46 protein-coding genes and 2 tRNA genes (1 of these 48 running past the window's edge) are annotated in these 57,671 nt (G+C 64.6%); 25 read left to right on the forward strand and 23 right to left on the reverse strand.

The genetic code is table 11. The annotated features are described in order from the left end of the window. Positions 1-419: 419 nt before the first annotated feature. A tRNA-Val gene (locus OSC30_RS07975) sits at positions 420-494 on the reverse strand. Between the two features lie 129 nt (positions 495-623). Then, the gene (gene uvrB / locus OSC30_RS07980; protein ID WP_267171324.1) at positions 624-2,654 is read right to left on the reverse strand and encodes an excinuclease ABC subunit UvrB; all 2,031 of its coding nucleotides are present in this window, start codon (positions 2,652-2,654) and stop codon (positions 624-626) included. 151 nt (positions 2,655-2,805) lie between these two features. Here uvrB and OSC30_RS07985 point away from each other — a divergent pair, with 151 nt between their 5' ends. Next, on the forward strand, positions 2,806-3,351 hold the full coding sequence (locus OSC30_RS07985) for a GspH/FimT family pseudopilin (protein ID WP_267171325.1): 546 nt from the start codon (positions 2,806-2,808) through the stop codon (positions 3,349-3,351). A gap of 567 nt (positions 3,352-3,918) precedes the next feature. Here OSC30_RS07985 and OSC30_RS07990 read toward each other — a convergent pair. From OSC30_RS07990 to grxD, 7 genes are all read right to left on the reverse strand, one after another. Continuing rightward, positions 3,919-3,995, reverse strand: a tRNA-Asn gene (locus OSC30_RS07990). 39 nt (positions 3,996-4,034) lie between these two features. Next, positions 4,035-5,459 carry a nucleotide 5'-monophosphate nucleosidase PpnN gene (gene ppnN / locus OSC30_RS07995; protein WP_267171326.1) on the reverse strand — a complete coding sequence of 475 codons (1,425 nt, stop codon included), beginning with the start codon at positions 5,457-5,459 and terminating at the stop codon, positions 4,035-4,037. Between the two features lie 283 nt (positions 5,460-5,742). Beyond that, on the reverse strand, positions 5,743-9,012 hold the full coding sequence (locus OSC30_RS08000) for a TonB-dependent receptor (RefSeq protein ID WP_267171327.1): 3,270 nt from the start codon (positions 9,010-9,012) through the stop codon (positions 5,743-5,745). 235 nt (positions 9,013-9,247) lie between these two features. Continuing rightward, entirely contained in the window at positions 9,248-10,966 is a 1,719-nt protein-coding gene (olsF, locus tag OSC30_RS08005; RefSeq protein WP_267171328.1) for a bifunctional ornithine lipid synthase OlsF, read from the reverse strand. A gap of 197 nt (positions 10,967-11,163) precedes the next feature. Then, the gene (locus OSC30_RS08010) at positions 11,164-11,760 is read right to left on the reverse strand and encodes a YhgN family NAAT transporter (protein WP_267171525.1); all 597 of its coding nucleotides are present in this window, start codon (positions 11,758-11,760) and stop codon (positions 11,164-11,166) included. Positions 11,761-11,922: 162 nt separating this feature from the next. Next, positions 11,923-12,690 carry an SDR family NAD(P)-dependent oxidoreductase gene (locus OSC30_RS08015; RefSeq protein WP_267171329.1) on the reverse strand — a complete coding sequence of 256 codons (768 nt, stop codon included), beginning with the start codon at positions 12,688-12,690 and terminating at the stop codon, positions 11,923-11,925. Next, positions 12,687-13,013, reverse strand: a complete 327-nt coding sequence (gene grxD, locus OSC30_RS08020; RefSeq protein ID WP_267171330.1) for a Grx4 family monothiol glutaredoxin — start codon at positions 13,011-13,013, stop codon at positions 12,687-12,689. The genes OSC30_RS08015 and grxD overlap by 4 nt, the downstream gene beginning before the upstream one ends. A 112-nt stretch (positions 13,014-13,125) precedes the next feature. On the opposite strand from grxD, the gene OSC30_RS08025 reads away from it, so the two are divergent. Beyond that, a complete protein-coding gene (locus OSC30_RS08025; protein ID WP_267171331.1) occupies positions 13,126-13,704 on the forward strand; it encodes a superoxide dismutase in 579 nt (192 codons plus the stop codon). Between the two features lie 46 nt (positions 13,705-13,750). Here the strand turns inward: OSC30_RS08025 and OSC30_RS08030 are convergent, their stop codons facing one another. From OSC30_RS08030 to purE, 3 genes are all read right to left on the reverse strand, one after another. Beyond that, positions 13,751-15,253: a SulP family inorganic anion transporter gene (locus tag OSC30_RS08030; protein ID WP_267171332.1), complete on the reverse strand. Its 1,503-nt coding sequence runs from the start codon at positions 15,251-15,253 to the stop codon at positions 13,751-13,753. Between the two features lie 402 nt (positions 15,254-15,655). After that, positions 15,656-16,831, reverse strand: a complete 1,176-nt coding sequence (locus tag OSC30_RS08035; protein WP_267171333.1) for a 5-(carboxyamino)imidazole ribonucleotide synthase — start codon at positions 16,829-16,831, stop codon at positions 15,656-15,658. Then, positions 16,828-17,331: a 5-(carboxyamino)imidazole ribonucleotide mutase gene (purE, locus tag OSC30_RS08040; protein ID WP_267171334.1), complete on the reverse strand. Its 504-nt coding sequence runs from the start codon at positions 17,329-17,331 to the stop codon at positions 16,828-16,830. Before purE ends, OSC30_RS08035 begins: the two co-directional genes overlap by 4 nt. Positions 17,332-17,388: 57 nt before the next feature. Here purE and OSC30_RS08045 point away from each other — a divergent pair, with 57 nt between their 5' ends. The 4 genes from OSC30_RS08045 (at position 17,389) to OSC30_RS08060 (ending at position 22,239) form a co-directional block, all read left to right on the forward strand. Continuing rightward, positions 17,389-17,661: a Trm112 family protein gene (locus OSC30_RS08045; RefSeq protein WP_267171335.1), complete on the forward strand. Its 273-nt coding sequence runs from the start codon at positions 17,389-17,391 to the stop codon at positions 17,659-17,661. 161 nt (positions 17,662-17,822) lie between these two features. Then, on the forward strand, positions 17,823-20,108 hold the full coding sequence (locus tag OSC30_RS08050; RefSeq protein WP_267171336.1) for a DUF1631 domain-containing protein: 2,286 nt from the start codon (positions 17,823-17,825) through the stop codon (positions 20,106-20,108). 506 nt (positions 20,109-20,614) lie between these two features. Next, the gene (nadC, locus tag OSC30_RS08055) at positions 20,615-21,472 is read left to right on the forward strand and encodes a carboxylating nicotinate-nucleotide diphosphorylase (protein ID WP_267171337.1); all 858 of its coding nucleotides are present in this window, start codon (positions 20,615-20,617) and stop codon (positions 21,470-21,472) included. 362 nt (positions 21,473-21,834) lie between these two features. Beyond that, positions 21,835-22,239: a DUF3301 domain-containing protein gene (locus OSC30_RS08060; protein ID WP_267171338.1), complete on the forward strand. Its 405-nt coding sequence runs from the start codon at positions 21,835-21,837 to the stop codon at positions 22,237-22,239. Positions 22,240-22,331: 92 nt separating this feature from the next. Here OSC30_RS08060 and OSC30_RS08065 read toward each other — a convergent pair whose 3' ends face one another. From OSC30_RS08065 to petA, 5 genes are all read right to left on the reverse strand, one after another. After that, complete coding sequence (locus OSC30_RS08065) at positions 22,332-22,763, reverse strand: ClpXP protease specificity-enhancing factor (RefSeq protein WP_425474737.1); 432 nt, start codon at positions 22,761-22,763, stop codon at positions 22,332-22,334. A gap of 13 nt (positions 22,764-22,776) precedes the next feature. Next, on the reverse strand, positions 22,777-23,400 hold the full coding sequence (locus tag OSC30_RS08070) for a glutathione S-transferase N-terminal domain-containing protein (protein ID WP_267171339.1): 624 nt from the start codon (positions 23,398-23,400) through the stop codon (positions 22,777-22,779). Positions 23,401-23,474: 74 nt separating this feature from the next. Further along, entirely contained in the window at positions 23,475-24,206 is a 732-nt protein-coding gene (locus OSC30_RS08075) for a cytochrome c1 (protein WP_267171340.1), read from the reverse strand. Positions 24,207-24,219: 13 nt separating this feature from the next. Continuing rightward, positions 24,220-25,521, reverse strand: a complete 1,302-nt coding sequence (locus OSC30_RS08080) for a cytochrome b (RefSeq protein WP_267171341.1) — start codon at positions 25,519-25,521, stop codon at positions 24,220-24,222. Further along, positions 25,521-26,117 carry a ubiquinol-cytochrome c reductase iron-sulfur subunit gene (gene petA, locus OSC30_RS08085; protein ID WP_267171342.1) on the reverse strand — a complete coding sequence of 199 codons (597 nt, stop codon included), beginning with the start codon at positions 26,115-26,117 and terminating at the stop codon, positions 25,521-25,523. The genes OSC30_RS08080 and petA overlap by 1 nt, the downstream gene beginning before the upstream one ends. A gap of 165 nt (positions 26,118-26,282) precedes the next feature. Between petA and OSC30_RS08090 the strand changes: the two genes are divergently transcribed. After that, positions 26,283-27,473, forward strand: coding sequence for a S1C family serine protease (locus OSC30_RS08090; RefSeq protein WP_267171343.1), 1,191 nt, complete (start codon positions 26,283-26,285; stop codon positions 27,471-27,473). A 166-nt stretch (positions 27,474-27,639) separates the two neighbouring features. Here OSC30_RS08090 and OSC30_RS08095 read toward each other — a convergent pair whose 3' ends face one another. Beyond that, positions 27,640-28,653 (reverse strand): lytic transglycosylase domain-containing protein, encoded by a 1,014-nt coding sequence (locus tag OSC30_RS08095; protein WP_267171344.1) that lies wholly within the window; start codon positions 28,651-28,653, stop codon positions 27,640-27,642. Between the two features lie 535 nt (positions 28,654-29,188). On the opposite strand from OSC30_RS08095, the gene miaB reads away from it, so the two are divergent. The 5 genes from miaB (at position 29,189) to OSC30_RS08120 (ending at position 34,679) form a co-directional block, all read left to right on the forward strand. Further along, the gene (gene miaB / locus OSC30_RS08100) at positions 29,189-30,535 is read left to right on the forward strand and encodes a tRNA (N6-isopentenyl adenosine(37)-C2)-methylthiotransferase MiaB (RefSeq protein WP_267171345.1); all 1,347 of its coding nucleotides are present in this window, start codon (positions 29,189-29,191) and stop codon (positions 30,533-30,535) included. A gap of 151 nt (positions 30,536-30,686) precedes the next feature. Continuing rightward, on the forward strand, positions 30,687-31,700 hold the full coding sequence (locus OSC30_RS08105; protein ID WP_267171346.1) for a PhoH family protein: 1,014 nt from the start codon (positions 30,687-30,689) through the stop codon (positions 31,698-31,700). A 5-nt stretch (positions 31,701-31,705) separates the two neighbouring features. Further along, positions 31,706-32,194: an rRNA maturation RNase YbeY gene (ybeY, locus tag OSC30_RS08110; RefSeq protein WP_267171347.1), complete on the forward strand. Its 489-nt coding sequence runs from the start codon at positions 31,706-31,708 to the stop codon at positions 32,192-32,194. Between the two features lie 273 nt (positions 32,195-32,467). After that, on the forward strand, positions 32,468-33,322 hold the full coding sequence (locus tag OSC30_RS08115) for a CorC family transporter (RefSeq protein ID WP_267171348.1): 855 nt from the start codon (positions 32,468-32,470) through the stop codon (positions 33,320-33,322). A 172-nt stretch (positions 33,323-33,494) separates the two neighbouring features. Further along, positions 33,495-34,679: a lipoprotein N-acyltransferase Lnb domain-containing protein gene (locus OSC30_RS08120; RefSeq protein WP_323374202.1), complete on the forward strand. Its 1,185-nt coding sequence runs from the start codon at positions 33,495-33,497 to the stop codon at positions 34,677-34,679. On the opposite strand, the gene OSC30_RS08125 is transcribed toward OSC30_RS08120, so the two are convergent. Continuing rightward, complete coding sequence (locus OSC30_RS08125; protein ID WP_267171349.1) at positions 34,676-36,643, reverse strand: acyltransferase family protein; 1,968 nt, start codon at positions 36,641-36,643, stop codon at positions 34,676-34,678. The two genes, OSC30_RS08120 and OSC30_RS08125, sit on opposite strands and share 4 nt — an antisense overlap. 95 nt (positions 36,644-36,738) lie before the next feature. Here OSC30_RS08125 and OSC30_RS08130 point away from each other — a divergent pair, with 95 nt between their 5' ends. Next, positions 36,739-37,722, forward strand: a complete 984-nt coding sequence (locus tag OSC30_RS08130; RefSeq protein ID WP_267171350.1) for a magnesium and cobalt transport protein CorA — start codon at positions 36,739-36,741, stop codon at positions 37,720-37,722. Positions 37,723-37,839: 117 nt separating this feature from the next. Here the strand turns inward: OSC30_RS08130 and OSC30_RS08135 are convergent, their stop codons facing one another. Further along, positions 37,840-38,178 (reverse strand): endonuclease domain-containing protein, encoded by a 339-nt coding sequence (locus OSC30_RS08135; RefSeq protein WP_267171351.1) that lies wholly within the window; start codon positions 38,176-38,178, stop codon positions 37,840-37,842. A 199-nt stretch (positions 38,179-38,377) separates the two neighbouring features. Next, positions 38,378-40,468, reverse strand: coding sequence for a S9 family peptidase (locus tag OSC30_RS08140; protein WP_267171352.1), 2,091 nt, complete (start codon positions 40,466-40,468; stop codon positions 38,378-38,380). Between the two features lie 183 nt (positions 40,469-40,651). On the opposite strand from OSC30_RS08140, the gene OSC30_RS08145 reads away from it, so the two are divergent. From OSC30_RS08145 to OSC30_RS08195, 11 genes are all read left to right on the forward strand, one after another. Beyond that, the gene (locus OSC30_RS08145; protein WP_267171353.1) at positions 40,652-41,089 is read left to right on the forward strand and encodes a pilin; all 438 of its coding nucleotides are present in this window, start codon (positions 40,652-40,654) and stop codon (positions 41,087-41,089) included. Positions 41,090-41,418: 329 nt separating this feature from the next. Next, a complete protein-coding gene (locus OSC30_RS08150) occupies positions 41,419-41,862 on the forward strand; it encodes a pilin (protein WP_267171354.1) in 444 nt (147 codons plus the stop codon). Between the two features lie 138 nt (positions 41,863-42,000). Continuing rightward, complete coding sequence (locus OSC30_RS08155; protein ID WP_267171355.1) at positions 42,001-43,899, forward strand: tetratricopeptide repeat protein; 1,899 nt, start codon at positions 42,001-42,003, stop codon at positions 43,897-43,899. Between the two features lie 23 nt (positions 43,900-43,922). Further along, positions 43,923-45,926, forward strand: coding sequence for a hypothetical protein (locus OSC30_RS08160; protein WP_267171356.1), 2,004 nt, complete (start codon positions 43,923-43,925; stop codon positions 45,924-45,926). Continuing rightward, positions 45,923-46,858, forward strand: coding sequence for a WxcM-like domain-containing protein (locus OSC30_RS08165; RefSeq protein ID WP_267171357.1), 936 nt, complete (start codon positions 45,923-45,925; stop codon positions 46,856-46,858). Before OSC30_RS08160 ends, OSC30_RS08165 begins: the two co-directional genes overlap by 4 nt. Then, positions 46,855-47,958: a DegT/DnrJ/EryC1/StrS family aminotransferase gene (locus OSC30_RS08170; RefSeq protein ID WP_267171358.1), complete on the forward strand. Its 1,104-nt coding sequence runs from the start codon at positions 46,855-46,857 to the stop codon at positions 47,956-47,958. Before OSC30_RS08165 ends, OSC30_RS08170 begins: the two co-directional genes overlap by 4 nt. Then, positions 47,955-49,409, forward strand: a complete 1,455-nt coding sequence (locus tag OSC30_RS08175) for an O-antigen translocase (RefSeq protein ID WP_267171359.1) — start codon at positions 47,955-47,957, stop codon at positions 49,407-49,409. Before OSC30_RS08170 ends, OSC30_RS08175 begins: the two co-directional genes overlap by 4 nt. Beyond that, positions 49,406-50,416, forward strand: a complete 1,011-nt coding sequence (locus tag OSC30_RS08180) for a glycosyltransferase (protein ID WP_267171360.1) — start codon at positions 49,406-49,408, stop codon at positions 50,414-50,416. The genes OSC30_RS08175 and OSC30_RS08180 overlap by 4 nt, the downstream gene beginning before the upstream one ends. Beyond that, on the forward strand, positions 50,413-51,348 hold the full coding sequence (locus tag OSC30_RS08185; protein WP_267171361.1) for a glycosyltransferase: 936 nt from the start codon (positions 50,413-50,415) through the stop codon (positions 51,346-51,348). The genes OSC30_RS08180 and OSC30_RS08185 overlap by 4 nt, the downstream gene beginning before the upstream one ends. A gap of 11 nt (positions 51,349-51,359) precedes the next feature. After that, positions 51,360-52,454 carry a UDP-galactopyranose mutase gene (glf, locus tag OSC30_RS08190; RefSeq protein WP_267171362.1) on the forward strand — a complete coding sequence of 365 codons (1,095 nt, stop codon included), beginning with the start codon at positions 51,360-51,362 and terminating at the stop codon, positions 52,452-52,454. A gap of 2 nt (positions 52,455-52,456) precedes the next feature. Further along, the gene (locus OSC30_RS08195; RefSeq protein ID WP_267171363.1) at positions 52,457-53,587 is read left to right on the forward strand and encodes a glycosyltransferase family 4 protein; all 1,131 of its coding nucleotides are present in this window, start codon (positions 52,457-52,459) and stop codon (positions 53,585-53,587) included. Between the two features lie 84 nt (positions 53,588-53,671). On the opposite strand, the gene OSC30_RS08200 is transcribed toward OSC30_RS08195, so the two are convergent. Both OSC30_RS08200 and OSC30_RS08205 read right to left on the reverse strand, forming a co-directional pair. Next, positions 53,672-54,877 carry a glycosyltransferase gene (locus tag OSC30_RS08200; protein WP_267171364.1) on the reverse strand — a complete coding sequence of 402 codons (1,206 nt, stop codon included), beginning with the start codon at positions 54,875-54,877 and terminating at the stop codon, positions 53,672-53,674. Next, positions 54,870-55,724 (reverse strand): glycosyltransferase family 2 protein, encoded by an 855-nt coding sequence (locus OSC30_RS08205; protein ID WP_267171365.1) that lies wholly within the window; start codon positions 55,722-55,724, stop codon positions 54,870-54,872. The genes OSC30_RS08200 and OSC30_RS08205 overlap by 8 nt, the downstream gene beginning before the upstream one ends. Positions 55,725-55,984: 260 nt before the next feature. Here OSC30_RS08205 and pilB point away from each other — a divergent pair, with 260 nt between their 5' ends. Beyond that, a protein-coding gene (gene pilB / locus OSC30_RS08210) for a type IV-A pilus assembly ATPase PilB (protein WP_267171366.1) crosses the window boundary here: on the forward strand, positions 55,985-57,671 show its 5' portion. Its footprint extends 38 nt past the window's final position; only the first 1,687 of its 1,725 coding nucleotides appear in the window; its start codon is at positions 55,985-55,987; its stop codon lies off the right edge, out of view.

Here is a 57,671-nt window from a genome sequence, read left to right on the forward strand (position 1 = left end):
ACGAGGAGAGACCCAAGGAGGCTTTGGGAGGCATGACGCCTGCGGCCTATGCACAGCGCCTGGCAAAGACAGATACGATCAACCCCGGACTCTAAACCCGACCGCTACTGAAAGCGGGGGGACGTCGCAAGGGTATGCGGTTAGCTCAGCGGTAGACGCTGGAGCGAAGCGACAGGACACACGCTCAGTGTGTCCCTACCTTCACTAGGTAGGGCTAACTCTAAGGGAGACAGGAGCTTAGCTATGGATGTGCACACATAGCCCTGTGCACAGGCATACGTCTTTGCTTGCCAAAGACACCGTGCACATTGACCCCTGTGAACGAGGGGCTTATTTTGTGAATGTTCTCTAGGGAGAAATGAAAAAGGGAACCCTCTCGGATTCCCCTTTTCCACCTGCTAGATCAACAGGTTAGTTCTTGGTGGGCGGTACAAGGATCGAACTTGTGACCCCTACCATGTCAAGGTAGTGCTCTACCGCTGAGCTAACCGCCCAAGAGCCGCGAAGTTTAGCAAGGGCGGGCGGGGATGCCAAGCTTTTTGGGTGGGTGGGACCGAGGCCAGGGCGGCCCCTCGCCCCAGCCCTCTCCCCGGAAGGAGAGGGAGCTCGGAGCGGCGCCGGGCTCAGCTTTGGAGGGTCTGCTCGCGCAGTTTGTGGATCTGGTCGCGCAGCTTCGCGGCGTCCTCGAACTCCAGGTTCTGCGCGTGTTTGTACATCTGCGCTTCGAGCTTCTTCATTGCGGCGGCGGCCTGCACGGGTGTCAGGCCGGCGTACTCGCCGGCGCCTTCGGCGACCGCCCTGCCCCGCGCGCCCTTGGCGGCCTTGCCTTTGCCGCGCCCAGCGGGCTCGGCGCGGGCGCCTTCCATGATGTCGGCGATGCGGCGCACGACGGTTTGCGGGGTGATGCCGTTGGCTTCGTTGTAGGCGATCTGCTTTTCGCGGCGGCGGGCGGTTTCATCCATCGCGGCCTGCATCGAGCGGGTGACTTCGTCGGCGTAGAGAATGGCCTTGCCGCGCACGTTGCGGGCGGCACGGCCGATGGTCTGGATCAGCGAGCCGGTGGAGCGCAGGAAGCCTTCCTTGTCGGCGTCCAGGATCGCCACCAGCGAGACCTCGGGCATGTCCAGGCCTTCGCGCAGCAGGTTGATGCCGACCAGCACGTCGAACTCGCCCAGGCGCAGGTCGCGGATGATCTCGCTGCGTTCGATGGTCTCGATGTCCGAGTGCAGGTAGCGCACTTTGATGTCGTGTTCGGAGAGGTATTCGGTGAGGTTCTCGGCCATGCGCTTGGTCAGCGTGGTGACCAGCACGCGGTCGCCCATGGCGATGCGCTTGTGCACTTCGCCGAGCAGGTCGTCGACCTGGGTGCGCACCGGGCGCACTTCCACTTCCGGATCCACCAGCCCGGTGGGGCGCACCACCAGTTCGGTGACGGCGTCGCCGGACTTCTCCAGCTCGTAGTGGCGCGGGGTGGCGGAGACGTAAATGGTGCGCGGCGCGCGCTGTTCCCATTCCTCGAAGCGCAGCGGGCGGTTGTCCATCGCCGAGGGCAGGCGGAAGCCGAATTCGACCAGGGTCTCCTTGCGCGAGCGGTCGCCCTTGTACATGGCGCCGAGCTGCGGGACGGTGACGTGCGATTCGTCGACCACCAGCAGCGCGTCGGGCGGCAGATAATCGAACAGGGTCGGCGGCGGCTCGCCTGGGCCGCGCCGCGTCATGTGGCGCGAGTAGTTCTCGATGCCCTGGCAGAAGCCGACCTCGGCCATCATCTCGATGTCGAAGCGGGTACGCTGGTCCAGCCGCTGCGCCTCGACCAGCTTGTTGTCCCTGTAGAGCTGTTCGAGGCGCTCCTTGAGCTCGACCTTGATGGTCTCGAGGGCGTTGAGCACGCTCTCGCGCGTGCTGGCGTAGTGGGTGCGCGGGTAAACGGTATAGCGCTGGACCTTGCGGACGGTCTCGCCGGTAAGCGGGTCGAACAGCGAGAGCTTTTCCACCTCGCCATCGAACAGCTCGATGCGTAGTGCCTCGGTTTCCGATTCGGCCGGGAACACATCGACGATCTCGCCGCGCACGCGGTAGGTGCCGCGGCGCAGCTCCATCTCGTTGCGGGTGTACTGCAGCTCGGTGAGCTGGTGGATCAGCTTGCGCTGGTCGATGCGCTCGCCGGTGGAGAGGATCAGGCGCAGCGAGAGGTAGTCCTCCGGATCGCCCAGGCCGTAGATGGCCGAGACGGTGGCCACGATGATCGCGTCGCGCCGCGAGAGCAGCGCCTTGGTGGCGGCCAGGCGCATCTGCTCGATGTGGTCGTTGATCGAGGAATCCTTCTCGATGAAGGTGTCCGAGGCGACTACGTAGGCTTCGGGCTGGTAGTAGTCGTAGTAGCTGACGAAGTACTCCACCGCGTTGTTGGGGAAGAACTCCTTGAACTCGCCGTAGAGCTGCGCGGCCAGCGTCTTGTTCGGCGCCAGCACGATGGTGGGGCGCTGCACCTTTTCGATCACGTTGGCGATCGTGTAGGTCTTGCCCGAGCCGGTGACGCCCAGCAGCGTCTGCGCGGCCAGGCCGGCCTCGAAGCCTTCGCTGAGCTTGGCGATGGCCTGCGGCTGGTCGCCGGAGGGTTTGTACGGGGAGACGAGCTGGAAACGGTCGGTCATGGCTGACGGATATGCGGGCGGATGGGCCGATCTTAAAGGCGCCCTGCTGACAGGCTCTGTCAGCACAGACTGACCGGCCGAAGGCGTTCAGGCTGCTTCCGGCGGCCGGCCCCGCGTCCGATGATGCCGGCTCCTCGCAGGGAGCGACGGCATGGCAGGGACGCTGGGAAGCAGGCGCGACAGTGCGCGCGGCATCACGCTGGTGGAACAGGTGATGGTGGTGGCGATCCTGGCGATTCTGGCCGGTATCGCCAGCCCGTCGCTGGCCGGGTTGGTGCGACGTGGGCGGGTGCAGTCCGCGCAGATGGATTTTCTCGAGGGGCTCGGCTTTGCGCGTGGCGAGGCGGTGCTGTTGCGGGCGCGGGTGCTGTTCTGCCCCACGCGCGACCGGGTGCATTGCAGCGACGAGAGCCGCTGGGACAGTGGCTGGCTGGTCGGCGTCGACCGGGATCGCGACAACCAGCCGGACGACGCGCCGCTGCGCGTGGGCGACGGGCACACGCGATTGCTGATCCAGAGCAGCGTCTCGCGGCAACACGTGGCATTCCTGCCCGACGGCAGCGCCAGCGGCAGCAATCTCACCCTGGTTTTCTGCACGCCCGGGGGCAGGCAGGAACCGCTCGGCGTGGTGGTATCGAACTCGGGCCGGGTGCGCGGGAGCCGGCCGAGGGGCGAGAAGGCCGAAGCCTGTTCGTAGGGTGGGCTTCAGCCCACCATGGCCCAACGCACCAGATCCAGCGAGGCTGAAGCCCGCCTTACGAGCGGGCTACGCGGCGTCAGGACTGGTGGGCTGAAGCCCACCCTACGTCGCTATACCGGCTGTTCACGGGGTGGGTGACACAACGGCCCGAACATTCCCATGTTCGAGGTGCCTCATGGCCTTCGGGGACAACGGCCACCGTCCTCCCTCACCGCCCAAGCCGCCGCCTGACGCCGGCCCGCTGCTTGCCGCGGCGCAGCGGCACCTGGAAAGCGCGGGCGTCTCGGCATGTCTCGTGCGTAGTCCCGAGGGTGATCTGCTGGTTGCCGTGGGTGCGCCCTCGGACAAGCTGTTTGCGATGTTAGCGAGCCAGTTGCCGGCTGCGCGGAGTGGCGATTGAGCTTCCTCGGCGCTCGTTTGGCGCGGTGACAGAAGGCCTCCCCCTCTGCCCCGGCGGGGCCGGGAAGAGGGAGTTTGTCTGCACGCACCATGCAGGCATGGGGACGAACGATCCGGCAGGCAAAAAAGAAAAGGCCTTGCATCGCTGCAAGGCCTTTTCGCATATGGCGCCCGAAGTTGGACTCGAACCAACGACCCCCTGATTAACAGTCAAGTGCTCTAACCAGCTGAGCTATTCGGGCGGGGCGAGCTGCGTAGTTTGAATAGCGACGCGCGGCCTGTCAAGCGAGCGAAGCGGCCTCTTTGCCTTCCGCGCGCACGCGGTAGCACGGCACGTACGCGGAGCCGCCGGGGAGTTTCATGCGGTGCTGGCTGACGAAGGCCTGCAGCAGGGCGTCCAGCGCCCGCATGATGTCGGCTTCGCCGTCGATGTCGAACGGGCCGTTCTCCTCGATCGCCCGCACGCCCTCTTCCTTGACGTTGCCGGCGACGATGCCGGAGAACGCGCGGCGCAGGTCGGCGGCCAGTTCGTGCTGCGGCCGGCCGCGGTGCAGGGCCAAGGCGCGCATGGCCTCGTGGGTCGGGCGGAACGGCAACTGGAAAGCGAACGGAATATCCAGCGCCCAGTTGAAGAAGAACGCGTCCTTGGTATCCAGGCGGTGGTTGCGCACCTTGTCGATGCCCTTGACCATCGCGCGCGCCACGGCGGCCGGATCGTCGACGATGATCTGATAGTGCCGCGCCACTTCGTCGCCCAGGGCCAACCGCAGGAATCGGTCGATCTGCTCGAAATAGGCGGCCGACTGCTTCGGCCCGGTGAAGATCAGCGGGAACGGGATGCTGGCGTTGGACGGGTGCAGCAGGATGCCGAGCAGGTAGAGGATCTCCTCCGCCGTGCCGACGCCGCCGGGGAACACCACGATGCCGTGCGCCATGCGGACGAAGGCCTCCAGGCGCTTCTCGATGTCCGGCATGATCACCAGCTGGTTGACGATCGGGTTGGGCGATTCGGCGGCGATGATGCCCGGCTCGGTGATGCCGATGTAGCGGTTGTTGCGCCGGCGCTGCTTGGCGTGGGCGATGGTGGCGCCCTTCATCGGCCCCTTCATGGCGCCCGGGCCGCAGCCGGTGCAGATGTCCATGCCGCGCAGGCCGAACTGGTAGCCGACGGCCTTGGTGTATTCGTATTCCTCGCGCGAGATCGAGTGGCCGCCCCAGCAAACGATCAGGTTGGGGTCGATGTGCGGCTTGAGGATGCGCGCGTTGCGCAGGATCTCGAACACCGCGTGGGTGATGCCGACGGTATCGTCCAGGTCGAAACCGCCCTGCTCCAGCTGCGTGGACACGTAGACGATGTCGCGCACCACCGCGACCAGCAACTCGTTGATGCCGCGGATGATCTGGCCGTCGACGAAAGCCTGCGCCGGGGCGTGGGAAAGCTCGATCTTGATGCCGCGATCCTGCTGCAGCACCTGGATGTCGAAATCGGGGTATTGCTCGAACATCGAGCGCGGGTCGTCGCTGATGTTGCCGGAAGTGAGCACGGCCAGGGCGCAGCGGCGCAACAGGGCGTGCAGCCCCGAGCCGCTGGCGTCGCGCAGGCGGGCGACTTCGTTGCGCGAGAGGATGTCCAGTCCGCCCGCCGGCGAGATGCGCGCACTGACGGTGACGGGCTTGCCGGCATGGCCGGCGTGGGTGTCGTTCATGGGTGAATCTCCTGCCGCTGACGGTGTCCGGCCTGATGCCGGCGCCGTGGCGGACCGCCTAGCTTCCCGCGGGCGCGCGGCACGGTCAAGCCGGAACAGGCGGCTGATCGGCCGCCTGTTCCCTGTAGGAGCGTCCTTGGACGCGACCGGGACGGCGGTCGCGCCCAAGGGCGCTCCTGCAGGGGATTTCGAACATGTGGTCGTTCGAGGTCCGGGAAATCCCGACGCATAAAAAAGCCGGCGCCCTTGCGGGCGCCGGCTCTTGGTGGTGCAAACGGCAGGATCAGAAGCTGTAACGCACCGTCAGCATCGCCGACCAGCGGGAAACCACGCTGGTCTTGGTGTTGCGGCCGGCGTCGTAGATGATCTTCTGTTCCGGCTGGTAGTTGCCGTCCTCGTCGGTCGGCAGGTCGTAGATGTAGCGACCTTGGGCGTCCACGCCCGCGTAGTCGGCCAGATCCCGGGTGTACGGGAAGCCGATGTAGCTGACCTGGCCCCAGTCGTTGTTGAGCATGTTCAGGAAGTTGTAGATGTCCAGGCGGATCTCGCCCTTGTTGCCCTCGAAGATGCCCGGGATTTCCTGACGGAAGCTCAGGTCGACCTGGTTAACCCACGCCGAGCGCGTACCGTTGCGCTTGGCGATCTCGCCCTGGTGATCGCTCAGGTAGCTGTCGTTCTGGATGAAATCGTAGAACTGCTGGATCACCGCCGGATCGGTGCCCTCGGCGAAGGTGACGTTCGTGTCGTTCACCGCTGGGATGTACACCAGGTCGCTGGCGTAGGAGTCGCCATTGGCGTCGTTGCCGAAGGTCCAGCTGTAGGGCTGGCCATTATGGCCGTCGTAGAACGCGCTGACGCTGGTGGCGTAGTTGCCGAAGAAACGATGCTGCCAGGTCAGGGCAGCCGTGACCCGGCGACCGACGTTGTAGTTGGAAGTCGAGGCGACGTCCTCGTTCGGATTGACCCACACATTGTTCTTGAAATTCGAGCTGGCCTGGCTGGAGGTGCCCGGGTTGACCTCGGTCGAGTGCCCCAGGGTCACGCCCACGCTGCCGAACCACGATTCCGAGAACGGCTTCTTCAGCGACAGGGTCAGGCTGTCCGCATGGCCCTTGTGCGTGTTGGTCAGGTAGGTCGAGCTGCCCGAGAAGTCGTCGTTCGCGTTGGCGCGCGCGTCACGCGAGTTGGACTCCTCGCCCGGCGTGGCCCAGTACTGGTTGCGGCCATCCGGCAGCAGGCCGGTCGGCGTGCCGATGTTGATGTTCTGGTACAGGATGCCGTTGCGCACGTCGATGTGCTGGTACTCGGCCGAACCGACGATGCCCCACCACGGCAGCTCGCGGTCCAGCGCCAGGCTGAACTTCCACACCGACGGCAGCTTGAAGTTCGGGTCGATGGTGTCGACGTTCATCTGCGCACCGGCCGGCGGCGGCAGGTTCTGGTTGAACGGGTCGGCGCTGAACACCGGCAGGGTGTTGCCCGCGCCCGGCACCAGCCCTTCGTCGTTGAAAACCTGGTAGGTGGCCGTGGTCATGCCGTTGTTCTGGTACGGGTTGGTCGCCCACACCGTCGGCGGGTTCGACTGGAACAGGCCCACGCCGCCACGCAGCTGGGTCATGCGCTCGGTGTCGAAGCTGTAGTTGAACGACAAGCGCGGCTCGACGACGCGCATGCCGTCGATGGTGGCGTCGTTGCGGTAGCCGAAGGCCTCTTCGAAGGCCGGGTTGTACACCGGCTTGTCATTGGTTTTGGCCAGGTTCACGCGCACGCCGTACTGCAGCGACAGGTTGTCGCTGGCCTGCCAGGTGTCCTGCAGGAAGAAGGCGTACTGGCGCATGGTCCACTGGGCGGCCACGTCGTCCAGGGTGTAGCCCGGCGCCGGCTGGTACAGGTTGTACTCGCCGTAGATGCCCTGCTCGAAGTTGTCGATGCCGTAGAACGTGTACGCGCCGAACTGGGTGCGGCCGAACAGGTTGTAGATCTCGTTCTGCTGGAAGTCGACGCCGCCCTTGAGGGTGTGGTCGGCCAGGTAGTAGGTGCCGGCCAGGAAGCCGCGCCAGGTCTTGACGTCCAGCACGTTGTAGTGGCTGTACTGGTCCTCGCCCAGGTCGACGTAAGGACGGCCACCGCTCTGCGTGCCGTCGTCGTTGTCGAAGCGGGTCACGTCGACGTAGACCTGCGGCTGCTGGGTGTTGACCGAACGCTCCTGCTGGAAGCGCTGGTAGCCGATCTTGGCCTCGGTGGAGAAGTTCTCGGTCCAGTCGTCGAAGAAATGCAGCACCGTGTTCTTGGTGTCGCTGTTCTTGGTGTACCAGTAGCTGGTCAGGCCGATCGCGCTGGAGCTGTTGCCCTGCACGATGGGCTGGGTTTCCTTGGTGCTCTGGTAGGTCAGGCTGGCGCGATGGTTGTTGGAGATGTTCCAGTCGATCTTGGCCAGGTAGCGCTTGTCTTCCAGGTCGACGTTGCCGCCGCTGAAGGTGCCCGGGGTCAGGCCCAGCGCGTTGGCGGCATTGATGATGCGCTGCAGGTCGCCGGGGGAGACCTTGTTGTCGGTGGATGGGCCGTTGCCCAGGCTCGTATCCAGGCCGTTGGCCGAGTCGGCGCCCAGGCCGATGGTCTTCTCCTGCTCGTAGTTGACGAAGAAGAACAGCTTGTCCTTGACGATCGGGCCGCCCAGCGTGGCGCCCGCGGTCCAGTCGCGCTTGTAACCGTTGTACGGCTCGTCATCCAGCTCGCCGACCAGCTTGTCGGCGTTGCGGTAGGCGTAGTAGACCGAACCGTGGAAGTCGTTGGTGCCGGACTTGGTGACCGCGTCGATGCTCGCGCCCACGGCGTCGGAGGTGACGTCGTAGTTGGCGGTGGAGATGTTGTACTCCTCGATCGTGTCGACCGAGATCGGCGAGCCGACGTACGGCAGGCCGTTGGAGTTCAGGCCGAAGGGGTCGCCCTGGCCGACGCCGTCGACGCTGATCGAGTTGTAGCGGCTGTTCATGCCCATCATCGAGATCGAGCTGTCGCCCGGATCGGTGATGGAGACGCGCGGATCGAGGCGCGCGATGTCGGTGATCGAACGGCTCGGCGACGGCGTGGCGACCAGCTCACGGTGCGAGACGTTGGTGCCGGTGCCCTTGTTGTCGGGCGAGAAGGTGGTCATCAGCGCCGAGGCGGTGACGGTCACGCCGCTCAGGTTCTGCGCCTCGACCGCGGCCATCGTCAGGTTGACGGCGGAGGTCTGGCCCAGCTGCAGGTAGACATCGTCCTGCTCGCCCTGCGCCATGCCGGACTTGGTCGCGGTGATGTCGAACGGACCGCCCACGCGCAGGCCCTGCGCGGTGTAGCGGCCGGCGGCGTCGGTGGTTACCACCTTGGTGGTGCCCGAAGGCTCATGCACGATCTGCACGGTGGCGTCGGCCACCGGCTGGCCGGAGGCGTCGACCACCTGGCCGGTCACGGCGGAGGAGGTCACGTTCTGCGCGATGGCAGGAGCCGCGCCGACCGCCAGCAACGTGGCGATGGCAAACGGCAGGGCCTTGGCACGAATAGGACTATTCATCGTTATATCGACCTGTATTGGTTTGCAACGGAAAAATTCGATGTCGGGACAAAAACACACCGTTGCCGGGCATGAGCCAGGCTGGCGTTCTCGCGTGTGTTCTTTCCCCTAACTTCTTGGCGCAGCTATCGTCCAGCAGCGATGGGGCCACCCCATCTACCGACCAGTTGTTAAGCAAACTTAACGATAGTTTATGACAAGACGGCGTCCGAATCACCCCTTTGCAGGGGGCGATTCACGCACTGTTCCTGCCCAGGTAGCGCGCGCGCTTGGCCGGCTTGAGGGTCGCCAGGTCCAGCATCACCAGGCCGTCGACGCAGCCGGAGAAACCCGGATCCTCCCCGAAATCCAGGAACTGCACGCCCTCGGGGTCGACCAGGTCGACGTACTGGCGGTAGAGCACCGGCAGGCTCACGCCCAGCGCGTCCAGGTGATGCTTGAGCTGGCCCAGGCCAGCGTGGGCGTCGAGCCCCTCCAGCGCGCGGCGGACCATCCCGATGACATCGGGCGAGACCACGAATGGCTGCCTCGCCGAGGCCAGCCCCGGCGCGCCGAAGTAGTGCTGATGGGCCGCGGCGATCCACTCGCGCGCCTCGCGCGGGAGGCTGACCGACATGCTCACCGGGCCGAACAGGTAGCGCAGCTCCGGATGCCGCTGCAGGTACAGGCCGATGCCCTGCCACAGCTGGTCCAGCGCGCGCGAGCGCCAGTAGGCCGGCGCGATGAAGCTGCGGCCCAGTTCCAGCCCCTGCGCCAGGCGCGATTCCAGCGCCGGGGAGTAGTTGAAGAGGCTGGAGGTGTAGAGCCCGGACGGGCCGCGCTCGGCGATCAGCCGCCCGCCGTGGCCGAAACGGTAGGAGCCGACGATGCGCAAGGCGGCCGGATCCCACAGCACCAGGTGCTCGTAGTGCGGGTCGAAGGCGTCCAGGTCGCGGCGCGCGTTGGTGCCCTCGCCCACCTTGCGGAAGGTCAGTTCGCGCAGGCGGCCGATCTCGCGCAAGACGGTGCTGTCGGCGGCGCCCTTGAACAGCCACGCCTGCTTGCCGTCGCTGAGCTCGGCCAGCTTCTCGCCCTGCGCAAGCAACTCGGCGGCCACCCGCTCGGCCGGTTCCGGATGGGCCAGCGGCACTTGGCCACCGAAGATCAATCCGCGCCGGCGGCCGACGCGGTACACGTGCCGGCGCATCAGCTTGGCCGCCTGCTCGGGCGAGCCGCCGCTGCGCTCGAGCAATTCTTCCGCGCTGACCAGCGCACCCACGCTGAAGCCGATCCGCCGATGGATCGGCGCCACGGCCTCGCGCGGCAGCATGGCGGTGCTGAGCGGCTTGGCCAGCATGGACAGGCCGTAGAACATGGCCGAGTTGCGCGCGGCCACGTGGACCGGCAGCACCGGCGCGCCGCTGCGCTTGGCCAGGCGCGCAAAACCATCGGACCAGGCGCCGTCGCGCACGCCACCGGGACCCATGCGGGACACTTCGCCGGCGGGGAACACGATCAACGCCTCGCCCTGCTCCAGCGCGCGATAGATGTCGCGCATCTTCGAGGCGGCGCCCTTGCCGAACACGTCCACCGGCAACAGCAGGCGCCGCAGCGGTTCGATCGAGGCCAGCCAGTCGTTGCCCAGGATGCGCACGTCCGGCCGCACCGAACCGACCAGGTGCAGCAGGGTCAGCGCGTCGACCATGCCCAGCGGATGGTTGGCCACCACCAGCAGCGGGCCGTCGACCGGGATGTTCTCGCGCTCGCGCGGGCTGGCGTGGTAGCTCGCGCCGAGCACATCGAGTGCGCGCTCGACGAAATCGAAGCCCTCGACCTTGCCCACCGCGTCGAGCACGCGGTTGAAGCCCGCCTCGTCGGCCAGGCGGCCGAGCAGGCCCGCCACCGGGCGGCGGATCCGCGGGTGCTGCGCCAGCCATGGCAGGCGTTCGAGTAGCGACCGTTCAACGCTGAGCATGACCGTCTCCTGATGTGCTTCGCCCATGCTGGGAGGCGAGTATGACAGCAGCACGACGGCACCAGAACGCCGCCGACGCACAAACATGCGCACGCGCACGGTTTGCAGCGGAGCGTCGTAGGGTGGGCTTCAGCCCACCGCTTCTGTGCCGCCATCGAGGATGGTGGGCTGAAGCCCACCCTACGAGGTGCGTTCCCTCAGATCTGCATATGCAGGAATGCCGCCACGCCACCCATGAACATCTGCACGGACAGCGCGATCAGCAGCATGCCCATCACGCGCTCCAGCGCGGTCAGCACGCTCTCGCCCAACCAGCGGAACAGGTAGGTGGAAGACAGCAGGATCACCGACGTCGCCAGCCACGCCAGCAGCAGCGCGATGGCCCAGTCGGCGGTGCGTCCGGGCGAGGTGTTGGTCAGCAGCAGCAGCGCGGCCATCGCCGAGGGACCGGCCACGCCGGGAATCGCCATCGGCACGATGAACGGCTCGCCCTCGCCCGGCTTGCCGAAGATGCCGCCCTCAGGCGGCGGAAACACCATGCGGATACCGATCAGGAACAGCACGATGCCGCCGGCGATGCTGATCGACTCCTGCTTGAGCTGCAGCACCTTGAGGATGTGCTGGCCGCCGATCAGGAAGCCCAGCAACACACCCAGCGCGATAAGCAGCTCGCGGATCATTACCACGCGCCGGCGCTTGGGCGGCACGTGCTTGAGCAGGCTCAGGAAGAACGGGATGTTGCCCAGCGGATCCATGATCAGGAACAGCAGGATGCCCGCCGACAGGGTGGTCATCTGCGCTTCCATGGATGGGCTCCTTCGGGTGGTGAATGGGGGACAGGATGCCACGCACGGGTTGCCCGGGCATGGCGGTGGGGCTTCAAGGCGCAACTATCTGGCCCCTCCCCTTCAAGGGGAGGGTTGGGGTGGGGTAGGTTTCCCCCGCAGAAACGGCAATCAGGCCAGACGCAGATCCAGCATCGCGCCGCGCGCGGCCGCCCCTTGCGGCCCCAACAGCCACACCGCCGCCGCGGCCGCCGCATCGGGCAGCGGCTGGGTGTTCGGGTCCTCGCCGAAATAGGCCAGGTGGCGCAGCGCCGTGCGCATCGGCGCCGGCAGCAATGCATGGGTGCGAACGGCGGTGGTGTCGGTCTCCTGGTGCAGGATCTCGACGAACCGTTCCAGCGCCGCCTTGGATACACCATAGGCGCCCCAGTGCGCGCGGTTGACCAGGTCGGGGTTGTCCAGCACGAACACCACCGCGGCGTCCGCCGCCTTGGTCAACAACGGGAGGCAGGCCTGGGTCAGGGCGAAGGGCGCGGACACGTTGATGTGCAGCGTGCGCAGCCATTCGTCCGGCTTGTGCATGGTGATCGGGGTGAGCCCGCCGAAACTGGCGGCGCAGTGCACGATGCCGTCGAGCCGGCCAAGGTCGCGCCCGAGCCCGTCGGCGAGCGTCTCGTAGTCGCGCGGCGTGGCCGCCTCCATGTCCAGCGGGTGGATCACCGGCTCGGGCAGTTGCTCGGCGACGATCAGGTCGTAGAGCTGCTCCAGCTGGCGCTTGCGCTTGCCGGTGATCACCACGGTGGCGCCGGCACGCGCCGCGGCCAGCGACACCGCGCGGCCCAGGCCGCCATAGGCGCCGGTGACCAGCACCACGCGGCCGGCCAGGCTGTCGGCCGCGGGCATCGCGTCCTGCGGCAGGCGGGCGATCGGCAGCGTCATGCGCCCACCGCGCCGTTGACGTCGGCGGCCATGCGCGCCAGTTCGCCGGAGGACTTCAGGTCTTCGACGATGTCGCAACCGCCGATCAACTCGCCGTGGATGAACAGCTGCGGGAAGGTGGGCCAATTGGCGAAGTGCGGCAGCGCCGCGCGCACCTCCGGTTCGGCCAGCACGTTGACGGCATGGAAGGTGGCGCCGGCGTCCTTCAGCGCCTGCGCGGCGCGGCTGGAAAAGCCGCACATCGGGAACTGCGGCGTGCCCTTCATGAAAAGAACCATCGGGTGCTCGGCGAGCACCGCCTTGATTCGCTCGTTAACGTCCATAACTGGGGAGTTCTACAATGCGTGCAGGACCACAAGTGTATCAGCCGAGCACGGCCTGCCGCCCGGCGGCCCTGCCCCGGTTCCCTTTAGCCGCAAGCCCAAGGAGTCCCTCATGGCGATCGAACTTCCCCCCCTGCCTTACGAAAAGAACGCGCTGGAGCCGAGCATCTCCGCCGAGACGCTGGAGTTCCATCACGACAAGCACCACGCCGCTTACGTGACCAACCTCAACAAGCTGATCGCCGGCACCGAGTTCGAGGGCATGGCGCTGGAAGAGATCGTCCGCAAGTCCTCCGGCGGCATTTTCAACAACGCCGCGCAGACCTGGAACCACACCTTCTACTGGAACTCGATGGGCCCCAACGGCGGCGGCGAGCCCACCGGCAAGCTGGCCGACGCGCTTAACAAGGCGTTCGGCTCGGTCGAGAAGTTCAAGGAAGAGTTCGCCAAGATGGGCGCCACGAACTTCGGCTCCGGCTGGACCTGGCTGGTGCAGCGTCCGGACGGCTCGCTGGGCATCGTCAACACCTCCAACGCCGGCACGCCGATCACCGGCAGCGACAAGCCGCTGTTCACCTGCGACGTTTGGGAACACGCCTACTACATCGACTACCGCAACGCCCGTCCGAAGTACCTGGAGAACTTCTGGAACGTGGTGAACTGGGAGTTCGCCGCCAGCAACATGGCGTGACAAAAACGGGGCCGTCGGCCCCGTTTTTTGTAGGAGTCAGCGCAAGTCAGCCCAGACGGTCGTCGGCCAGGTGATAGTGCGGATCCTGCCCGGGATCGACCTCCACCATGCTGCCGGCCTTGAGCAGCAATTCGGCGCAGTCCGTACTCAGGTGCCTCAGGTGCAGGCGCTTGCCGCGCTTCTGGTAACGCTCCGCCAAAGCGTCGATCGCCTCGATGGCCGAGTGGTCCATCACCCTGGCTCGGCCGAACTCCACCACCACTTCGGCCGGGTCGTCCTTTGGCGAGAAAAGGTTCTGGAAGCCTTTGGCCGAAGCGAAGAACAGCGTGCCCTCCAGCTCGTAGACCTTGCTGCCGTCGACCTCTATCCGGGTGCGCACCGTGATCTGCTTGGCATGCTCCCAGGCGAACACCAGCGCCGAGATCACCACGCCCAGCACCACCGCCACCGCCAGGTCGGTGAAGATGGTGACCACCGTGACCGCCACGATCACCAGCGCGTCGGCGCGCGGCACCTTGCCCAGCACGCGCACGCTGCCCCATTCGAAGGTCTTGGCCGCCACCACGAACATCACGCCGATCAATGCGGCCAGCGGGATGCGCTCGATCAGGCTGGAGCCGAACAGGATGAAGCTGAGCAGCCCCAGTCCCGCCACCACGCCGGACAGGTGGTGGGTGGCGCCGGCGCCGACGTTGATCATGCTCTGGCCGATCATCGCGCAACCGCCCATGCCGCCGAACAGCCCGGTGACCACGTTGGCGGTGCCCTGCGCCAGGCATTCGCGGTTGGGCTTGCCGCGGGTGTCGGTCATCTCGTCGATCAGGTTGAGCGTGAGCAGCGACTCGATCAGGCCGACCGTGGCCATGATCAGCGCGTAGGGGAACACGATGCGCAGCGTCGCGAGGTTCCACGGCACGTCCGGCAGATGGAAGCTGGGCAGGCCGCCCTTGATCGAAGCCAGGTCGCCGACCGTGCGCGTCTCGATGCCTGCAACGTTGGTGAGCAGGGCGATGGCCAGGATCGCCACCAGCGCCGAGGGCACCGAGCGGGTCAGGCGCGGCAGCAGATAGATGATCGCCATCGCCAACGCCACTAGCCCCAGCATGGTCCAGAGTGCCTGTCCGGACACCCATTGCCCGTGCTGCTGGAAGTGCGGCAGCTGGGCCAGGAAGATCACGATCGCAAGGCCATTGACGAAGCCAAGCATCACCGGGTGCGGCACCATGCGGATGAACTTGCCCAGCCGCAGCGCGCCGAACAACAGCTGCAGCAGCCCCATCAGCACCACGGCCGCGAACAGGTATTGCACGCCGTGCTGAACCACCAGCGCCACGATCACCACCGCGATGGCACCGGTGGCGCCCGAGATCATGCCCGGGCGGCCGCCCAGCACCGCGGTGATCAGGCACATCATGAAGGCCGCATACAGGCCGGTGAGCGGATTGACGTGGGCGATCACGGCAAAGGCGATCGCCTCGGGGACCAGCGCGAACGCGACGGTCAGACCGGACAGGATGTTGTTCCTGGCCAGGGCCGGGGAGAGCTTCATGAGAGAACCTTCGACAGCAACAGATCACACCTCCGCGATGACTGCAGAGGGCGTTCCATGGAATTCGGGGAGCGCCGCGACGGATGCCGCGCGCAGGAAGGAACGTGCTGTAGCGAAGGCGACTTACACTGGCGGAAACTCTCGCGCGGCTGCGCGGGTCGCGCAATTCGGCCGCGCAGGATAGCAGACGCACGCAGGACACCCGCGGCGCCCCGGAAAACCGAGTACCGACACCCTACTCCACGCACGCAACCGCATACGTGGGCCGGCTCACCTCTCTGCAAGCGAATAACCCCTTTCGCGCGATACGTGTAGGAGCCCACTTGTGGGCGATGCCCTTACGCCTGATCGCACCGCCAAAAGCATCGCCCACAAGTGGGCTCCTACCGGGGCACTGGACGCTCACGAGTTTTTCCAGATCCCCTGCACGAGCACCTGCAGCGCGGGATCGGCCTGGTCGTCACGCCCCAGCGAACGGGCGACATGGCCGACGCGCTCGGCCAGCGCGCGGGCGTCGGGCGCACACACCGTGGCATGCCCCACCTTGCGGCCGGGACGTGCCTGCTTGCCGTAGTCGTGCCAGTGCGCGTCGGTGGTGGTCAACACCGGCGCCGGATCAGGCAACTCGCCGATCCAGTTGAACATGCACGACAGCCCGCGCGCGCCGGTATCGCCCAGCGGCAGGCCGAGCACGGCGCGCACGTGGTTCTCGAACTGGCTGGTGTAGGCGCCCTCGATGGTCCAGTGGCCGGAGTTGTGCACGCGCGGCGCCATCTCGTTGCCCAGCAGCTGGCCGTCCTTGACGAACAGCTCCAGCGCGAACACGCCTACGTAGTCCAGCCGTTCGGCCAGCGTGCGCGCCAGGTCGGTGGCGCGCTGCTGCAGGCGGTCGATGTCGGGGGCCGGCGCGAGGCTCAGGCTGAGCACGCCGTCGGTATGCCAGTTGCGGGTCAGCGGCCAAGTGCGGAAATCGCCGTCGCGGCTGCGCACGGCAATCACCGACAGCTCCCGTTCGAACGGCACGAAGGCTTCCAGGATCAAGCCGTGAACCGCCGCCTGCGCACCCAGCGCGGCCCAGGCGGCGTCGGCGTCCGCCGGCGTTTTCAGGCGAAACTGGCCCTTGCCGTCGTAGCCCAGCCGGCGAGTCTTGAGGATCGCCGGCGCGCCGACCTCGGCGAGGGCACGCTGCAGGTCTTCGCGGGTGTCCACCGCCACGAAGGCCGGCGTATCGAGCCCGCATTCGCGGAACAGGGTTTTCTCGGCCAGCCGGTCCTGCGCCACCGCCAGCGCCCCCGGCACGGGCGACACGGCCACGCGTTCGGCCAGCCAGTGCGCGGTTTCGGCCGGCACGTTCTCGAAATCGAAAGTGACCACGTCGACCATGGCAGCGAAGCGCGCCAGCGCGTCATAGTCCTTCCAGTCGGCCACCACCAGCGGCGCGACCTGCCCGGCGCAGGCGTCGCCGGCGCCGTCGACCACCAGCGTCTTGACGCCCAGAGGCGCCGCGGCCAGTGCCAGCATGCGCGCCAGTTGGCCGCCGCCGAGGATGCCCAGCACGGGCTGGCGACGCTCGCTCATGCGCGCGGGTCCGGCTGGTCGAGCACGGTCTGCGTCTGGCGGGAGCGAAAATCGTCCAGCGCCTGCGCGATGGCCGGGTCGTGCAGTGCCAGCACCGAGGCGGCGAGCAGACCTGCGTTCACCGCGCCGGCGCGGCCGATCGCCAGCGTGCCGACCGGGATGCCGGCGGGCATCTGCGCGATGGACAGCAGCGAATCCATGCCATTGAGCGCCTTGGACTGCACCGGCACGCCGAGCACCGGCAGCCGCGTCTTGGCCGCCAGCATGCCCGGCAGGTGGGCGGCGCCGCCGGCACCGGCAATGATCACCTCGATGCCGCGCTCCACCGCCTCTTCGGCGTAGCGGAACAGCAGATCCGGCGTGCGATGGGCGGACACCACGCGCACCTCGTGCGGCACGCCCAACTGCTCCAGCACGGCGGTCGCGTGCTCCATGGTTTCCCAGTCCGATCGGGAGCCCATCACCACGCCTACGCGGGCGGGCCTGGCGGTCGAAGTCATGGTTCTGCCACCCCAAAAGCACTATTGTACGGGCTTTCCGCACGACACCCCACCGCCATGGACAAGCGCCTGCTCGACATCCTTTGCTGCCCGGTCAGCAAGACGCCCGTTCGCCCGCTCGCCCGCGGCGAACTGGAGGCGATCAACGCCGCGATCGAGCGCGGCCAGCTCGACACGGTGGCGGGCGCCCCGGTGCGCGAGCGGCTGGGTGAAGGCCTGATCACCGTCGACCGCAAAGTGGTCTATCGCGTCGACGACGGCATCCCGGTGATGCTGCCCGAGGAAGGCATCGGCACGGTGCAGCTGAACGACTTTCCGGCTTCTGCCTGAGGCCGCTTCTCGAAAAGGTGAACGGCGCCATGCTTTTGCACAGAGCGTGGACTAATGTGTACGCCGGTGCATGACCTGTTCACGTTTCGTCGCTTATCGTCGAAATTCACGTGGCCGAGGCGGCCGTGTTCGTCGGCAACGGATGCTTCAGGGGTGTGGCGATGAAAGAAGCCAATGAGCCTAACAAGGTCGTCAGCCTGAGCCAGCGGCAGCCGGCTGAGCGCGTCGGCGACCTGCTCGGCGCCGTGCGCGCGATCGCTGGCCGCCGCCTGCAGCTGCTGTTGGGCAACATGTTCGAACACGTCGACGATGCCCTGTTCGACCTGGCCGAGAAAGCCGAGAACAACGCCGCGCAGATGCACTATTTCGACGGCATGCGCGAGGTGCGCAAGCGCCGGCCAGCGGTCGAGCGCAGCTACCTGGCGCAGGTCAGCCGCGAACTGACCGGCATGACCTCCGCCACCGCACCGGCGCCCGCCGCCCCGACCGGACCGGTCGAGCTCTCGCTGGTGGCGGAGAACGAGTTGGAGGAATCGCTCGCCATCACCAGCATGACGGCCAAGAACGAGTCGCGCCTGGCGCGCGACCTGTTCGCGGTGAACCAGCGGCTTTCGGTGATCTGCGGCGGCATCAAGATCGACGACGCGACCAATCCGGTCGCCCCCGCCGCGCTGGCCCAGGCGTTCCGCCAGGCGATGCGCGAGCTGAGCGCGGACATGCGCGTGAAGCTGATCATCTACAAGCTGTTCGATCGCTACGTGCTGTCCGCTCTGGAAGAGCTCTACCACGAAATCAACACCGAACTGGTGCGCGCCGGCGTGCTGCCGCAACTGCGCCACGAAGTGGTGCGCGGCGAAACTCCGGCGGTCGCAACCGGCGCCAACGCCGCTGCATCAGGGGCCGCGGTGGCGGCCGCCACCGGCGACATCGCGGGCGATACCGATCCCGAAGCCCAACTGGCCAGCGAATTGCTGCACACCGTGCGCGCCCTGTTCAGCGCGCGCCGCACCCTGGCCAACGGTGGGGCCGGCGGCGTCGCATCCGCGAATGCGACGGGCCACGGGGCCGCGATCGCGGTGCCGACAGCCAACGAATTGCTCGGTGCGCTGAGCGTGCTGCAAAGCCAGCTCGCGACCGGTCCCGCACCGAGTGCGCAAGCCGCCGATCCGGCGATGCTCGGCCGCGAGGTCGCGCAGCTGAAGGAACACCTGCTCGGCCAGCTCGGCGCCCTGCGCGGCGAGCGTCCCAGCCAGGTGGCGGCGATCGACGAGGACACCATCGACCTCGTCGGCATGCTGTTCGAGTTCATCCTCGCCGACAGCACCCTGCCCCCGGAGATGCAGGTGCTGCTTGCGCGCCTGCAGATCCCGTATCTCAAGGCCGCGATCCTCGACCGCAAATTGTTTGCGCACCGCCAGCATCCGGCGCGCCGCCTGCTCGACGGCCTGGCCGAACTGGCCAAGGGCTGGTCGGAGGAGTCCGACCGCGACCATCGCGTGCATGACAAGATCAAGTCCATCGTCGAGCGCCTGCTGCACGAGTTCGATGACGACATGAGCCTGTTCGAGCGCCTCAACGACGAGCTGCAGGCGTTCCAGGACCAGAGCCGCAAGCGCGCGGAACTGGCCGAGCAGCGCGTCGCCGAGTCGGCGCGCGGCCGCGAGAAGCTCGAAATGGCCCGCCGCCGCGCGGCGCGGGAGATCCTCGACCGCATCGGCAGCCAGACCCTGCCGCCGCTGATCCATGGCGTGCTGGCACGCGCCTGGGCCAACCACCTGGTGCTCACCATCCTGCGCCAGGGCGAGGATTCGTCCGCCTTTGCCGACGCCCTGCGCTTCGTCAACGAATTCATCGCCAGCGCGCGTCCCGTGCACGGTACCGAGGATCGCCGCGCGCTGCTGCGCATGCTGCCGGGCATCGAACGCGCGCTGCGCCGCGGCCTGGCCAACGTGGCTTTCCAGGAAAGCGACATCGAGCGCCTGCTTGGCCAGTTGCACGCCTACTACCGGCAGCAGTTGGGAGAACTGGCGCCCGACGCCAGCACCGAAGACGTGGCACTGCCGATTCCGGAGAGCATCCAGCCGCTGCTGGATACCGAAACGGCCGAGCCCGAACCGGAGCCGGAGCTGGCTGCCGCGATCGCGGAGAACGGCGAACTCGACCAGATCGGGGAGCTCAAGCCGGGCATCTGGCTGGAGTTCTGCCCCACTGGCGACGCGGTTACCCGCGCCAAGCTGTCGTGGATCAGCCCGATGAGCGGACGCTATCTGTTCGTCAATCGACGCGGGCTGAAGGTGGGCGATTACGCCCCGCACGAACTCGCCGCGGCGCTGGCCGCCGGCAGCGCGCGCGTCCTGCCGTCCGAACCGCTGTTCGACCGCGCCATGGGCGCCATCGTCGACCGGCTCAGCCAGGCGGCCGCTGCCAGCACTGATGATCTGGCCTGAGCGGGCTTGAGGGGTTTTCGCTGCCGGGGCGATTCCGGTTTGGCGATCGAGCGTTCGAGGGCCAGGCTGCTTCTATCCCTGAAGTGGGCTGGACGCTTTGGTTGAGGCTGAGGCGGGCGCTTCGACTTCGCCTGCGGGCTACGCTATGCGCGAACGGTTCTCGGAAACGCGAGGCGTAAGCCCCTCTCCCCTCGGGAGAGGGGTTGGGGAGAGGGTTCGGTGTCGCCGTAGCCCTCGCTCGCCCGAACCCTCTCCCGCTTGTCGGCGCCCTCTCCCGGAGGGAGAGGGGGTTCGATCCTGTGGCGGGCGGCGCTTCAACTTCGTCCGGCGGGCTACGCTCCGTGCGAATCGCTCTCGGAAACGCGAGGGGTCGAGGTCCAGGAGCGGGCACGTCGCCAAGGCCGCTTCGGTCCGGCTCAGTTATCCTTGCCGGCTTGCGGGCGCGTTGCCGGTGGTCGGATACCGGCATGCCGCATCGCCGCACTCTTCCCCCGAACGGATGCCACATGTCCCACGTGAATCCCCTCGATCCGCCCGACGCCCGGCTGATCGATGCCGATATCGAACGCGCCTTTGCCGAAGATCTCGGCAGCGGCGACGCCACCGCCGACCTGCTTCCGGCCGAAGCCCGCGCCGCGGCCGCCCTGACCTGCCGCGAGGATGCGGTGATGGCCGGCATCCCATGGTTCGACGCGTGTTTCCGCAAGCTCGATCCCGACGTCATGATCGACTGGCGCGTACGTGACGGCGAACGCGTGGCCGCCGGCAGCGTCATCTGCCACCTGCGTGGCCGCGCACGCGCGCTGGTCAGCGCCGAGCGATCGGCGCTCAACTTCCTGCAGCTGCTCTCCGGCACCGCCACCATCACCGCTGCCTACGTGGCCGCCGTCACCGGCACCGGAGTGCGCGTGCTGGATACGCGCAAGACCGTGCCGGGCCTGCGGCTGGCACAGAAGTACGCGGTGCGCTGCGGCGGTGGCCACAACCACCGGATAGGGCTGTTCGACGCGATCCTGGTGAAGGAAAACCACATCACCGCCGCGGGCGGCATCGAGCCCGCCGTGGCCGCGGCCCGCGCCTTGCACCCGGCGCTGTTGCTGGAAATCGAGGTCGAGACGCTGGAGGAGCTGCGCCGGGCGATCGATGTTGGCGTGGACCGCATCATGCTCGACAACTTCACGCCGGCGATGATGGCCGAAGCGGTGGGCATCGCCGCCGGCCGGGTAGCGCTGGAAATTTCCGGCAACGTCGATCTCCATACCATCGGCGATTACGCGCGCACTGGTGTGGATTTCATCTCGGTCGGTGCGTTGACCAAGCATGTGCGAGCCATCGATCTATCGCTTCGGTTGCAGCTTTCCTGACCTGATCGCACTTGCGGGGACGCGCCTGAAGGCGGCCGCGTGGTCTGGATGTCCGCGCGGTCGCGTTCAAGGACGCTCCGACGGGCGATCTGCTCCCTCCCCTGCTTGCAGGGGAGGGTTGGGGAGGGGTGCTCTTTCGCTCCGGACGGGCACCCCCTCCCAGCCTCCCCCTGCAAGCAGGGGGAGGAGCTTATCCACCCGCCCGCACCGCGCGGCCTGGTGGCACCGCGCCATCGCTTACAGGGACGCTCCTGCAAAGGCGGCGAACGCCCTGTCCACCCGCGCTCGCTGCTCGTCGTGCCACCCACCGATTACCATGCCCGCGGCTTGCACCCGGCCCGCGCCACCCACACACTGCTTGCATGAGCCAAGTAACCGACCTGATCGCCCTGCTGGCGCTCGCCGCCGTGGCTGGCTTGTGGCTCAAGTCCACTCGCGTCCGCGAGCGGGCCGTGGACGAGGCACGCCGGCAGTGCGCGGAGCACGGGCTGCAGCTGCTGGACGAGACGGTGGGTCTGCGCAGCCTGCGCTGGCGGCGCGTCGGAGGCCGGCGGCGGCTCGAGCTTGGCTACGCGTTCGAGGTGAGCATGCATGGCAACGACCGGCTGGACGGCCGCTTGTGGATGCACGGCGAACAGCTGGCGGGCCTGAGCCTGCCGAGGATGGAGCCGCCGCCCGTCGAACCGCCCGCGCCGCCGCCCACGCCCTCGGGACCGTCACCCGACAATGTGATCCCCTTGCGGCCACGGCGACGCATCGGGCAGTGATACGGTCGGGTTGAGCGCGCTCGCGCGAGCCCTCGGATTACGCCCGGCACTGCCCGCACACCCCGGACTGGGGCCGGACATGGAAACGCGGCTTACTTCACCACGCGCAGGTGGGGCGAACGCTTGGGCTTCTCGGGGCCATCGCCAGACGGGCCAGGGCCTTCCGGACCGGGCGCGGGCGGCGGTGTGTCGCCCTCCTCGGAGGGAAACATCATGCCCTGCCCGTTTTCCTGGGCGTACAGCGCCAGCACCGCCGACACGGGAATCCGGATCGCCTGGCTGACGCCGGAAAAGCGTGCCTGGAAGCCGATGTAGTCGTTGCCCAGCTCCAGGTTGGCCACCGCGCGCATGGCAAGGTTGAGCACGACCTGGCCGTTCTTGACCACCTGCGGCGGCACGCGCACGCCCTCGGCGGAGGCGTCGACCAACACGTAAGGCGTCAACTGGTTGTCGGTGATCCAATCGTAGATCGCCCGCAGCAGGTACGGGCGGTTGGAACTCATCGGCGGCATCTGTTCGGTCATCGGGAAAGGCCGGTCACGGCCGCATCGCCCGTTCTTCGTTGGTCAGGCTGCGCGCATAGCCCTGGCTGTGGAACAGCCGCTCGCCGTAGTCGACGATGGGCTTGCCCTCGCGGCCGAGCTCCACCCCCAGCCATGGCAAACGCCAGACCACCGGCGCGACCAGGCAATCGACCAGGCTCATTTCCGGATTCAGGAAGAACTTGGCCGCCTTGAACAGCGGCAACGAGGCGAGCAGGTGCTCGCGCAGGCGCTTGCGCGCGGCATCGGCGGGACGCCCGCCGGCGCGGATGGTGTCCACTTCGGGCAACCAGTCGCGCTCGATACGCACCGTCGCCAGGCGCAGGCGTGCGCGCGACAGCGGGTCGATCGGCATCAGCGGCGGATGCGGGTAGCGCTCGTCCAGAAATTCGCAGACGACCGCGGTGTCGTACAGGGTGAGGTCGCGGTCGACCAGGGTCGGCGTGGTGCCGTAGGGGTTGAGGTCGATCAGGTCTTCCGGCGGCTTGGCCGGATCGACCAGCACACGGTCGTAGCTGACGCCCTTGGCCGCCAGCACCAGCCGCGCGCGATGGCACTGGATGTCGTCGGCGGTGGTGTACAGGGTCAGTACGGTACGCGAACGAGCGCTTTGCACCATGCGCTTTTCTCCCCTTCAATAAGCGATGCGGCGACGCGCACGTCGCCGCATCCGAGGCTGGCGAACGATCCGGTTTAGTGGACGTCCTTCCAGTATTCCTTCTTCAGTGCGTAGGCCAACAGGGTGAACAGGGCCAGGAACAGGATCACCCAGATGCCGTAGGCGTGGCGCTGCAGCGCGGCCGGCTCGGAGACGTAGGCCAGGAAGTTGGTCAGGTCGCGGGCCGCCTGCTGGTACTGCGCGGGCGTCATGGTGCCGGGCTGGGACAGCTCCAGCTTTTCCACGTCCTCGCTGCCGGGCTTCCTGACCGCGGTCTGGATGCCCTGCAGCTCCCACAGCGGGAACGGCATGGAGGCGTTCGGGAACACGGTGTTGTTCCAGCCCACCGGGCGGCTCGGGTCCACGTAGAAGCTGTTGAGGTAGCCGTAGACCCAATCGGCCGTCTTGGCGCGCACTTCCAGCGAAAGATCCGGCGGTGCCTTGCCGAACCACTGCTTGGCCATGTCCTCGGGCATGTGCGAGATCACCGGCTCGCCGAACTTGGCGCCGGTGAAGTTGAGGTTTTCCATCACCTCTTTCTCGGTCAGGCCCAGGTCCTCGGCAATGCGCGAATAACGCTGGTACTGGAGCGAGTGGCAACCCACGCAGTAGTTGAAGAACAGGCGCGCGCCGCGCTGCAACGAGGCCTGGTCACGCAGGTTCACGCCGGCCGAAGGCAGCTCCGCGCCGCCTTCGGAGGCCAGAACCGGGGTGCTGCCCACGAGCAGGCCCAGGGCGAGCGTCATCGAAAGGAGAATGTGCTTCATCAGTAGCTGCCGCTTAGTCATGCGTGGTCACCCGTTCCGGAACCGGCTTGGTGGTTTCCCAGCCGAAGCGCGTGTACAGCCACAGGAACACGAAGTAGCCGAAGTAGACCAGCGTCATCAGGCGACCGAACAGGTTTTCCCAGAAGGTCACGTCGACGTCGCCGAACCACTCGGGAATCACCTCGGCGGTGACGCCCGCGCCGACCGCGCCGAGCATGATGAACGACAGCACGAACAGGCCCAGGGCCACCTTGTAGCCGGTGCCGCGATAGCGGATCGACTTGACCTTGCCCACGTCGATCCACGGCAGCGCGAACAGCAGCGCGATCGCGCCGAACATCGCCAGCACGCCCCAGAACGCCTGCCCCAGGAACGACGGGATCATGCGCAGGATCGCGTAGAACGGGGTGAAGTACCACACCGGCTTGATGTGCGCGGGCGTGGCCAGGTTGTTGGCCGGGATGAAGTTGTCGTGCTCCAGGAACCAGCCACCGAAGGTCGGCGCGAAGAAGATGATGAACGCGGCGATCATCAGGAAGAAGCCCACGCCGACCAGGTCCTTCACCGTGTAGTACGGGTGGAACGGGATGCCGTCGGCCGGCTTGAGCGCATCCCAGCGGTTGCCCTTGGGACCCTTCTTGATCTCCACGCCATCGGGGTTGTTCGAACCCACTTCGTGCAGCGCGGCAATGTGCAGCACCACCAGCAGCAACAGCACCAGCGGCAGCGCGATCACGTGCAGCGCGAAGAAGCGGTTGAGGGTGGCATCGGCAGGCAGGTAGTCGCCCATGATCCACTCCACCAGCGTGCCGCCAATGACCGGGATCGTGCCAAACAGGGAGATGATCACCTTGGCGCCCCAGAACGACATGTTGCCCCACGGCAGCACGTAGCCCATGAAGGCCTCGGCCATCAGCACCAGGAAGATCAGCATGCCCAGCAGCCACACCAGCTCGCGCGGCTTCTTGTACGAACCGTACATCAGGCCGCGGAACATGTGCAGGAACACCACCACGAAGAACAGCGAGGCGCCGGTGGAGTGCATGTAGCGGATCAGCCAGCCCCACTCCACGTCGCGCATGATGTACTCGACCGAGGCGAAGGCTCCCGCCGCGCTCGGGTTGTAGTTCATGGTGAGGAAGATGCCGGTGACGATCTGGTTGACCAGCACCAGCAGCGCCAGCGAACCGAAGTAGTACCAGAGGTTGAAGTTCTTCGGCGCGTAGTACTCGGTCATGTGCTTGCGGTACGCAGGCATCATGTTGGGCGCGCGCTCGTTGACCCAATCGCCCATGCGGGTGAATACGTTAGCCATCAGCCGGCCTCCTTGGGATCGACGCCGATCTGGATGTGCGTGTCGTCCACGAAGTGGTACGCGGGCACCTGCAGGTTCTTCGGCGCCGGCACACCCTGGAAGACGCGACCGGAAAGGTCATAGCGCGACTTGTGGCACGGGCAGAAGAAGCCACCCTTCCAGTTCGGGTCGAACGGCTCGGGCTTGATCTGGGGGAAGAACTCCGGCACGCAGCCCAGATGGGTGCAGATGCCGATCACGACCAGCCATTCGGGCTTGATCGCGCGGGCCGGCCCCTTGATGTAATCCGGCTGCTGCTCGATCTCCGAATCGGGATCGACCAGGCGCGGTGCCAGGGTCGGCAACAGCGCGAGCTGGTCCTTGGTGCGGCGGACCACGAACACGGGCAGCCCGCGCCACGCGTAGTCGACCTTCTGGCCCAGCTCGATCTTGCTGATATCGGCCGTGACCGGCGCGCCGGCGGCCTTGGCGCGAGCGCTCGGCTCCCAGGACTTGATGAAGGGCACGGCCGCCGCGACAACTCCCACGCCACCGACCACCGCAGTGGTCGCTGTCAGGAAGCGGCGGCGACCATGATCGACGACTTCGTTCGCCATCAGGCTCTCCGGTACATGCAATGCCATTAAGATGCGAAACCCGTTTGGGGGCCCGCAAAAATCGCGTTAGTGTAGCGTCAGGGCCTGGCCCGTACAATCAATCGCACAAGGGGAGAACACGCCCCGACGCCTCGCCAAGTCCGGCATACGCAAACCATTGAAGCCATGAAGAACGCCGCCGGCGCGCTCACCTTTATCGTTCGCTTCGTCATCCTCGGACTGGCGCTGGCCTTCGTGGTCGGACTGTTCTGGCCCGGCAGCGGTGACCGCCTGCGCCAGCGCTTCGGCCTGTCCCACGCTCCGCAACCCGCCGCCTCCACACAGGCGACGGCACCCGCACCGGGTGCCGGCCCGGTGTCCTATGCCGATGCCGTGGCCAAGGCCGCGCCCGCGGTCGTCAACATCTATGCCAACCGGATGGTCACCGCGCGCGCCGTGCAGATGTACGACGATCCGGTGTTGCAGCGCCTGTTTGGCGGTTTGCCCACCGGCCCCGCCTACAAACGCCCGCAGCAGGTGCTCGGCTCGGGCGTGATCGTCAGCGGCCAAGGCTATGTGCTGACCAACAACCATGTGATCGCCCAGGCCGACGACATCCAGGTGCTGCTCTACGACGGCCGCATCGCCAAGGCCACGCTGGTCGGCGCCGACGAGGAGACCGACCTGGCGGTGCTCAAGATCGACGCCGGCAACCTGCCCGTGGTCGACATCGCCGACAGCCATTCGCTGCGCGCGGGCGACGTGGTGCTGGCGATCGGCAACCCCCTGGGACTCAACCAGACCGTGACGATGGGCATCGTCAGCGCGGTCGGCCGGCAGCTGTCCAGTTCCAGCGCGGAAGATTTCATCCAGACCGACGCGGCGATCAACCTGGGCAATTCCGGCGGAGCGCTGGTCAACGCCAAGGGCGAGCTGGTCGGCATCAATACATTGCTGATCGGACGCCAGGCCAACGCCGAAGGCATCGGCTTCGCCATCCCGATCGGCAATGCCAAGAACGTGCTGGACCAGATCATCGCCACCGGGCACGTGGTGCGCGGCTGGCTGGGTGCCGACTACGCCTTCGTACCGGTGGCGGCCGACAGCGGCCTGCCGGCCGCGGCGCGCGGCGCGCAGGTAACCGACGTCTACCCGGGCGGCCCCGCGGCGCAGGCCGGCATCCAGCCGCACGACATCCTGCTGCAGATCGGCACCGACGCCATCCTCGACCCGGCCGACCTGCGCCGGCACGAGGCCGCGCTCAAGCCCGGCAGCAAGGTGGACGTGTCGGGGCTGCGCAACGGCGTGCCGTTCCACACCGAAGTCACCCTGGCGCGCCGCCCACCGCTGCAGACCCGCGCCACGCTAAACGGCTGAGCGCGACGCGTAGGGTGAGTTTCAGCCTACCGTGACAGGCGATCCGTCCTGGTCGAGCTCGTGTAGGAGCGCACCCTGCGCGCGACCGCCATGTCCGAATTGCGAAAACACGTCGTCCCCCGCGCATCCCGGTCGCGCACAGGTGCGCTCCTACAGTGGGACCTCGTCAGGGTGCGCCGGAATTTCGCATCGCCGTAAGCGCCCCGTGCACCGCCGCGCCATAGCGCTTGCGCAACTCGCCTACGCGCTGCACGTACACCTGCGTTTCGGCATACGGCGGCACGCCCTTGTAGCGTTGCACGGCGCCGGGCCCCGCGTTGTACGCGGCCGCGGCCAGTTGCTCGTCGCCATCGAAGGTCTTTAGCAGCCGCGCCAGGTAGCGGGCGCCGCCCTGGATGTTCTGGGTGGCGTCGAAGGCATCCAGCACGCCCATGTCGCTGGCAGTGCCCGGCATCAACTGCATCAGGCCCTGCGCGCCCTTGAGCGAGAGCGCGTTGGGGTTGAACGCGCTCTCGGCGTGGATCACCGCGCGCAGGAAGGCCTCGTCCACCCCCGATGCCGCGCTGGCCGCACGAATGGCGTCGGCATAGGCCGTGAGGTTCAACCGCACGCGGCTCCAGTCGATGGTCGAATGCAGGTTGCAGGCCACGCAGGTGGCGATGTAGGTGAACAGCGTGGTCACCGCGCGACCGCGGCCGCCACCCGGCTTGAGGTTGGTGTATTCGACCGAGCCGTCCGCCTTCTTTACGCGGTAGACCGCACCGTGCAGCACACGGTTGGCCGGCGCTTTCGCGACGGCGGCGCGCGGGGCATCCTCGCGGTAATCCCACTTGCCAGCCTCGACCACGCTCGCGGTGGTGTCCACCGTCCCCTCGACGCCCACCAGCGACACCAGCCGGGCGGTGGTCTGCACCGAGCCGCGCACGTGCGCCAGCGATGCGGCCGGCTTGCTCGTCCGCGCGGGCGCCTTCTGGCGCGATTCATCGGGAAAGGAGGCAACCTTGCGGCAGCCGTGGTAACCAGCGGTGGTATTGCTGTACACGGTTTCCCCGCCCGATCCGGTGCACTGGTATAGCGCGCCGGCATGGGCAGGCGACAGCCACAGCAGCCCGGCCAGCAGCGCGCACGCCAGCGCGATCCCGTACAGGATCGGTCGAACCGGGAAAGCAGCGGAAGCCACGCCGGCGCCCTCCCCTTCGCGTGCGGCGGCAAACATGCGCGGAGTGTGCATCCACGATGGGCGCGAAGCCAAGCGCCGGCTCGCGGTTCCGTGCGGAGCGGCATGCTTTGTGAGCCCTCTCCCGCCGAGAGAAGGAGTGGGTTCGGTGTCGCCGGGCGCTACGCTCCGCCCGAACCCTCACCCGCCTGTCGGCACCTTCTCCCGGAGGGAGAGGGGCTCGGGCGTGGGGCTTGAGGCAGGAGCTTCGTCTTCGCCCTGCGGGCTACGCTCAGCGCGAACGGTTTTTTTGCGCACGCTTGGGTTCGCGCTCGCCTGGAGATTCGCGAACGGTCAGGATTTGCCACCGGTGGTGGTTTTCGTGAACGGGTGGGTTTTGTAGGAGCGCACTTGGGCGCGACCGCAGGCTCACAAAACCGGCCACGCAACCCCGCAAGTACTTGATCCACCTCAGCCAAACTGGCAGCCCACGAACCACGCGCGTAAACTGCGCGGTTCGGCGGACTTCGCGCCGCACCAGCACACGGTACACACGCCCATGAGCGGCAAGCTTTTCATCAAGACCCACGGCTGCCAGATGAACGAGTACGACTCGGCCAAGATGGCCGACGTGCTCAAGGCTTCGCACGGCCTGGAACTGACCCGGGACGAGTCCGAGGCGGACGTGATCCTGATCAACACCTGCTCGATCCGCGAGAAGGCGCAGGAGAAGGTGTTCAGCCAGCTCGGCCGCTGGAAGGAATTCAAGCAGGGCGGCAAGCCCGTGCTGATCGGCGTCGGCGGTTGCGTGGCGTCGCAGGAAGGCGAGGCGATCATCAAGCGCGCGCCCTACGTCGACCTGGTGTTCGGCCCGCAGACGTTGCACCGCCTGCCCGAACTGATCGAGGCCAAGCGCGAAACCGGCAAGCCCCAGGTGGACATCTCCTTCCCCGAGATCGAGAAGTTCGACCGCCTGCCCGAGCCGCGCGCCGAAGGCCCCACCGCCTTCGTCTCGATCATGGAAGGCTGCTCGAAGTACTGCAGCTACTGCGTGGTGCCCTACACCCGCGGCACCGAGATCAGCCGGCCGTTCGACGACGTGCTGGTGGAAGTGGCGCAACTGGCCGAACAGGGCGTGCGCGAGGTCACCCTGCTGGGCCAGAACGTCAACGCCTACCAGGGCCCGATGCACGACGGCGGCATCGCCGACCTCGCCGTGCTGATCCATGCGATCGCGCAGATCGACTCGATCGGCCGCATCCGCTTCACCACCTCGCATCCGCTGGAGTTCTCCGACTCGCTGATCGAGGCCTACGCCAGCGTGCCCAAGCTCGCCAACTTCCTGCACCTGCCCGTGCAGGCCGGCTCCGACCGCATCCTGGCGGCGATGAAGCGCGGCTACACCACGCTGGAGTTCAAGCAGAAGATCCGCAAGCTGCGCGCTGCGCGGCCGGACATCTGCATCAGTTCGGATTTCATCGTCGGCTTCCCGGGCGAAACCGACGAGGACTTCGAGAAGACCATGAAGCTGATCGAGGACGTCGGCTTCGACCAGAGCTTCTCCTTCATCTTCTCCGCCCGCCCCGGCACGCCCGCGGCGAACCTGGCCGACGACACGTCCTCCGAGGCCAAGCACGCGCGGCTGTCGCGGCTGCAGGCGAAGATCAACGACCACGCGCGCGCCATCAACGAGGCGATGGTCGGCACGGTGCAGCGCGTGCTGGTGGAAAAGCCCAGCCGCAAGAATGCCAATGAGCTCACCGGCCGCACCGAGAACATGCGCTTCGTGAACTTCCCCGGCAACACGCGGCTGATCGGCCAGTTCATCGACGTCGAGATCACCGAGGCCATGAGCAACTCCCTGCGCGGGCGCGTGCATTTGGCCGAGGAAGCCGCCCTCGCCTGATGTTAAGCCCCTCTCCCTCCGGGAGAGGGGTTGGGGTGAGGGTCCGAAACTTGCGGCAAGCCCGAACGAAGTGCTCCGCCCGAACCCTCATCCGCCTGTCGGCACCTTCTCCCGGAGGGAGAAGGCCCACTCCCAGACTTTCGCGAACCCCATGACCAACGGCCTCAACGAACGCGACTTCGCCCTCGACCCGGAGGACAACGCCCGGCTCGCCAACCTGTGCGGGCCGTTCGACGAGCACCTGCGCCAGGTCGAACTGCGCCTGGGCGTGGAAATCGACCACCGCGGCAACCTGTTCAAGGTGATCGGCGAGGACGCCCCCGCGCGCGCCGCCGAGAAGGTGCTGCGCGCGCTCTACGCCGCCACCGAGGATGAAACCCTGACCGGCGCGCAGATCAACCTGCACTTGGCCGAGTCCGGTATCGACGCGATCAGCGAAGAGGCCGCCGAGAGCGCGCAGGACGTCGTTATCAAGGTCAAGCGCGGCGTGATCAAGGGCCGCGGCCCCAGCCAGGCGCGCTACCTGCACGCGATCACCACCCACGACATCAACTTCGGCGTCGGCCCGGCCGGCACCGGCAAGACCTACCTGGCCGTCGCCAGCGCGGTCGAGGCGCTGGAAGCCAACCGCGTGCAGCGCCTGCTGCTGGTGCGCCCGGCGGTGGAAGCCGGCGAGAAGCTCGGCTTCCTGCCCGGCGACCTCAGCCAGAAGGTCGACCCCTACCTGCGTCCGCTCTACGACGCGCTCTACGAGATGCTCGGCTTCGAGAAGGTCGCCAAGCTGATCGAGCGCAACGTCATCGAGATCGCGCCGCTTGCGTACATGCGCGGTCGCACGCTCAACGATTCCTACGTGATCCTCGACGAGGCGCAGAACACCACCGTCGAGCAGATGAAGATGTTCCTCACCCGCATCGGCTTCGGTTCGGTGGCGGTGATCACCGGCGACGTGAGCCAGGTCGACCTGCCACGCCACGTGCGCTCGGGCCTGCGCCATGCGGTCGAAGTGCTGCGCGGCGTCAACGGCATCAGTTTCACGTTCTTCACCTCGCGCGACGTGGTGCGCCACCCGCTGGTGGCCAAGATCGTGCGGGCGTACGAGGCGTTCGAGCAGGCCGGCGAAGAGGCGCAGGGCAAAGGAAACGACAAAGGCGCCGCAGGCTGAGCACCATGCCCAAAAGCCCGCAGGCCGCCCCGCCGCCGCCCCAGCTCTCCGTCAGCTACGCCGTCCCCCGCGGCGGTATCCCCTCGCCGGCCAGCTTCCGCCAGTGGGTGGCGGCGGCGCTCAAGGGCGCCAGGCGGCGCAAGCCGGCCGAAGTCGCCATCCGCATCGTGGATGTCGCCGAAGGCCAGGCACTCAACCGCGACTATCGCGGCAAGGACTACGCCACCAACGTGCTTTCCTTCCCCGCCGAGCTGCCGCCCGGCGTCAACCTGCCGCTGATCGGCGACCTGGCCATCTGCGCCCCGGTAGTCGCCCGCGAAGCGGCCGAACAGGGCAAGCGCCCGCGCGACCACTGGGCCCACCTGACCGTGCATGGCACGTTGCACCTGCTCGGCTACGACCACCTCGAGGACGCCGAGGCCGAGGCCATGGAAGCGCTGGAAACCCGCATCCTGGCCAGCCTGGGCATCGCCGATCCGTACGCGCCGCAATAATCCGCGCCCCTTGTAGGAGTGCCCTTTGGGGCGACCGCGTTCCCTCCCGACCGCCGCGGCGCCACTTGGCATTACGGTCGCGCCCAAGGGCGCTCCTACAGCATCCGGCAAGGCGCGCTCCCATAACCATCCCGTTCCCCGCCAGCCTGCTGGAGGGCTGAAGCCCACCCTACGTCTCCGCTCAGCGGCCACCCGCTTGTGCCCTGAATCGGAACGTTTTTTCCGCTAGACTCCGGCTTTCCGCCCTCCTACGGGCCGCTCCCACCCGAGTTGATGAACGACGACCCTGGCAGTACCAACGGCCCCGCCCCCCACCGCTCCTGGTGGGATCGACTGGGCCACCTGTTTTCCGGCGAGCCACGCAACCGCGACGAACTGATCGAGGAATTGCGCGCCGCCCAGGCCAACGGCCTGCTCTCCAACGACACCCTGACCATGGTCGAGGGTGCGCTGAAGGTCACCGAGCTGAGCGTGGACGACGTCATGGTCCCGCGCGCGCAGATCGTGATGATCCCTGCCGATGCCTCCCTGCACGATGTGCTGGCCAAGGTGGTCGAATCCGGCCACTCGCGCTTCCCCGTGCACGGCGAGGACAAGGACGAGATCATCGGCATCCTGCTGGCCAAGGACCTACTCAAGTACTTCGGCGACGGCGAGGGTTTCAACCTCGCGCTGCTGTTGCGCCCGGCGGTATTGATCCCCGAGTCGATGCGCCTGAACGTGCTGCTGGCCGAGTTCCGCCGTTCGCGCAACCACATGGCGCTGGTGGTGGACGAATACGGCGGCGTTGCCGGCCTGATCACCATCGAGGACGTGCTCGAGCAGATCGTTGGCGAGATCGACGACGAGCACGACGACGAGGACGAACCCAGCCTGATGCATGAAATGCCCGACGGCAGCTGGTCGGTCAGCGCGCTCACCCCGATCGCCGACTTCAACGAAGAAACCGGCGCCCGGTTTTCCGACGAGGAATTCGACACCGTCGGCGGCATGGCCACCGCCGAGTTCGGCCACCTGCCCGAAGCGGGTGAAGAGGTGGTGCTGGGCGGCTACCTGTTCATCGTCACCGAGGCCGACGACCGGCGGGTGCAGCAGTTCCGCGTCAACCGGCAACCGGCCGATGCCTGAGGCATCCCCTCCCGTCTCCGCAAGACTGGTCACCCCCTCCCAACCTCCCCCTGCGTGCAGGGGGAGGAGCCAAAGGCTTGCGGCCATCTACTCCCTCCCCTGCGTGCAGGGGAGGGTTGGGGAGGGGTCCCGCCTTTTCGCCGGCAAGCTCTGGCTGCTCTGTTGCCTGACCTTGCTGTTCGCCATCGTCCTACCCGCCCACGCCGGCATCGCCAATGCCCCCGGCGCCAACCTCGAAATCTCCCTGATCACCTACGGCCCCGGCGACACCTACTGGGAACGCTTCGGCCACGACGCCATCGAGCTGCGCGACACGGTCAGCGGCGAGGCGTTCAACTTCAACTACGGCGTGTTCGACTTCGACGAGAGCGGCTTCCTGCTCAACTTCGCGCGCGGCCGCATGCACTACCTGATGGATGCCGCACCCACCACGCTGGACGAGAACTGGTACATCCAGGCCGGCCGCTCCGTCACCCGCCAGCGCCTGGCCCTCGCGCCCGACCAGGCCGCCGCGCTGCGCGACTTCCTGCTGTGGAACCTGCGCCCGGAAAACGCGCGCTACGACTACGACTACTACGTCGACAACTGCACCACCCGCGTGCGCGACGCGCTCGACCGCGCGCTCGGCGGCGTGCTCAAGACCCAGCTCACCGCCCGCCCCGGCGGCATGACCTATCGTCAGCAGACTGCCCGCCTGATGAGCGCGCAGCCGTGGTTGATGTTGCTGCTGGATGTGGGCCTGGGGCCTTATGCCGACCGACCGCTCAACGCCTGGCAGGAAAGCTTCCTGCCAGGCGTGCTTTCGCGCGAGCTGGCGACCGTGCAGCTCGTTGGCGCGCAAGGCACGCATCCGCTGGTGACCGACACCGATCTGATCGCACCCAACCGCCTGAATACACCGCCGGCGACGGCGCCGGACCTGCGCCTGCCGTTGGCTATGGCGGGCCTGGCGCTGGCTGTCGTGCTGCTGCTCGCACGCCGCCTCTGGCCCACCGGTTTCAGTCTGCTCGGTTCGCTCTACTTGGTGCTGGCGGGACTGGCCGGCATCGGGCTGCTGGTGCTGTGGCTGCTGACCACCCACCACGCCGCCTGGGCCAACGCCAACCTACTGCTGTTCAACCCGCTCGCCCTGCTGCTGCTGCCGGCGGCATGGCGGGCCCGCCGCGGCCTTCCCGCCACGCGCTTTGCCGATATCGTCCTGCTCGTGCAACTGCTCGCCCTGCTCGCCGCCGTGTTGCTGCATCTGCTCCCCGGCACTGTGCAGCAGAACCAGCCTTGGCTGCTGTTCGCCATGCCGGTATGGCTGGCGATGGCTATGTCGCTTCGCGGCGGCCGCATGAATGCTCCCGCGGGCTAATTGCCCGCGAGCGCCTTTTGCTCCACCCGGGACGAGAGCACTTGGGCCAGCGATTGGGCAAAACTCGCGGTCATGTGTTGCGAATCGCGAAACACAATCAATCCGTCGCGCTCCGCTTTGCATAGCCGTCCGGGACAGATTTGATCGTTGAGGTCGATAACCGACACGTTCGAATAGGGCCGACTGGCCTGTTGCAACCATCCATAGACGACGTCATTGGCACTGCCCGCGGGCGCCGAGCAGGCTCCCAACGTTGCCATCCAGCCAGGCCGCCCCTGATGAGCAGCCAGGCAGTCCGGGCCATTGAACGGCAAGCGTGGCGTGCTGCGCAGGAGGTAGACGTGCCCCGAAGCGGCCGCGAGGGGAGCCAGAATCCGTTCCGTGCCCCCGACCCATTGGCGAGCAGTGAACGCGTAGGTGGCCACGGAACCGAGGATGACGGTATCTGGCTTCATTTCGGCGAGGTATTTCATGACCCGCTGGCGCCAGGTCGAGCACTCGACATACATGCGACCGATGCGTTGGTAGAAGATCGGTTCGTCTACCATCGGGCAGGACGACTTGGTGATCACCAACAGGCGCCAATCCGGTTTGTCGTAGGCACGGGCGACCGCTGGAAACCATTGGCCCGCAACGCTATCGCCCAGCAGCACCGCCGTGTGGTGCGCGTCCTGCGCCCCGAAGCCGCACACGCGCAACGCATCGCTGGAATACCACTCGTCACAGCCCATGCGGTAGATGACCGGTGCATCCGCCTGTGCGCTCGCCAGGCGCCGGTACTGTGGGCTACGTTCCAGGTCGGCGGCATGGTTGTACCAGTTCAGGCACATCACGCTCGCAAGCCCCATCACCGCCAGCGCAATTACAACGGTCATCCGCGGTCGCACCAGCCATATCCCGCGGTGCCGTGTGGGCGCTTCCACTAGCAAATATGAAAGCACGGCGAACACAAGCGACACCGCAACAGCACAAGCACGAATGACAGGGGCATCAGAGGAATACAAGGCGCGGGCGAGCAGGAGTACCGGCCAATGCCACAGATACCAAGCATAGGAAACCCGCCCCAACGCCTGGAGCGGACGCCAAGCCAGCATGCGCGAAACGCCCGCGCCGCGTACGCCCGCCGCGATGATTGCCACCGCACCCACGGTAGGCAACATCGACCAGCCACCTGGGTACGGCACATTCGGCGTCAAAAACATTGCCGCCGCCAAGATGCCCCCCAACCCGCACCATCCGACCACCTGCAGCCGCGAGGCCCGCCCTTGATCGAAAATGTTGCCCTTCTCCCAAAAGAGCCACACCAGCGCGCCCGAGGCAAACTGCCAAGCGCGCAAGGGCATCATGTAAAAGGCCAGTCGCGGTGCCAGGTAGGTCATGGCGATGCACGCCGCGAAGCTGGCCAGCAAGATGACGCCCATGCCGATCTTCAATCGGCCAAGGCCGCTCGGCCGATCGCGCGCGCGACGCCCCCACAGCCATACGAGCAGGGCCGGCCACACCAGGTAAAATTGCTCCTCCACGCCCAGCGACCAGGTATGCAGGAAGAGGTTGCTTTCGGCACCGCTCGAAAAATAATCGAGGTGCCCGAATGCAAAGTGGAGATTGCTCAGCCAGAAGGCCGCGCTGCCCGCAGCGCTGGCCTGCTTCTGTTGATCGCCAGGGGCCAGCACAATCGTTGCTGCCGCACCGACGACCAACAGCATGGCCAGCAAACCAGGCAACAGTCGCCGTAGCCGGCGCACGTAAAACTCACCGAAACGGACCGACCCGCTGCTCGCCAACTCGCGCAACAGCAGGCCAGTGATCAGATAGCCGGAAAGGACGAAGAACACGTCCACGCCCACGAACCCGCCTGCCAGCCACGGCACCCTCGCGTGCGCCGCCACTACCAAAACGATGGCAACTGCCCGTAAGCCCTCCAGGTCGGCCCTGTAGCCGAGGCGGTACTCGTTTGCGTGCATTGGGCCCCCTACCGAAGATGCCGCATGATTACATAGCCCTTCCGCGGCTACCCCCACCGATGGCAACGGCGCATTCCAACACTTACCATCGGCAAATGCCCACGAACAACATGGTCGTCAACTGCATCGCCTATCGCGGCGACGGCGCACGCATCGGCGACATCACCCTCGACGCCATCAGCGACGTGCTGAAGGAACCGGGCACGTTCGTCTGGGTCGGCCTGCACGAGCCGGACGAGACGCTGCTGCTGAAACTGCAGGAGGAATTCGACCTGCACGACCTGGCCGTGGAGGACGCGCACAAGGCGCATCAGCGCACCAAACTGGAGGCCTATGGCGACTCGCTGTTCCTGGTCGTGCAGACCGCGCAGGTGGTGGATGGCAACCTGGCCCTCGGCGAGACGCAGATCTTCTTCGGCGCGCGCTACCTGGTCACCGTCCGGCACGGCGCGTCGCTGTCCTACGCCCCGGTGCGGCGCAGCTGCGAGCAGGCGCTGGACCTCATGCGCAACGGCCCCAGCTACGGCCTGTATGGCGTGCTGGACTACGTCGTGGACAACATGCTGCCGATCGTGCGCGACTTCCGCGAGGAGCTGCACCGGCTCGAGGCGGACATCTTCGCCGAGACCTTCAAGCGCAGCACGGTGCGGCGGCTTTACAACATGCAACGCGACCTGACCTCGCTGCGCCTGGCCGTCGCCCCGCTGCAGGACATCACCAACCAGCTGGTGCGCATGCACCCGCAACTGATCCCGGACGAACTGCGAGTGTACTTCCGCGACGTGTACGACCACGTGTTCCGCGTCAACGAGTCGATCAACACCATGCGCGAGATGCTCGGTGCGGCGATTAACGTGAACCTTTCGCTGGTTACCTTCGGCCAGAACGAAGTCATGAAACGCCTGGCCGGCTACGCCGCTTTGCTGGCCGCGCCCACGCTCATCACCAGCTGGTACGGCATGAACTTCACCCACATGCCCGAGCTGGACAAGCCGTGGGCGTATCCACTGATGATCGTGCTGGTGGTGGGTGTAGTGGGTGGAATCTACACGTGGCTCAAGCGGGTGAAGTGGTTGTAGGAACACCCTCTCCCAGCCTTTCCTGCAAGCAGGGGGGGGACGCCAAAAGCCAGAGCCAGAGCCAGAGTCCGGAGCTTGCCGAACACTGCTCCCTCCCCTGGGGAGGGGTGCTCTTCGCTACCCCTCGTCCAAGTACCGCAGGATTTCCTCCAACACGGCATCCACCCGCAGCAGCACGTCGTCGTTCCAGAAGCGCACCACCCGATACCCCTCGCCCTGGATCAAGCGAGTGCGATCGGCGTCATAGCGGTGGGCATCTGCGTGTTGTCCGCCATCGAGCTCGATGACAAGGCAGGCAGGGATGCAGATGAAGTCGGTAATGAACCCTGCAACAGGATACTGGCGGCGGAACTTCCAGCCAGCCAACTGCTCACGACGCAGGTAGCTCCAAAGGTGCCGCTCGGCATCGGTGGCAGCGTTACGCAGCTGACGCGCGCGTTCCCACTTGAGCTCCATGCCCAGCTCCGCGTCCCTCGAAGAGCAAAAGCTACCCCCTCCCAACCTCCCCCTGCGAGCAGGGGGAGGAGCAAAAGCTTGCGGGCTTCAGCTGATGGCTACGTCACTCCCTCTCCTGCTTGCAGGGGAGGGTTGGGCAGGGGTGCTCTCCGCCATGCCCCTCCCCTGCTTGCAGGGGAGGGTTGGGTAGGGGTGCTCTTCAATCTTTCGAAGTCCACCGCTCCAACCAAGCATTCACCGTCTCATGCCACATCACGCTGTTCTGCGGCTTGAGCACCCAGTGGTTCTCGTCCGGGAAGGTGAGGAACTCGCTCGGGATCCCCTGCCGCTGCAGCGCGGTGAAGGCGCCCAGCCCTTGGGTGAGAGGAATGCGGAAATCCTTGGCCGAGTGCACCACCAGCATCGGCACGCGCCAGTCCTTGACGTGGTTGAGCGGGTTGAAGCGCTCGTAGTTCTGCGGATGCTCGAACTGCGTGCCGCCGTTCTCCTTCTCCTCGAACCACAGCTCCTCGGTGGCGTAATACATCATGCGGGTGTCGAACACGCCGTCGTGGTCGACCAGGCACTTCCACGGCTGGTTCCACACGCCCGCGATCCAGTACACCATGTAGCCGCCGTAGCTGGCGCCCAGCGCGCAGGCGTTGTCGGCGTCGAGGAAATCGTACTGGTCCAGCGCGGCCTTCCAGCCGGCCTTGAGGTCTTCCAGCGGCTTGCCGCCCCAGTCGCCGGAGATCGAATCGGTGAACGCCTGGCCGTAGCCGGTCGAGCCGTGGAAGTTCACGGTGACCACCGCAAAGCCCTGCCCTGCATATGTCTGCGGGTTCCAGCGGTAGCTCCAGCCGTTGCTCATCGCACCCTGCGGGCCGCCGTGGATGATGAAGGCCACCGGGTACTTCTGCCCGCGCTTGTAGCCCACCGGCTTGACCACGTAGCCCTGCACGGTTTCGTTGTTCCAGCCCTTGAAGGTGAAGAACTCGAAATCGCCCGTCTTCGCGTTCTTCAACCGGTCGGCGTTGAAGTGGGTGACCTGCTTGAGACCGCGACCCCTGGCATCGGCCAAGTACAACGACACCGGATGCTTCAGGTCGTCGCGCGCCAGCAGCAGCTTGCCGTTCTCCAGCGCGTAGCCACCCACCGAACCCTCGCCCACCAGCTTGGTGACCTTGCCGCTGGCCGCGTCGATGGCGAACAGCGGATGCTGGCCCTCGTCATCGGCCGTGGCGTAGAGCGTCTTGCCGTCGTCGGCGATGGTCAGCGCGCCGGGCGAGCGATCCCACTGCGGATCGATCTCGCGCGCCGCCCCGCTTTGCAGATCCATCGCCATGATCGCGAAACGGTCGGCCTCGAAGCCGGGCTCCTTCATGGCCAGGTAATACAGCGTCTTGCCGTCCGGCGAGGGCACCGGATAGGCATCCCACGCCTTGTTCGCTTCGGTCAGGTTCTGCGGCGCGGCCGAGCCGTCCGCCGGCACGCGGTAGAGGTCGAAATTGGTCGACCACGGCTCGCTGGAGCCGGCGATGCGCACGTCGAAATACACCGTGCGGCCGTCGGGCGAGAAGGCGAACTCGCTCTCGTCGCCGAACGGCTTGCCTGGGATGTCGCCATCGATGCCCCGGCTGAGCAGCGTGGGCTCGGCCGGCAGCATGCCCGCACCATCGAAGTGGGCGATGAACAACTGGTTGCGCCGGCCATCGGACCAGGTATCCCAGTGGCGCACGAACAGTTTGTTGTAGACCGTGCCGGTGGCCTTGTTCTTCTCGCGGCCGTCGATGCGCTCCTTGGTGCAGGCCAGGTCCGCGCAATCGGTGTAGACCTCGTAGGAAAGCAGCACGCTCTTGCCATCCGGCGACAGCTTGTAGCCGCCCAGATCCAGCGCGCCATGGCTGACCTGCACCGCGGCCCCGTGACCGGCCAGGTTCAAGTCGCGGCCCGAGCCCAGATCCAGCCGCCACAGCTGCGAGACGCCGTCGGCCGCGGCCACGTAATACAGGCTGTGCCCGTCCGCGGCCCAACGCGCCGAACTGCCCTTGTCCGCCACCTTGACCGGCTCGCCACCCTTCTTCAGGTCCAGCACGTAAATCGCATTGACGCCCTTGTTGGCGGCGTAATCCGTACTGCGCACACCGAACGCGGCATAGCGGCCATCGGGCGACAGCTGCGGATCGCTGACGCGGTCCATCATCACCAGGTCGCGCACGTTGAACGGGTGCGGGGCGTGGGTTTCGATGTCCACGGCAAGCGCGGGCGTGGCGAGCAATGCGAGTACAAGGGCGGCGAACAGCGGCTTCATGAGGCGGCTCCCTTCGATGGGTCAGCGGATGACGGTACGGGGAGGCGTGCGGGGAAGCAAGAAAGAAGCGCCGTCCCCAAAGGGACAGCCGACATACGGTGGCGTGCGGTGGGTCACACGGCGACCGGCTATCTTGGTATGGAATCTGCCTCGCCCAGACGTCCAAACCAGGGGAAATCCACCATGCACCGCACGCAAGCCGTTCGCGGTTTCACTTTGATTGAGTTGATGATCGTGGTTGCGATCATCGCCATCCTCGCCGCCATCGCCATTCCGGCCTACCAGGATTACAGCATCCGGGCTCAGGTGACTGAGGGTATGAGTCTGTCGACGGGTGCCAAGGCGGCGGTGTGGGACTTCGTTTCCAACAAGGGGAAATTCCCAGCCGCGAACGAATCTGTCGGGTTGCCTTCCAGTACATCGATCAACGGGAGCTACGTCTCCAGCGTCAACGTGGCCGAGGGACGCATTACCGTAGCTTTCAAGGGCCCCATGGCGAACAAGGCCATCCAAAACGAGCAATTGGTCCTGTCGCCCATCGACCAAGGCGGCAGCATCGCTTGGACATGTACGCCCAGCAGCCTGTCCGGCAAATACCTACCGAGCGTCTGTCGCAACTAAGCAGGCAGAAGCGCGCAAAAGTGCCGTTAAGCGTCACTTTTCGACCTTGACGGGAAGGCGCATCGTTCCGGCACCACTTCACAGTTGCAAGATGCCGCCGTCACACCCCGCTGACCTTGTAAGCCTTTCGTGAACATGTGCACAATCGCAGCCGTCGTAGGTATGCGGAAATACGGCGGCGGCGGACGTGGCACACAAGCTGCTTCATCAGCCGCGAGCTTCCTGGTCGTTCCTGACCGCGCATGTGGGTCCGATCCCGCCTAGGGGGATTCGGGACCGGGGCTCAGGGGGCATCAAACGGTTAGCTAACCAGTAAAAGAGGAACCACCATGAAAAAGAATCTGCAGAAAGGCTTCACCCTGATCGAGCTGATGATCGTGGTCGCGATCATCGCCATCCTGGCCGCCATCGCCATCCCGGCCTACCAGGACTACACCATCCGCTCGCAGGTCTCCGAGGGCATGAGCCTGTCGGATGGCGCCAAGACCGCGGTCGCTGAGTACTACTCGAACAAGGGCACTTGGCCTACTTCGAATGGTGCCGCTGGCCTCGCTGCGTCGACGGACATCATGGGCAGCTACGTTGAGTCCGTCGAAGTTGACGAAGGTCAGATCATTGCCAAGTTCTCGAAGAACACCCCTCAGAAGGCGAGCACCAAGATCGACGGCAAGACGCTGATCCTCTCGCCGGTTGCCAACAACGGCAGTGTCTCCTGGACCTGCGATACCGGTGACCTCGACAAGAAGTACCTGCCGTCGAGCTGCCGCGACTAAGCTTGATCGAAGTGTTTTCCGAAGGGCCGCTCTGCGGCCCTTCTTTTTTTCAGGTGCCGAATGTCCTCGCGAAGCCTAGTTCCGACCATATTTTTCCTGGCCATCCTCATCGGTTGCTGGTTGGTCTACGCACCTGGTTTGAACGGCTATTTCAATTTCGACGATTTCGGGAACCTCAATGCGCTCGGTCAAGAAGGCGGGGTCCATGATTGGGCAAGCTTCCTGCGCTATTTGACTTCCAGCCATGCGGATCCAACCGGCCGTCCGATCGCCACGCTCAGCTTCCTGATAGACGGCAACGATTGGCCGGCTTGGGCCCGCAGCTTCAAGCAAACCAATCTCCTCCTGCATCTGCTGAACGGCACATTGTTGGTGTGGACGCTCCTGAAGCTAAGCCGTGTGAGCCATTCCGAGGAAATCGCTCAGCGCGCAGCACTTATCGGCGGTGCAATATGGTTGCTGCACCCACTACTGGTATCGACGACGCTCTATGTGGTCCAACGCGAGGCCATGCTTCCCGTTACGTTCGGCCTGGCTGGCATCCTTCTTTGGCTGCACGGGCGCAGCAGCATGGCCAGCAGCCAAACGCGCGGGACGGTTTGGATGCTCGTCGGCCTCTGGGGGGGAACGTTCCTCGGCACGCTAAGTAAGGCAAACGGCATGCTTTTGCCTTTGCTGGTATTGGTTCTGGAGGGAACTGTGTTGCGTCGGGCATGTGGCGGCGCCCCTGAATCGTCCTCTCTCGTGCGATCCCGTCGGTACGTACTTGGGATTCCGCTTGCGGCGATGGCGCTGATCATCGTTTCGCTAGTGCCCGACGCCGTCAACGGTGCCCCCAACATCCGCCCATGGACTGTCGGCCAGCGCCTACTCACAGAGCCGCGCGTACTCATCGAATACTTACGGTTGCTCTGGCTGCCTCGCTCGCTTTCCAGCGGACTGTTCAACGATCAAATTCATGCATCCACTTCTCTTTTCGAACCGCTGACGACCGTATTCAGTCTGCTGGCCCTGATGGCGCTGTTCGCGGCCGGCCTGCTACTTCGCAAGAGAAGGCCAGCGTGGGCGCTAGCCATACTGTTTTTTCTCGCCGGTCACGTGCTGGAAAGCAGCTTTATTCCTTTGGAGCTGTATTTCGAGCATCGAAACTATCTGCCCGCGCTGTTCCTCTTCTGGCCGCTGGCCCTGTGGCTGGCAGACGACAGAAGCCAAGGCCGCACGAAAGCCTTTGCTTCGATCGCCATTATTGTTTTTCTCGCTTTACTGACTCATGCCCGGGCGTCACTTTGGGGGGCACCGCTAAAGCAGGCAGTGGTCTGGGCGAAGATCAATCCACAGTCGCCTCGCGCTCAAACCAACGGGGCCATGTTCCTACTTACTCAGGGACGCGTTCAGGAAGCGCACGACTTGCTTACGCAAGCCGCAACCCGCTTTCCGAACGAGGCGCAGGTGATCTCGTTGCTCGCTTCCACCGAATGCCGAAGCCATCACCTTGGGAAAGAGACGAAGACGCGGCTCCTTGAAGCATTTCGCTTGGATCCGCATGGCACCAGGTTGCCTTTCAACTGGATCGAAGCGTCACTTAAAGATGCAAGCAGGCATTCATGCCAAGGGCTGGACCTCGCTTTCCTTGATGAGGCAGTAGCCAGCCTGAGTCGCAACGACCGGGCGTCGACTCCCGGTGGACAGCAGGATCTCGCCTACTTGCACGCCATCATCGCCTTGGCAAATGACAACGGAGATGTGGCCCTCGCTAGTTTCGATGCCGGCCTCGACGACTTGGCCCAACCAGCAACAGCCCTGAAACAGGCCGCCCTGCTCGGCACTTATGGATATCCGGAACTGGGTCTGCGGCATCTGGCCTATTACCAAACTGTCCACCAGCCGCGCCAATTTCATCTGAACATGCCAGCAATCCACGCTTGGCTGCTCGAGCGCCAGAGCTATTGGAAAAATGAGTTCGATGAATTGAGCATCGCACTACGGAAGGACGCGGCAAATCGCCAGGCAGGCATGTCGCGAGCCCCTGCGCGCTGACGACATTCCGCTAGACTCCCGGGATGGACGTACGCGAGAAGCGCTTCCCGTTGCCTGCTCACACCCGCTCGCGCGGGAGCAAGGCCGGCTGGATCCTTTTCGTAGCGTTGATCCTCACGGCCTGTGTGTACTTTCCCGGCCTGACAGGCGGCTGGCTGTTCGACGATTACCCGAACATCGTGGACAATCCGGGCGTGCAGCCGCCCAACGCAAGCATAGGTTCGCTGGTGCGCGCCGCGCTTTCCTCGCCGTCAAGCGAGTTCAAAAGGCCCCTGGCCTCGCTGAGCTTCGCAGCAAACTACCTTGCTACCGGGCTCAATCCATACTGGATGAAAGTCACCAATTTGGTGATTCACCTGCTCAACGGCGTCGTCCTGTTCCTGCTGGCGCGCGCACTATTACGCCGGTGCAGGGGAGAGCACCCAGCTGAATGGTTGGCAGCGTTCATCGCGGGCGCTTGGTTGCTGTTGCCGATCAACCTTACTGGCGTGCTTTATGTTGTCCAACGCATGGAGAGCATGGCCAATCTGTTTGTACTGGTCGGCCTGCTTGGCTACGTGCATACCCGGGGCAAGCTGCAGGATCCTCGCGCAGACGCCAGTGCCGCCTGGCGGAACTACGCCCTCTGCGCAGCGAGCCTCATCCTGCCCACGGCTGCCGGGCTAATGGCCAAAGAAACCGCCGTGATGCTTCCTCTCTATGCGGTGCTCGCGGAATGGGTAGTGTTCGATTTCCGCAACAGGAAAGGTCGGTTTGACTGGGCCATCGCCGGGCTGTTCGTGGGAATCCTCGTCGTGCCGCTCGTCATCGGCTTGGCGTGGCTACTACCGGGCCTGCTCGACCCCGCAACCTGGGCAACACGCGACTTCACCCTTCGCACCCGCCTGTTGAGCGAGGCGCGCATCATCACCGACTACATTGGCTGGACGGTGCTGCCTACGCCCGAGGCGCTCTCGTTCTATCACGACGACTTCGTGCCCTCGTCCGGACTGCTCCACCCGTGGACCACGCTGGCTAGCCTGTTGTCCTTGGCGTTGCTGTTCGCTGCTGGGTTGTGGCTCCGTCGCCGGCGTCCGCTGGCCGCGCTCGGCATCCTGTTGTTCCTCGGATGCCATCTGCTCACCGGCACCATCCTGCCGCTGGAGCTCGTCTACGAGCACCGCAACTACTTCGCCAGCTTTGGCCTCCTGTTGGCGATCGTCCCATTGCTGGCCGCGCCAGGCCGCTCCCCATCCCCGGACAATTCACCATACGCGCTACCCATGGCCCTGCCCCGCTACGTTGCGTTGGGTGGGCTATTACTGTTCTGGACCATGCAAACCGCGCAGACCGCCTACGCCTGGGGCGATCCGCTAAGCCTCGCTGCTGAACTGGCTGATCGCGCACCGGCATCGCCGCGTGCTCAATACGAACTGGGACGAACGTACATAATCTATTCACACTACAACCCTGGATCACCATTCACTCGACTGGCTTATGCGCCTCTTGAACGGGCGATGGAACTTCCCGATTCGTCGATACTTCCGGAGCAAGCCTTAATTTACATGAACGTGCGTATGGGCCTTCCTACTAAAGATTCATGGTGGGACAGCTTGATCACCAAGCTAAAAGCAAAAGTTCCTGGCGTACAAGACGAAAGCTCTCTAGGTGCTTTAACCCAGTGCGCGCGGGAAAGGTTGTGCCCCCTACCGGAGCAACGCATGTTAGATGCTTTTGAGGCGGCGCTGTCTCATCCCAACCCTAGCGCGCGGCTGTTAGCGACCTACGGCGATTACGCATGGAGCGTTCTCGGCAATCATGGCCTTGGAATACGCATGACCGACATGGCCTCGCACGCCGCCCCTCAAGAGCCCGCCTACTTGACTACGCTTATACGGATGCATCTTGCGACGGGCGACCGAGCATCAGCACGGCGCGAACTTAACTCTCTCCGCCTTCTGAATACCGCAGGCAGGCTGGAGGGTACTATCCGAAGTCTTGAAATGGGTATCCGCTTTCCGAAAAACAACCAGGAACCGTCTCAATGAAGTGCTTTGTCCATCCATTGGCTGACGTATCGCCCGGTGCCTCTCTTGGCGACGACTCGAAAATCTGGCAATTCGTGGTGATCCTGCATGGCGCCGAGATAGGCAGCGACTGCAATATATGTGCACACGTACTCATTGAAGGAAATGTCCATTTAGGCGATCGAGTAACCGTAAAAAGCGGTAGCCAATTGTGGGATGGCGTGCGCGTAGGCAATGACGTTTTCATTGGACCGAACGCAACGTTTACCAACGATCCCTTTCCTCGCAGCAGGGACCATTCAAAGCCGCTGGAATCTACCGTTATCAAAGACGGCGCCTCTATCGGCGCCAACGCAACCATTCTCCCTGGATTAACCATCGGTGAAAAGGCGATGGTAGGTGCGGGGGCCGTAGTGACTCGCTCGGTGCCCCCGCGCGCCATGGTCATTGGTAATCCAGCCCGGATCGTAGGCTACGTAAGCACCGAAAAAATTCCCGACTTTTCGGAGGTCCAAGCCTCAAACAATCAAACCAAGGTGATGCCCACCTTGGTCAAGGGCGTTTCACTTTATGAAATGCCGCTAGTGCACGATATAAGAGGTTCCCTTAGCGTCGGTGAATTCGAACGCACCGTTCCATTCTCGCCGAAGCGCTACTTTACGGTGTTCGACGTTCCGAGCGCCGAGACCCGTGGCGAGCACGCGCACATCAAGTGCAAGGAATTTCTAGTTTGCGTGAAAGGCTCGTGCGCGGTAATTGCAGACGACGGAATAACGCGGGAGGAATACGTCCTCGCCAGGCCAAACCTCGGCCTCTACTTACCCGAGATGACGTGGACCATCCAATATAAGTATTCGCCTGACGCCGTATTAATGGTTCTTGCATCCGACTATTACGAAGCGGACGACTATATTCGCGAGTACGATGAATTCCTCAGGAAGAAGCAACCGTGATTCCATTCCTGGACTTGGCCGCGGCACATGCGGAGATCGGCCGGGAAATCGAAGAAGCAATTCATCGCGTACTCGAAAGCGGAAGCTACATTCTTGGACGAGAGCTGGAGGCTTTCGAAGCTGACTTTGCCGATTATTGCGGCGCAAAATTTTGCATAGGTGTTGGCAACGGGCTTGACGCCCTGCACCTTTCCTTGCTTGCCCTCGGGATAGGCCCCGGCGATGAAGTAATCGTGCCCTCCAACACCTTTATTGCGACATGGCTGGCAGTCAGTCAATGTGGGGCCGTTCCGGTTCCGGTGGAGCCCAACGCAGCTACCCACAACATTGATCCATCACTCATAGAAGAAGCTGTCACGACACGAACGCGATGCATCATTCCGGTTCATCTTTATGGTCAACCAGCAGACATTGATCCAATATTGGCGATTGCGGATCATCACGGGCTTCCCGTGTTAGAAGATGCTGCTCAATCCCATGGCGCCCGATACCGAGGGCGCCGTGTCGGTTCACTTGGAGACGCCGCTGCCTGGAGCTTTTACCCTGGCAAAAACCTCGGCGCACTCGGCGATGGTGGGGCAGTGACTACCAATAATTCAGCAATCGCGGAGCGCCTGCGGGTCCTGCGGAATTACGGTTCCCGCACCAAGTACGTTAACGAAGTTCGCGGCACGAACAGCCGCCTTGACTCTCTACAGGCTGCAATATTGCGGGTAAAGCTGCGCAATCTGGACAGGTGGAATGAGCATCGGAAGGTTCTGGCCAATCTCTATTTGCGCGAACTTGGCCACTTGAAAGCCGCGCTTCCGGCCGTACCCGAGTGGGCTGATCCAGTGTGGCACCTGTTTGTTGTTGGATTGGACGAAAGGGAGCGCGTACAAAAGAAGCTACACGAAGCGGGTATCACATCCCTTATTCACTATCCTATCCCTCCGCACATGCAGCAAGCCTACACGGATTTAGGCATTCCCCAGGGAACTCTTCCCATTGCCGAAGATCTCGCAAACCGTGTGCTCAGCCTGCCCTTGGGCCCGCACATGAATTTGGCTGACGGGCAATACGTTTGCCAGACACTGGCGACAATCCTTGATGATCGATGATGTCGACCACGCCTTATCGAACGTTGATCCGATCGGCCTCGGTTATGGGCGGCGCGTCTGCGATCAGTATCATCGTTGCAATTGTCGTGTCCAAGGGCCTGTCTCTGCTGACAGGCCCTTACGGCGTCGGCCTAGCTGGCCTCTATGCCAGCTTAGTCGCAGCGTTTTCCAATGTTGCGAATATAAGCGGGGGTGGTGTCAGGTTCATAGCCGAGGCGAAGGCGAACAGGGATAGAGCGACCGCTGCCGAAATTGTTGCGGCGCTTCGCTCGGCCTCCTGGTTATTGGGGTTAACGGCAGGGACCGCCACGTGGTGCCTGCGCGGCCAGCTCGCGCTCTGGATATTCGACGACCCCAATCAATCCGCTGCGATAGGCTGGTTGTCATTAGCGGTGCTTTTGGCGATCCTCGCCGCGAGCCGTTCCGCGCAACTCAATGGGTTGGGGCAAATCAACGATCTGGCCAAGATAACGATCGCGGGCAGCGTGATATCGGGTGCGACTTTGTTGATTTTTGCCCGTATATGGGGCTTGACCGGGGTAGTATCAGGCGTTCTTTCACTTCAGACGACGGCATTTGCGATTTCGTCAATTTTAGCAAACAGGTCGGGCTTACGCGCCACGAGCGTGCCATTCCGCGTTTCATTACAACGAGCCTGGCCAATCATGCGATTGGGCCTGGCTTTTTCCGCCAGCATTACGTTGGCAAACGTTTCCCAACTAGTAGTAAGAAGTGCCATCAACCACAGGCTAGGACCCGAGGCGGTGGGGCATTTTCAAGCCGCCTGGTCCATATCCATGACATACATCGGCTTTATATTGGCTGCGATGGCTGTCGACTACTACCCCCGGCTAACGGCGACCATAGCCGACCCTCAAACCACTGCTCGGCTGCTAAATCAGCAGACGACCTTGGCGTTTGTCGCCGCCTGCCCCATCTTTCTTGCCTTGTTCGCGCTAGCACCGTGGACTATCAAGCTTCTCTATACTTCCGACTTCCTGCCCTCGGTTGCCATATTGCGATGGCAGATTCTGGGTGATGTGTTCAAGCTTGCGGCTTGGCCACTAGGCTTCGTGCTTTTGGCTGCCAACCGACCCCGCGCGTACTTGTTAGCCGAGGTGGCTTGGAACGTAATTTATGTGGCAATAACTTTGGGGCTGCTCGATCGCTTCGGCCTGGACGCGACAGGCATTGGCTTCGCGATTTCTTACATTTTATACTTGGCGATGGTGTATAGGCTTGTCCGCACTCACATCCTTACGCTATGGAATCGAGCCAATCGGCTGGCCGTTACCTGTGTATCGCTACTGATCATCGCCCTTTTTATCGTTAACCACAGTTATCCGGCCGCGGCTCTTTCGACAGGCATTACTATCACCGGCCTAGGATCACTGATTTCCAGCTGGTCCATTTATCACATGCTGAGACAGCGCAAACGGGAGATGCCGTGAGCGACACCTCAACACCCTTGGTCACGCTGGTTGTCTTGATATACAACCAAGCGCAGTACGTCCGTGAAGCGATTTCAGCCGCGTTCGCTCAAATCTACCCCAATTTGGAAATTCTAATATCCGATGATGCCTCGACGGATGGTTCTTCTAGCATCGCCGCCCAAGCGGTCGCTTCCTACACGGGGTCCCACGCAGTACGCCTGAACATCAACAGCCAGAATCTCGGGATAGGCGAACATGTCAACAAGGTTTTTGAGTTGGCGCAAGGAGAGATGATCGTGCTCGCTGCGGGAGATGACATTTCCCTGCCTCAGAGGGCCTCCCGGATAATGGAAAGATGGATGGCGTCTCATGAACGCCCGGATGCCATTTATTGCGGCGCGAGAGCAATCGATGATTGCGGCGAGCCATGTGGATTGGTCGATACTGCATTGCATGACATTCAACCAACTCCGGAGAGCTTGATTGGCTATGACGACTCACGTCGCCTGCTTTTGCTCGGCGCTTGCGCTGCCTATAGCCCTGCGGTAATGCGGAGCTTTGGCCAACTACATCCCAAGCTTGCCGTGGAAGACATCCCCTTGACTGTTCGGGCAAGTCTCCTTGGCGGAGTAGCAGTCCTAGACGAAATTTTGGTCAACTACAGAACCAACGTTTCAGTGTGGTTGCCAAGGAAAATGCAGGGCGAAAATTTTAGCCGCCATGTCGCTCGTATGAGCCATCGAATTCGCGCCAACTACTGGGTTTCGAGGCAAATGCTCGCCGATGCACGCCTTTCACGATCACCCGCCTCAATCGAAGCCGCCAAGCGCCGCCATACAGCTGCTTCTTTCGCCCTTGGCGTTTGCAAGCGCAGGCGGCTCAGCTTGTTCGGATATCTGGCGGTCGGTCACCGGTCAGGCCACTGGCGTTCCGCGTTGGTCCCCGCTTTCCTTCTCGCATTTCCGCGGACCCATCGTTTCTTGTTCAGCGTGAATCGTCGAATCAAGAAGAGCAGACCGACATGACGCAGCAACCAATTCGCACCGCCGCGGTCGTCGTGACCTTCAACCGCCGTGAGTTGCTCCTGCAGTGCTTGGATGCCCTCGTCAGTCAGACCTTGCCGCCAACTACAATCATAGTGGTGGATAACGCTTCAACGGATGGCAGCGAGGAAGCCATTGGCGCCTACTGCACGAAGTACCCACGCAAATTCGTATACCTGAGGCTTGAGCAAAACATCGGTGGGGCCGGTGGCTTTGCCATAGGCGTTTCAAAAGCCATGGAGTTGGATTGCGATTGGCTGTGGTTAATGGACGATGACGCAATTCCACTTCCAGATGCATTGGCATCGCTTCACCGAGCTTCTCCGACTCCGGAGAACGTCTATGCTTCGATCGCTTGCAGGGGAAATGAGCTCTCTTGGTCTGTGAATCTTATTGCCGCCCCTGGGGAACTGCAGGCAGCCGATCGGGTCGACGAACTTCCGTCGATCGCAGAAGTAGCGTTTCTCCCTTTCCTCGGCTTCCTTGTCCACTCGAACCTAGTCGCAGCCATTGGCGTTCCTGATTCCGAGTATTTTATTTCGGCAGACGATGTCGAATACAGTCTTCGGGCACGTGCAGCAGGCGCAAGACTGTTCCTCGTCAAGGCAAGCCGCATCGGGCATCCAATAGCACGCGTGGAATATCGAAATATTCTCGGGCATCGGTTGGCTTATTTATCGCTTCCCCCTTGGCGGCGCTATTACGATACGCGTAACAGGCTTCTAGTCGCCAGGACACACTATGGAATCCGTTTCTGGACCGAAGCCGTTCCTGGCACGTTCGCCCGCCTTTTCCTGGCTTTGTGGCTGGAAGCCGACCGCTGGATCCAGGCCAAGGCAATCATGGCCGGCTGCCTGGATGGCATCTGTGGAACCAGGGGAATCCGCCATAGATATTGGCGCCTTGACAGGTAACGGGTAGATTCATGTCTGACAGTTTCTTGCTTATTGTAGGTGCCGGTTTTGCCGGGAGCGTGGTCGCGCGCGAGCTTGCCGATACCGGTCGGCGTGTGCATGTCATCGACAAGCGCCCGCACGTTGGGGGCAACGCATACGATGAGCATGATGCTCATGGGGTGCTGGTGCATCGCTATGGTCCGCATATTTTCCACACGAACGGAGAGCGAATTTTCGACTACCTTTCCCGTTTTACCGACTGGCGCCCATACGAACATCGCGTGCGTGGTGTCGTCGATGGCCAGGAATATCCATTTCCCATCAACCGCGACACGTTAACCCAGCTGTACGGGATAGAGTTGGACGAAGCCGGTGCGGCCGCCTTTTTTGAGCAAGTACGCGAGCCTCGCGATCCGATACGCACCAGCGAGGACGTGGTACTCAACAGCGTCGGCCGCGATCTCTATGAAAAATTTTTTCTCAACTACACCCGCAAGCAGTGGGGGCTAGACCCCGCCGAGCTCAAAGCGGGGGTCGCCGCGCGCATTCCCGTGCGAACCAATATCGACGATCGCTACTTCACCGATACTTTCCAGGCCATGCCGCTGCATGGTTACACCCGGATGTTCGAAAACATGCTCGACCATCCCTTGATTACCGTGGAACTCGGGGTGGATTTTCAAGATGTCCGCGATAAAATTGCGCGCGATCATACCGTTTATACAGGGCCGATCGACGCCTACTTCGGCTATCGCTTCGGTCGCCTTCCCTACCGCTCGCTTCGCTTCGAACACGAACATCTGCCAGGGCTAGAGCGCTTCCAGGAAACCGGTACGATCAACTACCCGAACGATCACGCGTACACGCGCATTACCGAGTTCAAGCATCTGACCGGCCAAGTACACTCGGGCACATCGATCGTGCGCGAATATCCCCAGGCCGAGGGCGACCCGTATTACCCGGTGCCGCGCGAGGAGAACGAGGCGCTTTTCAAGCGCTATGAGGAACTGGCCAAGGCCGAACGGGACGTCACGTTTGTTGGCCGGCTTGCGCAGTACCGCTACTACAACATGGACCAGGTGGTCGGCGCGGCGCTCGCCGCGGCCAAGCGGCTGCTGGGCTGATCATGCGCATCGCGTTCGTGTGCAAGCGCCGCTACATGGGCAAGGATGTGATCCTTGACCGCTATGCGCGCTTGTACGAGATACCGCGACAACTGGCGCTGCTCGGGCATGAGGTCGAGGGCATCTGCCTGGACTACCGGCCGGGCACCAAAGCCGGGGGCTGGAAGCATGATGCAGCCCCCGGCAGGCTGCAGTGGCAGGCCCACGCGCCCGGGCCGCTCGGGCTCGGCATGGCGGGCTATCCCTGGCAGGTGTTGCGGCATTTGCGCGCCTTCGCGCCGGACCTTGTCATTGGCGCCTCGGATATCCCGCAGGTGGCGCTGGGCGCTTGGCTGGCGAAGCGCCTGCGGGTCCCGTTTGTGGCTGACCTCTACGACAATTTCGAGGGGTTCGGGCAAGCGCGTATTCCTGGCATGGTTGGCCTGTTACGACGAGCAGTGCGCCGGGCAGCGCTGGTGCTGACTACCAGCGAGCAATTGCGAGGTTTTGTGGAAGGGGTCTATCGGCCCGCCGGCAGCGTCATGGCCATGCCCAGTTCGGTAGACAAGCGCGTATTTCGCCCGCGCGATCGCCGCGCCTGCCGCGAGGCGCTCGGGTTGCCAGTGGACGCTAAGTTATTCGGTACGGCGGGCGGCCTGCACCCGGACAAGGGCGTGACCACGCTTTATGCGGCGTGGGAGCGCCTGCGCAGGGATTTGCCGGATGCGCATCTGGTCCTGGCCGGGCCGCACGAGGCCGCGCTGCCGCCCCCGCAGGGGGCGCGGGTGCATTACCTGGGTGCGCTTTCCCACGACCGGGTAGCCGACTTGTTCGGTGCGCTAGACGTGGGCGCGATCTGCGTACTGGACACTGCATTCGGCCGCTACTGCTTTCCGCAAAAGGCTTACGAGATGCTTGCCTGCGGCCTGCCCGTGGTGGCGGCCAACGTCGGTGCCATGGGAGAGCTACTGGCTGACGTGCCCGATTGCCTTTACAGGGCGGGTGACGCTGAAGATCTTGCGGCACGGATCGGGAGGCAGTTGGCTGCGCCGGTGGTGCCGAGGGTGCCGATCAAGGATTGGCAGGAGTTGATAGGCGAGATCGAGCCGCGGCTGCGCTCGCTGGTGGCCGAAAATGTTGCCGTCGCGGGATAGGTGCCTACCGAGGTTTGCGAAGTCCGCCTGCTGGCAGCACTAAGGTCGCGCGCGAGGGCGCTCCTAAAGGGACTTGCGCGGGTGTCAGTCCTTGCGCATGGGTTGGGCACATTGCATGAGCAAGTCGCCGTAACGCCCGGCAACCGCCTGCCAGTCGACCCGTGCCATCGCGTTCGTGCGGATGGCTTGTGCGCGAGCCTGCGCTCGTTCGGGGTGTTCCAGATTGTCCAGCACGGCATCGGCCAGCGCGGTGGGGTTTGTCGGATCCACGCACACGGTTGCGGCCGACTCGCCGAGCAGATCGCCCAGCCCTTGTACCTGGCCGGCCACCACGGGGCAGCCGCAGCCGACCGCTTCCATCAGCGCCACCGGGAGTCCCTCCTGGTCGCCCGAGCTGTCGCGTACGAACGGCGCGACGAACACGGCAGCGCGACGGTACAACGCGGGAAGCTGGTCCTGCGCCACGGCCCCCTTGAACGTGACGTGGGCGCCGATTCCCAGTTCGTCCACCTGCCGCCGCAGTGCTGCTTCTTGCGGGCCAAAGCCCGCAATGGTCAATCGCACGGACGGCCGTCGGGCGATGATCATGGGCATCGCCTGTAACAGGAAGCGCAATCCCTTCTTGGCAACCAGCCGCCCCACGAACAGCAGTTCGTCGGCGGAGCGCAGGTCGGATCCGGGGGTGAAACGCTCTTGCAGGTCCACGCCCATTGGCACTACCGACAATGCGGGAGCATGGATGCACTGGCGAAGCGCCTCTTCCTGCATGGCACGGCTGACGACGGTCATGGCTGCAGCCGAACCGGCCACTTTCCGCTTCAGTCTCGTCAGCAGACCTCCCCGCAAGCCGAACAGATCGCCGCCATGCGAGGTGACGAGGTAGGGTCGCCTAAGCCGCCGGGCGACCAGGCCTTGCGGAATCAGCCAATGCGCGTGCACCACGTCCACGCGCTGGCGCCGGAACACCTGCCTTGCGGCGATCAGTTGTCCCAGCACGAAGCCGGGCAGCAGCAGCCATTTCCAGCGATACAGCTTCAGGTTGGCGGCAATGCCACCGTTGTTCACCAGCGTTTGCAATCGCCGCGGCGCATAGCGATAGCGCACGACCTGCACGCCTTCAAAGATCCCGTTTGGGTCCGCGCCCGGCGCATCGGGAACCACCGCAATCACGGTGAAGCGATCGGTCAGCCGCTGGCACAACTGGTGGACGAAGCCCGGCTCTGGATCGTTCGCCCATCGCGGGTAGGTGGAGGCGAGCACCAGGACCGTGGGCTTGTCCTGGTCACTCATCGCGACGGTATGTGAGCGCCGTGATCTGCTCGGAAATCAATCCGATGAGGAAGACGATAACCGCCGCACTCCAGAGCAATGTGCTGCCATTGGTCAGACGGCTGTAGTGGTAATAGGTCCAGAAGTAGTTTGCGCACCCCAGCAGAAAAAACACCACGGCGGTCGGCGCGAACAGCTTCAGCGGCGAATACAGCGTCGCAATCTTGAAGATGATCAGCAGGAAACGCAGCCCATCGCGCAGCGGCCGGATGTGGCTCTTGCCCACGCGCTGGGCAGCCTTGATCGGCACGTAGGCAACCGGATAGGCGCTGCGGAAGAAGGCCATGGTGCTGGTGGTGGGGTAGGAAAAGCCGTTGGGCAGCAGGTACAGGAACTCCTGGAATTTCTCCGCGCGCACGGCACGGAAGCCAGAGGTGAGGTCGAGTACCGGGTGGCCGGTCATGCGGGTCGCGAGCCAGTTGTAGAGGGTGTTGGCCAGGCCGCGGCCGACGCCGGCCTGGCTGCCCCAGTCGCGCGCGCCGATGGCCATGTCGTAGCCCTCGTGCAGCCGCGCCAGCAGGCGGTCGATGTCCGCTGGGTCGTGCTGGCCGTCGCCATCCATGAACACGAGCCAATCCCCTTTTGCCGCGCGTGCGCCGCGCTTGATCGCCGCGCCGTTGCCCATCGAGTAGGGCGAGGACAGGCAGTCGACGGCGTTGGCGGCGCAGATGGCGCGCGTGTCGTCGGTCGAGCCGTCGTCGACCACGATGATTTCCGCGTCCGGGTGGGCTGTACGCAGCGTCGGCAGCAGATCGGTCAGGGCCGCCGCTTCGTTCTTCGCGGGCAGGATGATGCTCAGGCGTGTCAAGGAGATTCCCCTGGAGTATCCGGGGGATGATAGCGCGGGAGGTTTGGGAGGGGCGATCGGGGGACGGCGGCTTGGTTGTTCTGTGGAGGAAGGCACTTTCCCCTTCTCCAACACTCTTGCCCGGCTGGGTCGGGAAAGAGCGCGCGGGACACGTCCCGCGGCGCGATAGCGATCACGGTTGCGCCACCAGCAGTGATGACCGCGGAGCCGTTCTGGAGTAAATTCCTTGTCAATTAGGGGGCTTAAGGCCGGTATCTATCATGTCATCCCAACTGCAACCGTCGCTCGTCGGTCTGACCGGCATGGCGCGTCGCCTGGTTTCCGAGGGCGTGCTGCCGGAGGCGGATGTCCGCAAGGCGGTCGACGATTCGACCCAGAAGAAGATTTCGCTGGCGGCCTGGCTGCTCGATCACGGCCTGGTGGAAAGCACGCGGCTTACCCAGGTGGCCTCGTCCGAGTTCGGCATGCCGATGATGGATGTCAGCTCGATGTCGACCGCGTCGATGCCGGTGAACTTGATCAGCGAAGCGCTGATGACCAAGCACCAGGCGTTGCCGCTGTTCAAGCGGGGCAAGCGCCTGTTCGTGGGCATCTCCGATCCGATGCAGTCGCATGCGCTGGACGAGATCAAGTTCCACTCCAACTGCATGGTCGAGCCGATCCTGGTCGAGCGCGGGCAGTTGTCCCGGGCCATCGACGGCGCGCTGGCGAACATGAACGCGACGATGCCCGAGATGGGCAACGACGATTTCGACGAGCTGTCGCTGGAGACGGCCGACGAAGAGGCTGCCGACAGCACCGGCCACGACGCCACCGGCGGCGACGACGCACCCGTGGTGAAGTTCGTCAACAAGATCCTGGTGGACGCCATCCGCCGCGGCGCCTCGGACATCCACTTCGAGCCGTTCGAAACCAACTTCCGCGTGCGCCTGCGCATGGACGGCATGCTGCGGCCGGTGGCCAACCCGCCGATGAAGATGGCCAGCCGCATCTCCTCGCGCCTGAAGGTGATGGCCGGCCTGGACATCGCCGAGCGCCGCGTGCCCCAGGACGGCCGCATCAAGCTCAACCTGTCCAAGAGCCGCTCGATGGACTTCCGCGTGAGCACGCTGCCCACGCTGTTCGGCGAGAAGATCGTGCTGCGTATCCTGGACAGTTCCTCGGCCAAGCTGGGCATCGACAAGCTGGGTTACGAAGCGGACCAGAAGAAGCTCTACCTGGATGCCATCCACAAGCCCTACGGCATGGTGCTGGTGACCGGCCCGACTGGTTCGGGCAAGACGGTGTCGCTGTACACAGCGCTGAATATCCTCAACACGCCGGAGCGCAACATTTCCACGGTCGAGGATCCGGTGGAAATCCGCGTCGAGGGGATCAACCAGGTCCAGCAGAACGTCAAGCGCGGCATGACCTTCGCGGCGGCGCTGCGCTCGTTCCTGCGCCAGGATCCGGACGTGATCATGGTCGGCGAAATTCGTGACCTGGAAACCGCCGAGATCGGCATCAAGGCCGCGCAGACCGGTCATATGGTGCTTTCCACGCTACATACCAACGATGCGCCGCAGACCATTGCGCGCCTGATGAACATGGGCATCCCGCCTTACTCCATCACTTCGTCGGTAACGCTGGTGATCGCCCAGCGCCTGGCCCGCCGCCTGCACGACTGCAAGAAGCCGCAGACCCTGCCGCCGCACGTGCTGCTGGCGGCCGGTTTCACGCAGGAGGACATCGATGCCGGGCTGACGTTGTACGAGGCCGTTGGCTGCGACCACTGCAACGAAGGCTACAAGGGTCGCGTGGGCATCTACCAGGTGATGCCGATGACCGAGGCCATTCAGCAGATCGTGCTGCAGGGTGGCAACGCACTGCAGATCGGCGAGGTGGCGCGCAGCATCGGCATCAACGATCTGCGAGCCTCGGCGCTGTTGAAGGCCAAGGCCGGGGTAA

It is taken from the genome of Frateuria hangzhouensis, assembly GCF_026410505.1.
Taxonomy (GTDB): Bacteria; Pseudomonadota; Gammaproteobacteria; order Xanthomonadales; family Rhodanobacteraceae; genus Frateuria_A; species Frateuria_A hangzhouensis.

Excerpts from the sequence above, each read along its gene's own strand:
- uvrB (WP_267171324.1), bottom strand. The coding sequence starts at position 2,654 with ATGACCGACCGTTTCCAGCTCGTCTCCCCGTACAAACCCTCCGGCGAC.
- OSC30_RS07985 (WP_267171325.1), top strand. The coding sequence starts at position 2,806 with ATGGCAGGGACGCTGGGAAGCAGGCGCGACAGTGCGCGCGGCATCACG.
- ppnN (WP_267171326.1), bottom strand. The coding sequence starts at position 5,459 with ATGAACGACACCCACGCCGGCCATGCCGGCAAGCCCGTCACCGTCAGT.
- OSC30_RS08000 (WP_267171327.1), bottom strand. The coding sequence starts at position 9,012 with ATGAATAGTCCTATTCGTGCCAAGGCCCTGCCGTTTGCCATCGCCACG.
- olsF (WP_267171328.1), bottom strand. The coding sequence starts at position 10,966 with ATGCTCAGCGTTGAACGGTCGCTACTCGAACGCCTGCCATGGCTGGCG.
- OSC30_RS08010 (WP_267171525.1), bottom strand. The coding sequence starts at position 11,760 with ATGACCACCCTGTCGGCGGGCATCCTGCTGTTCCTGATCATGGATCCG.
- OSC30_RS08015 (WP_267171329.1), bottom strand. The coding sequence starts at position 12,690 with ATGACGCTGCCGATCGCCCGCCTGCCGCAGGACGCGATGCCCGCGGCC.
- grxD (WP_267171330.1), bottom strand. The coding sequence starts at position 13,013 with ATGGACGTTAACGAGCGAATCAAGGCGGTGCTCGCCGAGCACCCGATG.
- OSC30_RS08025 (WP_267171331.1), top strand. The coding sequence starts at position 13,126 with ATGGCGATCGAACTTCCCCCCCTGCCTTACGAAAAGAACGCGCTGGAG.
- OSC30_RS08030 (WP_267171332.1), bottom strand. The coding sequence starts at position 15,253 with ATGAAGCTCTCCCCGGCCCTGGCCAGGAACAACATCCTGTCCGGTCTG.
- OSC30_RS08035 (WP_267171333.1), bottom strand. The coding sequence starts at position 16,831 with ATGAGCGAGCGTCGCCAGCCCGTGCTGGGCATCCTCGGCGGCGGCCAA.
- purE (WP_267171334.1), bottom strand. The coding sequence starts at position 17,331 with ATGACTTCGACCGCCAGGCCCGCCCGCGTAGGCGTGGTGATGGGCTCC.
- OSC30_RS08045 (WP_267171335.1), top strand. The coding sequence starts at position 17,389 with ATGGACAAGCGCCTGCTCGACATCCTTTGCTGCCCGGTCAGCAAGACG.
- OSC30_RS08050 (WP_267171336.1), top strand. The coding sequence starts at position 17,823 with ATGAAAGAAGCCAATGAGCCTAACAAGGTCGTCAGCCTGAGCCAGCGG.
- nadC (WP_267171337.1), top strand. The coding sequence starts at position 20,615 with ATGTCCCACGTGAATCCCCTCGATCCGCCCGACGCCCGGCTGATCGAT.
- OSC30_RS08060 (WP_267171338.1), top strand. The coding sequence starts at position 21,835 with ATGAGCCAAGTAACCGACCTGATCGCCCTGCTGGCGCTCGCCGCCGTG.
- OSC30_RS08065 (WP_425474737.1), bottom strand. The coding sequence starts at position 22,763 with ATGACCGAACAGATGCCGCCGATGAGTTCCAACCGCCCGTACCTGCTG.
- OSC30_RS08070 (WP_267171339.1), bottom strand. The coding sequence starts at position 23,400 with ATGGTGCAAAGCGCTCGTTCGCGTACCGTACTGACCCTGTACACCACC.
- OSC30_RS08075 (WP_267171340.1), bottom strand. The coding sequence starts at position 24,206 with ATGAAGCACATTCTCCTTTCGATGACGCTCGCCCTGGGCCTGCTCGTG.
- OSC30_RS08080 (WP_267171341.1), bottom strand. The coding sequence starts at position 25,521 with ATGGCTAACGTATTCACCCGCATGGGCGATTGGGTCAACGAGCGCGCG.
- petA (WP_267171342.1), bottom strand. The coding sequence starts at position 26,117 with ATGGCGAACGAAGTCGTCGATCATGGTCGCCGCCGCTTCCTGACAGCG.
- OSC30_RS08090 (WP_267171343.1), top strand. The coding sequence starts at position 26,283 with ATGAAGAACGCCGCCGGCGCGCTCACCTTTATCGTTCGCTTCGTCATC.
- miaB (WP_267171345.1), top strand. The coding sequence starts at position 29,189 with ATGAGCGGCAAGCTTTTCATCAAGACCCACGGCTGCCAGATGAACGAG.
- OSC30_RS08105 (WP_267171346.1), top strand. The coding sequence starts at position 30,687 with ATGACCAACGGCCTCAACGAACGCGACTTCGCCCTCGACCCGGAGGAC.
- ybeY (WP_267171347.1), top strand. The coding sequence starts at position 31,706 with ATGCCCAAAAGCCCGCAGGCCGCCCCGCCGCCGCCCCAGCTCTCCGTC.
- OSC30_RS08115 (WP_267171348.1), top strand. The coding sequence starts at position 32,468 with ATGAACGACGACCCTGGCAGTACCAACGGCCCCGCCCCCCACCGCTCC.
- OSC30_RS08125 (WP_267171349.1), bottom strand. The coding sequence starts at position 36,643 with ATGCACGCAAACGAGTACCGCCTCGGCTACAGGGCCGACCTGGAGGGC.
- OSC30_RS08130 (WP_267171350.1), top strand. The coding sequence starts at position 36,739 with ATGCCCACGAACAACATGGTCGTCAACTGCATCGCCTATCGCGGCGAC.
- OSC30_RS08135 (WP_267171351.1), bottom strand. The coding sequence starts at position 38,178 with ATGGAGCTCAAGTGGGAACGCGCGCGTCAGCTGCGTAACGCTGCCACC.
- OSC30_RS08140 (WP_267171352.1), bottom strand. The coding sequence starts at position 40,468 with ATGAAGCCGCTGTTCGCCGCCCTTGTACTCGCATTGCTCGCCACGCCC.
- OSC30_RS08145 (WP_267171353.1), top strand. The coding sequence starts at position 40,652 with ATGCACCGCACGCAAGCCGTTCGCGGTTTCACTTTGATTGAGTTGATG.
- OSC30_RS08150 (WP_267171354.1), top strand. The coding sequence starts at position 41,419 with ATGAAAAAGAATCTGCAGAAAGGCTTCACCCTGATCGAGCTGATGATC.
- OSC30_RS08160 (WP_267171356.1), top strand. The coding sequence starts at position 43,923 with ATGGACGTACGCGAGAAGCGCTTCCCGTTGCCTGCTCACACCCGCTCG.
- OSC30_RS08165 (WP_267171357.1), top strand. The coding sequence starts at position 45,923 with ATGAAGTGCTTTGTCCATCCATTGGCTGACGTATCGCCCGGTGCCTCT.
- OSC30_RS08175 (WP_267171359.1), top strand. The coding sequence starts at position 47,955 with ATGATGTCGACCACGCCTTATCGAACGTTGATCCGATCGGCCTCGGTT.
- OSC30_RS08185 (WP_267171361.1), top strand. The coding sequence starts at position 50,413 with ATGACGCAGCAACCAATTCGCACCGCCGCGGTCGTCGTGACCTTCAAC.
- glf (WP_267171362.1), top strand. The coding sequence starts at position 51,360 with ATGTCTGACAGTTTCTTGCTTATTGTAGGTGCCGGTTTTGCCGGGAGC.
- OSC30_RS08195 (WP_267171363.1), top strand. The coding sequence starts at position 52,457 with ATGCGCATCGCGTTCGTGTGCAAGCGCCGCTACATGGGCAAGGATGTG.
- OSC30_RS08200 (WP_267171364.1), bottom strand. The coding sequence starts at position 54,877 with ATGAGTGACCAGGACAAGCCCACGGTCCTGGTGCTCGCCTCCACCTAC.